Source organism: Enhygromyxa salina (assembly GCF_002994615.1).
Taxonomy (GTDB): Bacteria; Myxococcota_A; Polyangia; order Nannocystales; family Nannocystaceae; genus Plesiocystis; species Plesiocystis salina_A.
The window spans coordinates 1-51123 of record NZ_PVNK01000179.1; the positions used below are offsets into that span (position 1 = coordinate 1).

Here is a 51123-nt window from a genome sequence, read left to right on the forward strand (position 1 = left end):
CGAGCCGCAAGGCGAGCGTTTGGGGTGAGCGGAGGGGGCTTTGCCGCCGCAGCGAGGGGCCTTTTCGAAAGGCCCCTTGAAGATTAGAAGGCCTGAGTCGAGCGCGCAGCGCTTGATTCAGGGCTAGATGTCGATCTCGTCGGCTTCCGCGGCCCGCTCCATGATGAAGCGATAGCGCATCGAGGCGTCCTTGCCCATCAAGTCATGAATGGTGCGATCCGTCGCCAGCTCGTCGGCGATCCCGACCCGAATCAGCTGGCGCTTCTTCGGATCGAGGGTCGTCTCGCGCAGGGTCTTGGGCATCATCTCGCCGAGCCCCTTGAAGCGCTGAATCTCGGGCTTGCCCCGCTTGATGCCGGCCAGGATCCGCTGCAAGTGCTGATCGTCGGCGGCCCAGTGGGACTCCTTGCCGATGTTGACCCGAAACAAGGGCGGCTGGGCCAGGTAGACGTGGCCGCGCCGGATCAGCTCGGGCATGTACTTGTAGAAGAAGGTCAGCAGCAAGGTCGCGATGTGGTGGCCGTCGGAGTCCGCGTCCATCAGCAAGATGATGCGATCGTAGCGCAGGCCCTTGGCGTCGAAGTCCTTGCCGATCCCGCAGCCGAGGGCCTTGACGATGTTGCCGAGCTCCTCGTTCTTGAGGACCCTGGCGATGCTGGCCTGGGCCGCGTTGAGGACCTTGCCGCGCAGGGGCAGGATCGCCTGGGTCTTGCGATCCCGACCCATCTTCGCCGAGCCACCGGCCGAGTCACCCTCGACGATGAACAGCTCACACTTGCGCGGATCGTTGCTGCCGCAGTCGGCGAGCTTGCCGGGCAGGCCGATCTTCGCCTGGCCGGCGGACTTGCGCGTGACCGAGCTGATCGCGGCGCGCGAGGCCGCCCGGGCCCGCGCGGCGAGGATCACCCGGGCGACGATCGCGTCGCCCAAGCTGCGGTTCTCGTGCAGCCACTGCTCGAGCGCGGGCCGGATCGCGCCCTCGATCTGGGCCGCGACCTCGGGGTTGTTGAGGCGGTTTTTGGTCTGGCTCTGGAATTGCGGCTCGAGCACGTAGACGCTCAGCAGCGCGATCAGGCCCTCGCGGATGTCGTCGAGCGAGATGCTCACGCCCTTGGGCTCGAGCTTGTGGGCCTGGATGTAGGCGCGCAGGGCCTTGCCGAGCCCGTTGCGCAGGCCTTGCTCGTGGGTCCCGCCGTCGGGCGTGGGCACGCCGTTGACGTAGGAGTTGATCGTCGACTCGGTCGCCTCGGTCCACGCGAGCGCGAGCTCGAGTTTGGGGGCCTCGCTGCGCTCGAGATAAAAGCGGCCCTTGTGCGCGGCCGACTTGCCGCGCACGGCGATCAGCTTGTCGAGGTAGTCGGCGATGCCGTCGGCGTGGTGAAAGGTCTCGGTCTTGTTCGTCGACTCGTCGGTGAAGGTGATCGTCAGGCCCTTGTGGAGGTAGCTCTTGGCCTCGATCCGCTGGCGGAGGACGTCGGGGTCGAAGACCGCCTTGGCCCCGAAGATCTGGGGGTCGGGGCGGAGGAAGACCTCGGTGCCCGAGCCGCGCGACTTGCCGGCCGAGCGCAGCCGGCCGTCCTGGACGCCGCGCTCGAACAGGACCTCGTGGATCTTGCCGCCGCGCTTGACCCGGACCTCGAGCCGCTCGGACAGGGCGTTGGCCACGGCCGCGCCGACGCCGTGGAGGCCGCCCGAGTGGCGGTAGCTCTCGCCGTCGAACTTGCCGCCCGCGCCGAGCTGGGTGAACACGGCGACGACGGCGGGGATCTTGAGCTTGGGGTGCTTGTCGACCGGGATCCCGCGGCCGTCGTCGATGATCGTGATGCCCCTGCGGTCGGCCTCGAGCTTGACCTCGATCTTGGACGCGTAGCCGTTGATGACCTCGTCGACGGCGTTGTCGAGGATCTCCCACACGATGTGGTGGAGGCCGTCCTTGTTGACGCCGCCGATGTACATGCCGGGCCGGGCCCGGACATGCTCGACGTTTTGGAGCACCTGAATCGCGGCCGCGCCGTAGTCGTTGCTGGTGCGGCGTTTGCTGGATTTTGTCTTGGCCATGGGCTCAGGCTCCTGCGTATCCGAGCTCGATCAGGCGCTCGGCGCCAGCTTCGAAGTCGGGGGTCGGTGGCGGCGGGTAGGTCAGGGACTTGACGGTGCCGCGCTTCATGATCGGCCGGCCCTTGCCGCCGCGGTTGGTGACCGTGGCCTTGTGCTCGCTCAGCTTGAGCGTGCCGCCGGATGACTTGAGGACCTCGACGGTCTGCGACGATTTCCACGCGCCGACGACCCGATCTTTGTCTTCGACCTTGATCAGGGTCACGCCGCGGCCGGGGCCGGCGAGGAGGTTGACGTCCATGACCTCGCAGCACAGCAGCTTGCCCTTGCGGGTCAGGGCGCAGATCTGGTCTTCGGCGTAGACCTTGAACACCTCGATGAACTCGTCGCCGGGCTTGTGCTTGCCGAACAGGCGGCCGTTGCGGGTGCTGGGCTCGCGGTGCGGCCACAGGGTGAAGCGCAGGGCCATGCCGCCTTGGGTCACGGCCAGGAAGTGGGGGTAGGGCTCCTCGTACTCGTCGCCGAGCTCGGGCTTGTTGGCCTCGGCGAACTCGACCATGAAGCGCGGGTCGGTCGAGGTCGCGGCGATGACCTTCTCGCCGTCCTTGAACTTGAACAGCTTCTGGACCGGGGTGCCGTGGCCGCTCGACGCGGGCACGTCGTTGATGCGCAGGACGTAGGCCGAGCCGCGGTTCGAGAACAGCACGATCGACTCGCGGGTGCTGCCGCCGACGAGCGCGAGCGGGGCGTCGCCGTCGCGCATCCGCGTGGTCTCGAGGTTGACGTTGCGCTGACGCTTGATCCAGCCGTCGCGGGTGATGAGGACCATCGCGTCCTCCTCGACGATGAAGGACTCGGCCGAGAAGTCCTCGGTCAGATCCTCGGCGTCGATCCGCGTCCGGCGGCGGTCGGCGTACTCCTGCGACAGGGCCTCGAGCTCGCTCTTGACCACGGCCCACAGCTTCTTGTCGCTCTTGAGCAGCGCGCGGATCTTCTTGGCCCGCTTGCGCTTGTCGGCCAGCTCCTCGCGGATCTTGAGGATCTCGAGCTTGGCGAGCTTGTAGAGCCGGGTCTCGAGGACCGCGTCGGCCTGGATCTGGTCGATGTCGAAGGCCTTGATCAGCTTCTTGGCTGCGTCGGCCCGGCCGTCGCTGGTCCGGATCAGCTTGATCGCGCGATCGAGCTCGTCGAAGATCTTCTCGAAGCCCTCGAGGATGTGGATCCGCTCCTCGAGCTTGCGCAGCTCGTACTCGAAGCGGCGCCGGACCGTGAGCAGGCGAAAGTCGAGGAAGTGCTCGAGGACCGCCTTGAGGTCGAGGCGCGCGGGCGCGGCGACCTCGGGGTTCTCGGTCGGGACCAGCACGGTCATGTCGAGCTTGATCGTGGTCTGCAAGCGGGTGTGCTTGAACAGGTAGGCCATGACCAGCTCGGGGTCGACGTCGGCCTTGGGGTCGAGCTCGACCTCGACGCGGATGTCCTCGGTGCTGAGATCTTGGACCCCGACGACGACCGGGAGCTTCTTGGCCACGATGATCTGGCCGATCTCCTCGACGAGGGTGCTCTTCTCGACCGCCCACGGGATCTCGGTGATCACGATGCGCGGGCCGCTCGGGGCCTTCTTGCTCGACTTCTTCTTGGTCGCGCGCTTGTCTTGCTTGGGCTCCTCGAGCTTCCAGCTGCCGCGGAGCTTGAAGGTGCCCTTGCCGTTCTCGTAGGCCTCGCGCAGCTCGGTCCGGGTTGCGACCAGCTGCCCGCCGGTCGGGAAGTCCGGGCCCTTGATCTTGGCCATGAGCTTGGCGACCGTCGCGTCACGGTTGTCGATCAGGAGCAGACACGCGCGGATGACCTCGCCGAGGTTGTGGGGCGGGATCGAGGTCGCCATGCCGACGGCGATGCCGGTCGTGCCGTTGACCAGCAGCTGCGGAAAGCGAGCCGGGAGCACGATCGGCTCGCGCCCGGTGCCGTCGTAGGTCGGGCGGTAGGCGACGGTCTCGCTCTTGAGCTCGGTCAGGAGCTCGGCGGCGAGCTTGCTCAGCTTGGCCTCGGTGTAGCGGTAGGCGGCCGGCGAGTCGCCGTCGATCGAGCCGAAGTTGCCCTGACCGTCGACCAGCGGCATCCGCATGGCGAAGTCCTGGGCCATGCGGACCATCGCGTCGTAGACCGCGGTGTCGCCGTGCGGGTGGTACTTACCGATCACGTCACCGACGACCTTGGCGCTCTTGCGGTGGCGCGCGTCGAAGGTCAGGCGCAGATCCTCGAACATCGTGTAGAGGATCCGTCGCTGAACGGGCTTGAGCCCGTCGCGGACGTCCGGGATCGCCCGCGAGGTGATCACGCTCAGGGCGTAGTTGAGGTACTTGCGGCGGGCCTGTTCGGCGAGGTCGCCATCGATCACGCCGGCGCTGCCGCCACCACCTTGGCCGGCCGGTGGAGCCTCGTCGCCCTTGGGCTTGCGCCGGGCCGCGCTGAGCGAGTCGGCGGGATCAGGCGTGGGGGTGGTCAGCTCGAGCTGCGACATATTCGGAAAATGCTTTGATTACGCGGGGTTGGGGCGGTACGCGGGCCGCGGGGGGCAGAGTACACACTCGGCGATCCGCGTCAAACTTTCAGGTGTGCGCGTGCATGGCGCGGGTGACCTGGACTCAAAGGGCGCACACGGGCGCGGGAAGGGGCCTGTCTGCGCAAGGGTCAAGCCGGGAGAACCCGCTCTCGCGCTTCGGTGGCGATGGGTTCGCGCAGGTCACCCGCCGACATCTACAGATGTTGGCGTCGCTGTTCCAGTGTCCGAGTCGCCGCTCGCCGTGCTCAGCTCGCACCGGATGCTGGACCGGGTCGGCGCCAGCATCCGGGGGTCGAGGGGGGCGAGGTCGAGGAGGCGAAGCTGGGTCGGACTACTCGGCCGCGCTCTCGGAGTCGTCGGGCGTCGGCGTGGGCTCGGCCTCGGGCTCGGGATCGGTGGGATCGGTGGGCTCGGGCCTGGACTCGTCGTCGGGTTCGGGTACCGGCTCCGGTGCGTCGTCGGGAGCGGCCGCTTCGTTGGGAGCGGCGTCGTCGTCGGGGACGGCGTCGTCGTTGAGAGGGGTCTCGTCGTTGAGAGTGGCGTCGTTGTCGAGAGCGGCGTCGTTGTCGAGAGCGGCCGCTTCGTTGAGAACAGCGTCGTCGTCGCCGGGAGCGGCGTCGTCGTCGGGAACGGCGTCGTCGTGGAGAGAGGCTGCTTCGTTGAGAGTGGCGTCGCCGTCGGGGGAGGCCGTTTCGTTGAGAACAGCGTCGTCGTCGTCGGGAGCGGCGTCGTCGTTGGGAGCGGCGTCGTCGTCGTCGAGGGCGGGGTCGTCGTCGGGAGAGGCCGCTTCGTTGAGAACGTCGGGAGCGGCGTCGTCGTCGGGAGCGTCGTCGTCGTCGGGAGCGGCGTCGTCGTCGAGAGAGGCCGCTTCGTTGAGAGCGGCGTCGTCGTCGGGAGCGGCGTCGTCGAGAGAGGCCGCTTCGTTGAGAACAGCGTCGTCGTCGTCGAGGGCGGCGTCGCCGGAAGCGGCGTCGTCGTCATGAGCGTCGTCGTCGGAAGCGGCGGCGTCGTTGAGAACAGCGTCGTCGTCGTCGGAAGCGGCGTCGTCGTCGAGAGCGGCCTCGTCGAGAGCGGCGGCCTCGTCGAGAGCAGTGGCCTCGTCGAGAGCAGTGGCCTCGTTGAGAACAGTGGCGTCGTCGTCGGAAGCGGCGTCGTCGGAAGCGGCGGCGTCGTCGAGAGCGGCCTCGTCGTCGTCGAGAGCGGCCTCGTCATCGGAAGCGGCGTCGTCGTCGAGAGCGGCGTCATCGTCTGAAGCGGCGTCGTCGTCGAGAGCGGCCTCGTCATCATCGGAAGCGGCGTCGTCGTCGAGAGCGGCCTCGTCATCATCGGAAGCGGCGTCGTCGTCGAGAGCGGCCTCGTCATCGTCTGAAGCGGCCTCGTCGTCGAGAGCGGCCTCGTCGTCGAGAGCGGCGTCGTCGTCGAGAGCGGCCTCGTCGTCGAGAGCGGCCTCGTCGTCGAGAGCGGCCTCGTCATCGTCTGAAGCGGCGTCGTCGGAAGCGGCCTCGTCGTCGGAAGCGGGGTCGTCGTCGGAAGCGGCGGGCTCGTCGGAAGCGTCGTCGTCGAGAGCGGCCTCGTCATCGGAAGCGGCGTCGTCGTCGAGAGCGGCCTCGTCATCGGAAGCGGCCTCGTCATCGGAAGCGGCGTCGTCGTCGAGAGCAGCCTCGTCATCGTCGGAAGCGGCGTCGTCGTCGGAAGCGGCGTCGTCGGAAGCTGCGGCGTCGTCGAGAGCAGCCTCGTCATCGTCGGAAGCTGCGGCGTCGTCGAGAGCAGCCTCGTCATCGTTGGACGCGGCGTCATCGTCGGACGCGGCGTCGTCGTCGGAAGCGGCCTCGTCATCGGAAGCGGCGTCGTCGTCGAGAGCGGCGGCCTCGTCATCGAGAGCGGCGGCCCCGTCGTCGGGAGCGGCGTCATCGACAACCGTGTCGTCGAGCGGGGCCGCGTCAGCCCGGTGGAGCTCGAGCGGGGTCACTCGCTCGTTGACGTCGTAGTCGTCGGCGGGATCGCCGAGCTCCTCGGGCTCGGGCACGGGCTCCTCGTCCGGGTCGGGGATGTAGCTGGCGAGCGGCTCATCCCCGATCTGCTCGCGCAGCTTGGCCGGCAGCGCGTCGCTCAGGCCCATGAAGGCCTCGAGCGCGGCCACGAGGTACTCGTCGTGGCCGAGCTCGAGGGCGGCCTCGGCCTCGCGGCCCCACTGCACGAGGCTCGTGCGCAGCAGGTCGTCGATCGCAGCGTTTTGGTCGCCGAGCGCGGCCTCGTTGAGCCGGACCAGGGTCTGGACCCGCTGACCGAGACGCTCGTTGCGCTGGCGCTGGGTCTCGGCCCTCGCCCGGGCTCGCGCTTCGACGCACAGGCGCTCGAGCGCGCGCTCGCTCAGCCCAACGCGCTCGCTGAGGGTCAGCGCCAGGCTCGGGGGATCAACGCGGACCTCGACGCGACCGTTGCGATCGAGCTCGACGCTGAGCTCGGCCTCGGCCGCCTCGCCGCGGATGTCGACGCGCAGGGCCAGGGTCCGCTCGTCCTCCCCGCCTTCGCCGTCGAGCTCGACGAGGTCTCGCTCGGCGTGGCCGGTCTCGCCAAGCTCGAGGCTGAGGCTCCGGCAAAGCGGCAGGGGAGTGTTGCGCTCGACCAGGCGCCGGGCCTCGGGTCCGTCGAGCCACAGCTCACGGCTGGCGATGTCGACGACCTGGGTCTGGGGTCGTCGGCGGCTGCGGCGGTGAGCCTCGAGCGCGAGGCCGCGAGTGACGAAGTCGTCGTCGAGGGCGCTGGTGCCCAGCTCGGTCTCGGGCACCCGGCCGAACAGGGCCTCGATGCGATCTTGGATGACCGGGATCCGGGCGCTGCCGCCGACCATCACGAGCGCGTCGAGCTCGTCGGGGTCCTGGCCCGCGTCGTCGAGGACCGCCTGGGCCAGGGCCGCGGTGGCCTCGACGAGGTCGCGGATCATTCGCTCGAAGCGCTCGCGCTCGAGGGTCACGAACAGGTGCTTGGGTCCGCTCTCGTCGGCCCACAAGAAGGGCAGGCGGATGTCGTGCTGCTCGTCGTCGCTGAGCGCGATCTTGGCCTTCTCGGCGACGTCCCGCATCCGCGCGCGGACGGTCGGATCGCCGGACAGGTCGACCTCGTTGGCGTCCTCGAACTGGCCGAGCAGCCAGTCGACGACGCGCTCGTCGATGTCGTCGCCGCCGATGTCGAGGCGGCTCCGGGCCGCCAACAGCTCGAGGTCGCCGCTGTCGAGGCGGGCGAGGGCGGCGTCGAAGCTGCCCGCGCCGAGGTCGAGGACCAGGATCAGCTGCTCGGTGTCGGGCGCGGCCTCGCTGTCAGCTGCCGCGTCACCCTTTGGATCATCGTCGCCCGCCTGCGCCTCGTCCTCGGCGTTCTCGTCGGCGTCCGCGGCTGCGTCGTCGTCGTGGCTGTCCTCGTCAACCGGCTCCTCCTCGGCCGGGGCGTCGTCATTGGCGGCGAGCGCGGCCTCGAGCCCGACGATCCCGAGCGCGGCGGGACCCTCTCGCTCGAGCGTCGACCAGGCCAGGGCCGCGGCGGTCGTCCCGTGGACGAGCTCGATGGTCTCGACCCCGGCGACACGCAGGGTGTGGACGACGGCGCGGCGCCGGGCGTCGTCGCTGCCCGGCGCGATCGAGACGACGACCCGCTCGGGATCGAGCTCGAGCTGGCGGCGAACTTGCTCGACGATCGCCTGGGTCAGCGCGCCGAGCAGGCGCGGCACGGGCCACGTGTCGCCCGCCAGGCCAAACTGGACGTCGCCGCCCGGCCCGCGCTCGACGGGGATCTGGCGCCAGCGCTCATCGTCGAGCTCGGCGAGCTCGTGGCGGCGCCCGGCGAGGCGCAGGGCCCCAAACACCTGCGAGCGCGGCTCGGTGATCGCAAGCCGCCGGGCCGCGTCGCCGAGCACGAGCTCGGGCTCGGTCGAGTGCACCTGGCTCGGATCAAAGCCGACGATCGTCGGCCGGCGTCCACCCTCCGCGAGCGAGCGCAAGATTTGAGGGCGGCCATCGACGATCAACGCGGCGCGGACCGAGGCGCTGCCGAGGTCGAGGACGAGGACGGGATCGGGGGCCGAGGTCGGGGGCTTGCGGGGGCTCATGAGTCGCGCAGGGGTGCAGAAACGAGGCGACAGCCTCGGAGCCGCTGAGATCCGTGTCAAGCCGGCTCAGGCGGCGAAATCGCGAGATCGCGCGCAGGCACGGCGGACGAGCGGAGATCTGTTCCGCGATCCGCGAGCCCGGCGTGCGGCGCGTCTGTCGATGCTTGGCGCGCGAAGCTCTCAGCTTGGCGAGGGCCTCGGCCTGAGTCGAGCGCGCAGCGCTTGATTGAGGCCGAGCACGAGCCGAGAGGCGAGCGTTTGGGGGGCGCGGAGGGGGCTTCGCCGCCGCAGCGAGGGGCCTTTTTGAACCCCGGGCTGCTAGGGGAGGGACCGCGCGCGGGCTCAGTTCTGATTGACTTTTTTGGCCTTGAGCGTGATCGATTGCTTGCCCTTGACGGTCACCTTCGTGCCCTCGAGGACGAGCTCGCCGCTCTTGCTCAGGGTGATCGAGGCCTTGCCGACCTTGATCGTCAGATCCGTCCCGAGCTCGATCAGGCCCTTCTTCTCGCCGATGATGCCGAGCTCGCCAGCGGCGCTGAGGTGCATGTCCTCGCCGGCCTCGAGGCTGACCGCAGTCCCGGCGCTGACGCTGAGATTCCCGCGCGCGCTGTGCTGGATCGTGGCCGCGTCGACCGACTTGCCGCCGACCACGCTCTCGTTGCTGGTGGCGCCGACCGAGACCGACTTCATGCCGCCGACCTCTTCGAGGCTGGCCGCGCCGACCGAGGTGTTCATGGCGCCCCCGACGATCGTCGCCAGCATCCCGCCGACGGTCACGGTCTTGGCCACGGCGACGGTCTGGCTCGCCGACGCGCCGATCGTCTCGCTGCGGCTGCCGCCCACGCTCGCGCTCTGGTCCGCGCCGATGACGAGGACCTGGTTGTCGCCGACCTCGAGGGTCATGTTGGCGCCGACGGTCTCGAGCTGATCGGCGCCGACGCTGACCCGCTTGTTGACGCCGATGCGCTCGGACTCGTTGGCCGCGACGGACTTGTGGCGGTTGTGGCCGACCTTCAGCGACTCGTCGTGGCCGATCGTCTGGGCCTTGTCGTGCTTGATCTCGGTCGTCCAGTCCTTCTGACCGTGGATGTAGATCTGCTCGGACCCGGCGGCGTCCTCGAAGCGCAGCTCGTTGCTGCCGCCGCCGCCCGGCGAGCTGTTGGTCCGCCAGCCGCTCTGGGTCGAGTTGCCCGGCAGCGCGAAGGGGGGCTCGGCGGCGCCGTTGTAGACGCAGCCCGTGACCAGCGGCCGGTCGGGGTTGCCCTCGAGGAATTCGACGACGACCTCCATGCCCACCCGGGGGATGAACTGCGCGCCCCAGCCCGGGCCCGCCCAGCTCTGCGCGCAGCGGACGCGGCACGAGCTCCCGGCCCCGCTGTCGCCCTCGGGCCAGTGAAATTGGACCTGGATCCGGCCCTGGGCGTCGACGTCGATCTCGCCGCCACCGACGACGGTCGCGGTCTGGGGCCCGCGGACCTCGGGCTTGGGCGTGAGCTCGAGCGGCCGGAGGGTGACCGACGCGGGCACGCAGGACAGGCGGTTGCGATAGACCCGAGCTTCGCCGGAGCCGCTGCCGTAGTCATGCTCGACGCGGGTCACGAGCCAGTCCGACGGCGTGCCCTCGAGGGCGATGCCGTCGAGCACGAAGCGGTGACCGACGTGGGCGAGGGAGGCGTTGGACTCGCAGGTGGCGAGGTGGCCAGACATGCGCAGGGCCTGCTCGTAGTCCTGGGTGCGCTGGGCCAGATCGCCGGTCCCGAACCGGCGCTGGCCGTGATCGTAGATCCGTCGGACGCGCCCGCGCGCGTCGGCCTGGCCGGTCTCCTCGGCCGGGACCGAGCTCGGGCTGGCGCAGTCGAACTCGCTGAGCGAGACGGTGGTCGGGGTCAGCTGCCGGGCCCACTCGAAGGCCTGGATCGACTCGAGGTCGGCCTCGTCGGGGTTGTGCGCGACGACCGGGAGGACCGCGGTGCCGTCGACGTTTTGGTGCTTCGGGTAGTCCTCGTTGTCGTCGCACAGGGTCAGGACTTCATGGCCGCGCTCGCCGTCGTGGACGAAGTACCAGGAGATGCCCTCCTCCTCGAGCAGCCGACAGACGAAGTCGAGGTCGGTCTCGCGGTACTGCACGCAGTAGTCCCGGGCCGCGGCGCCGCGCTGGAGGTGGCCAAGCTCGACGCTGCGCTCGTACTCGTCGAGGCTCGTCGCGACGACCTCGCGGACGATGTCCTGGACCGAGCGGTCCTGCCAGATCCGCGAATTGCTGCGCTGGCGGGCGAGCGCGAGGGCCGGGACCACGCGGACCCGCGCGTGGAGGTGGTGATCTTCGTGGCCGAGAAAATCGACCCGCGCGACGACGCCGAACACGAGCCGGGGAGGGTGGTCACCGCGCTGCAGCGTGAGCTCGCAGGTCGCCCCGAGCAGCTCGGCGGTGTCGATCTGGACCTCGTCGGTCGCGATCTCGAGGCTCGCCTCGTAGAGCTCGTTGATGGACTCCGAGAGCGCGAGGCGGGTGACCTTCCAGCTCGCGTCTGGACCGTTGTTGAAGCTGACGAGGACCTGGAGGTTCGGGAGTCTGGACATCGGGGACCGCAGCTTAGCCTAAAATTGCGTGAGACGCGTCAGCTCGCGGCGGGCAGCTTCGACGCGACCCACGAGTTGCCCCGCTCGATCAGGTAGGCGTCGTAGCGCTCGCGCAGATCCGGGACGGCGGACTTCTTGACTGCGTCGAGTTCCAGCGCCGCTTCGCGCCACGCGCGGACCTTGGGCAGCTCGTCGAGGACCGCGAGCTCGGGCGCGGGATCTTGGGTCCAGCCCACGCGCTGGAGCATCGGGATGCAGGCGGTGTCGACCAGCGACAGCTGCTCGCCAGTAAAGAAGGGGCCGACGAGCTCGGCCTCGAAGCGCGCGAGCTTGGACCGCAGGGCCGCGGCGTGGGCGAGGGCGTCCTCACGCGTGCTCGCCGTGGCCATGCGCCAGGTGTCGGCGATCGCCGCCGACGCGAACTCGATCATCGCCCGATGTCGGGCGCGAGTCAGGGGATCGGCGGGCAACAGCGAGCCCTCGGTGATCTCGTCGAGGTACTCGTTGATGACCGCCGACTCGAACAGCACGACCTCGCGGGCACCGTCGCGCACGACCAACACGGGGACCTTGGCGAGCGGGGACAGCTCGAGGAACCACGCTGGCTTGGCGGCGAGATCGATGAACTCGGTCTCGTAGGGCACGCGCTTGTGCTCGAGCGTGATCGCCGAGCGCTGGACGAAGGGGCATGTCGCGAAGGAGATCAGCTTGAAGCTTGGCATCGGGGTCGACGCGGGGTTCGGACCCCGGGCCGAGATGTTACGTCCTCAGGGCTCTTGCGTCCGTGGCGGTCCGAATTCTTGCGTGAACCGGACCCAGCGAACATCATGGGCGCGAGCGGACCCGGGATGTCGACGCTGAACCTATGGTTGCTGGGCTGGCTACTGAGCGCCCGCAGCTTCTTGGATCTCGGCGCTGGTGAGAGCCTCGACGCCGCGCGCGAGCACATCCGCGGCCAAGAATACTGGGTGTTGCGCGATCCCGCTCGGCCGACCGTGCCCTTTCGTGAGGCCCGCGAGCGCGGGGCGATCGGCTATCGCGTGCTGATCGAGGTCGGGCTCGAGGCCGAGCTGCCGACCTGGGTCCGGACCGTCGGCGCGGTGCTCGATGATCCGCGCGGGTGGAAGGCCGCCGGTCGCGAGCTCGTGCGGGTCGACGCGCGCGAGCGCTTCGTGGTCCTGCTCGCGCGGCCTCAGACCGTCGATCGCCTGTGTCGCCCGCTCCGGACCGTCGGCAAGTACTCCTGCGGTCGCGCCGGGCGGGCCTCGCTCAACCTCACGCGCTGGCGCGAGGGCGCGGCGCCGTGGGGCGAGGAGATCGAGGGGTATCGCGTCTACATGATCAACCACGAGGTCGGGCACCTGCTCGGCATGCCGCACCAGCGCTGCGAGGGCGAGGGCGAGCCCGCGGCGGTCATGGTCCAGCAGACCATGGGGCTCGGCGGCTGCGAGCCCTCGGGCTGGCCGGCCGCGCGCGAGCTCGAGCGGCTGGGCGCGCGCTGGAACCGGCTGTTCGGGTCCGAGGACTCCGGCTGATCGGCCCAAACGCGCGCGGGCGGGCGCTCGGTTTTGGCTTCGCGCCCTCGGCGAAAAATCCGGCGCGAGGCGACACGATGCATTGCACCACGGGCTGCTAGCTATCCAGACGGTCGAAGAAACCGCGGACCTCTTTTTCGCTCTCTTTCCGGCTCTTGCCGTAGGCTTCTTGAATCCGGCCGACGAGCTCTTGTTGGTTGCCGGCGATACGGTCGATGTCATCGTCGGTGAGCTTGCCCCATTGCTGCTTGACCTTGCCTTTGATCTGCTTCCATTTTCCTGCTTGGACGTTGTCCATGTCGAGCTCCTGTGCTGATTGTGTTGTGTTGTGTTGTGGTGTGTTGCGCTACGAATCAGGTGGTTCGTGTCTTGCTGATGTTGCGGGCTTTCGTGGATTCGAACACGCCGTGCGCGACGGTCATCTGCTCGGAGTCCTCGTCGGTCACGGCAATGATGATGTGGCCGTCCTTGACCGCATCCTCGACGAACTTCGCCTCGGTCTCGTTGAACCCGAGCCCGACCAATCCGCCCACGAGACCGCCGACTGCCCCGCCCACGCCGAGGCCCGCGAGCGCCGCGACGAGGGGGCCGGCGATAGCGAGCCCAACCCCGGGCACGACGATACCGGCGACCGCGGTGAGCCCGGCGACGATGGCGCCAAGCGCCCCGCCGACGATCGCCCCGCCTGCCGTTCCCTCGGGCGCCTTGGTCCCAGTCTCGAACGCGAGGTGCTTCGCCTTCGTGGTGTCCGACACGATGATGCTGATCTGCTCCGAAGTGAAGCCTTCCTCATGGAATCGGGTCACAGCGCGGTTGGCGTCGGACACGTCTTCATAGATGCCGATCATTGTTGTGGAGTTGGCCATGTCGCTCTTTCCTGAAGTTTGCTCGTTCACTTGTTGTGTTCGCCCTTGTCGGACTTCATGTTCACGTTGTTCACGTCGTCGCTGAGCGCCTCGTCGGCGGCCGACACTTGCAGCTCGTTCTCGACCCGGGTGACACCGTCGACGCGCGAGGCGATCCGCTCGGCCGTGTCCTTGGCCGGTTGATCGTGGACGACGCCCGAGAGGTAGACGACGCCGTTGACGACGTCGACGTCGATGTTGTGGCGGCGGACGTCGGGGTCCGCCAGCAGCCGGGTGCCCACGGCGGCCTGAATGCCGAGATCGCCGCGAGGCTCGTCCTTGTCCTCGGACGCGATCATCAGCTTGTTCTCGACACGCGTGACGCCCTCGGTGTTGCGCGCGAGCTTCTCGGCCTCATCGGAGACGGCTTGATCCTCGACTTCACCACGCAAGGTCACCACGGCGTTCATGACGTCGACGTCGATATTGAAGCGCTTGACCTCCGGGTCGGCCGACAGCCGCTGCCCAACCCGCATCTTGATCAGCGTGTCGTCAGACTGCTCGCCGAGGGTGCGCGTGCTGGCGCAGCCAGACATCGCCGCCGGGGTCGTTGCGAGGAGCGGGAGCCCGACGAGGACGAGGGTGATGATGTTCTTCATGGTGCTCTCCTGGGTGTTTGGGTTCAGCCGCTGGAGGCGTGCAAGTTCAAGACCATTCGGCGCCTGGAATTGGACGTCTCTTGGCGGGGGCTCCGCCGAACGCCAGATCGTGAGTCGGGTGCGGTCTCGGGGGCGCGCGGAGCATTTCATCATCGGAGCGCGGGTCCGAGTGGGTTCATTCGAGGGCCGCTGGCGATCGCTGTTTTCCACTCTGGCGTGGAAATTTCCGCAACCGCTCGCGAGTGTGATGGGCGAATAACATTCGCCTGACCGCGGGGCCTCGGCGTAGGAGAGTGCGACAATGACGGAGTCGGGTCACCAGCTGCGTGTCACGCGGCAACCGAGCGGTGGCTCGGCGCCACGACCGGGGCCTCATGAGCGAGCCGCGACGCTCGAGCACGCGCTGACGGCATCGACGGGGGTGTTCCCCGCCGCGGCACGCTCGGTTCGCAGGCTCCGAAACGGCGTCCAGATCTTTCCTGCGATGCTCGACGCGATCGCCAAGGCCGAGCGACAGATCGCGTTTGTGACCTTCGTATACTGGACCGGCGAGATCGCCGAGCGCTTCGCCGAGGCCCTGTCGCTCGCCGCTCGCAGGGGCGTCTCGGTCCGGGTCGTCCTCGACGCAGTCGGCGCCCGCGAGATGGATGATCGCCTGATTCGCACGATGCGATCGGCCGGCGTCGAGGTCCGCTGGTTTCGCCCGGTCCGGGCCTGGCGGATCTGGCAGTCGAGCCACCGAACCCACCGCAAGCTGTTGATCGTCGACGGTCAGCTCGGCTTCACCGGTGGCGTCGGGATCGCGCGGGAGTGGCAGGGCGACGCCCGCGATCCCTCGCAGTGGCGCGACTCCCACTTCGAGCTCGTCGGACCCGCGGTGCTCGGGCTGTGGGGCGCCTTCATCGGCAGCTGGCTCGAGGCGGGCGGCGATCCTCTCGCCCCACCCACGCCGACCCCGGCCCGCGTCGACCCGCGCGATCGCCTGTCGATCCACGTGTTGCCGTCGACCGCCGCGGTCGGCTGGACCACGATAGCGATCGCCTTGTGGGCGCTGATCGACGCTGCCGAGCGCTCGATCAAGATCGCCACCGCCTACTTCACGCCCGGCGAGGAGACCGTCGAGGCCCTGTGCGCCAAGGCGCGCGATGGCGTCCGCGTCGAGCTCCTGGTCCCGGGCCCCCACGCGGACGTGCGCGTGGCCAAGATCGTCGCCGAGTCCGAGCTCCGCCCCCTGATCGAGGCCGGCGTCCGCGTCTATTACTTTTGCCCGACGATGATGCACACCAAGGTGGTGGTCATCGATGAAGCATTCGCGTGCTTCGGCTCGGCCAATATCAACAATCGGTCGATGCGCAAGGACGAGGAAATACTCGTTGCGACGGGCGCGAGCGATCTGGTCGAGGACCTCCTGATCGATTTCGCCGCCGACCTCGGCCGCAGCGAGCTCCTCGAGCTCGAGCAGCTGCGCGAGCGCCCCTGGTGGCGGCGCCTCGTAGCGAAGCTGCTCGGCCCCCTGCGCTCCGAGATCTGAGAGCGGGGGCTGGGCTCCTTTAGACCCCCCCGGCCGTTTGCGACTCTGCCACGCACGGCCGCTGCGCGGCCGGTCGGTCGGTCGCTTCGCTCTCTCCCTCGGTGGGCTGGTATGAGCTCCGCCCTCGTTTGCGTGGCCCCCTAAAAGGGGGCTGGTTTAGACCCCCCGGCCGTTTGCGACTCTGCCATGCACGGCCGCTGCGCGGCCGGACGGTCGGTCGGTCGCTGCGCTGTCTCCTCGGTGGGCTGGTGTGACCTTCGCTATCGTGTGCGTGGCCCCCTAAAAGGGGGATGGTTTAGACCCCCCCCGGCCGTCAGTAGGCCGGAAGATCATCGCTCCGCACACAGAACATTTGCGGTGACTGTTCGAGGGGGCGAGGACGAAGATCGCGTCTCGCCGGGGCGCCAAGAAGCTGGCCGACGCGGCGGCGAACCAGGCGGCGAGAGGGGGCGCGGTTGCGGCCAAAGCCAAGGGGGGAGGGGTCGAACTCCTCGATCACGGACTTGGGCTGCTCCTGCGCGAACTCGTCGGGCATCGCAAACACTGCCGGCGGCTCAGCGCGGCACGGTGTGGCGTTGAAGCGTAGACGGTCGATGCGATGAGCCGCTCCCGCTCCACCCTGGCCGTATTCGTTCTCCCTCTAACTGGGCTGCTCGCAGTTGGGTGCAAGGACCCGCAGACGGCAGATCCAGAGACGGAAATTTGCTCGGACGTTGAGGACGAGTGCGACACCGAGACCGGCGGCGAGACCGGCGGCGAGGAGGACCCCGGGGAGTTGGCGCCGAACGAGTGCCGCCACAACCGCAGGGCCGACGGCCCCGTTGGCACCCAGTATCAGTGCATGGGGGACTTGTACTCCAGCCTCGACTTCAGCTTTGACGGAGCCTCGTGCGCCGAGGTGGTCGGAGCCGCGTGGTGCGAGCAGTACGACGGCTTTGGCCCGACCTTCCAACCCTACGCGGCCGCCGAGGTCATTGCTTGCTGCGGCGAGTTCGACTACCAGCACGCGGAGTACTACAAGGAGTTCTGCGTCTACGACATGTACCAACAGCTCTGCATCACGCTGTCCGAGCGCCTCCAGGCTGGAGTCCTCGACGGTTCCTTCGGTGTCTTGGCGGAGGAGATCGCGGCGATCCAGGTGTGGATCGCCGAGCACTACGCCGAGTGCTTCACCAGCTTGAAGAACAACAACTCGGCCACGTTGCCGGAGGTCGTCTCACACTGGGAGCTCGGCGATTTTGGCGAGCTCCACGACCTCGTGCTCCGGATCGAGGCCCCAACCAAGATCGACGGGCTGAGCCTGCCCCAGGACGAGTCCGAGTGGCTCTCATGCACGGACGCGCAGGGCAACAACGATCAGATCTTCGAAGACGGCCACACCCCCACGGGCGGGGTCGTCGCGGGCGTCGAGCTCGCCGCGAGTCTCGGCGCCGAGCTCGTCGGTCCGTCGATCCTCGGCGGTAAGGTCACCGCGTCGGCGATCTTCGACGCCGGCTGCACGCCTCGCGGCTGCGCGGCGGCCGAGTTCTCCTACGATAACTACGGGCCGCAGTTCACGATCGAGGAGCTCGACCTGTTCGAGGACGACCCCGTCGTCATTACAAACGGCAGCGCGTCCCTCGTCGCCGACCGCGTGCAGCTGCGGCTGTGGGGGCAGGCGCAGGGCTACGAGGTCACCGACGACCCTTACCCCGTGCACTTGGGCTACGAAGTTCCTGCTGGAGCCGCGCTGTTCATGATCTCCGGCCTCAACACCGACGGGGGCTCCAACCGCTTCATGGCCGCCAACTCGACCGACATCTGGATCAGCGAGAGGCGCGGGACGTGGACGCTCGGCAGCTTCGACATCGCGTTCGAGGACGGCAGCGGCGAGCTGTGGACGGTCACGATCGAGGACAGCCAATGGGAGGGCTGAGCCGACTGGCGGCGCTGGGGTCCATCTCGCTCGCGCTCGCCGGGGGGTGCAGCGAGGAGCTCTACGAGCCCAACGTGCTGTTCTTCGGCGAGTGGATCTACATCGATGGTCGGGACCGCAGCCCCGAGGAGACCTGCGGCGGGACCTTCGCGTACGTCGACGCCTACGCTGGCGCGCTCGCGGCGGAGTTCGGCGTGAGCGAGCAGCTCGGCGCGTATCGCTGGTACTCGCGCGACGAGTACGACGCCGAACTACCGTGCAGCGAGGTGTCCGCTTGTGCTTTCGTCGAGGAGCGAATCGCCCACACGCCGCTGCTCCCCCATGAGCATGAGATCGTCCACTTGGCTGAAATCGGCGCGGTCGGAGGGGCATGCCCCAGTGTCCTCGCGGAGGGCCTGGCCGAGTTCTACAGCGCTTACAGCCGCGACACCAAGGCGGATGACTTCGAGCTCCTGGTCGGGCGAATGGCACAGCCGTCCGGGCTCGCCTACGAAGAGTACGGCATCCTCGGCCGCTTCGCGGCCTATCTCGTGGCGCGCTTCGGGCTCGAGGGGGTGCTCGAGGTCTGCCGGACCACCGGCCGCTACCCCAGCGGCGCGCAGCTGTCGGCGGCCCTGGAGTCGGTGCTCGGCGCGAGCACCGACGAGCTGCTTGCCGACTTCGAGCCCGAGCTCGGCGCGTGCAACGAGGGCGAGCGCTACCGCTGGCGGGTGTTCGGGTGTGGCGTCGGCGAGGCCGCGCCGGACCTCGGCCGCGTGAGCCAGGACCGCGAGCACACCATCGACACCACCTTCACGCTCGACTGCGCCAACGAGGTGACGATCGGCCCGCTCGGCGGCAAGATCTGGGCGGCGGGGCGCTTCGATGTCGACGACGAGGGGGTCTATACGCTGTGGATCCCGGAGAGCGCAGCGGACAACCCCGAGGTCGAGCTGAGGATCGTCGAGTGCGAGCCGTGCGGGAGGCCCCAGTATGGCTACATCGGCGACCTCGGCTCGATCCGGCTGGACGCGGGCCGGCACTCGATCGAGCTCCACGCCCCCGCGGACTTCCGCGGAGACGTGAGGGTGACGATCGATTGATGGATCGATTGATTGATTGATTGATGACGGGCGTTGCTGGCCACGGGGATGGCGAGCTACTCGATCCTTGGTCTGCGAGGCGCGGGGGCGGTTTGCCTCGCGCCGAGCTCCCGGACGCTGCTGGTCTAGCCCTAAATCAAGCGCTGAATTGAAAAATCTGAATGGTTTAGGGCTAGCAGCCCGTGGTGCGATGCCTCGCGCCGCCTCGCTTGGCCTTTTCGCCGAGGGCTTTGTCGCCAAAACTTGCAGTACGCCCGGTACAGCGGCGTTTTGGCTTCGCGCCCTCGGCGAAAATTCCGGCGCGAGGCGACACGATGCATTGCAGCCCGGGCTGCTAGTCCTTGATCAAGCGCTGCGGCCTCGGCCTCATCGCTCAGGTCTCGGAGGCCGGCTCATCCTGCGCCCCAACCTCGGGTTCGTCGCTGCCGCTCTCGTCCTCGCCCTGCTCCTCGAGCCGCTCGCCCGACTCTGGGTTGACGTCGAGCAGCGCCCCCCGGCGCTTGCGACGAAAGTCCCGAACCAGCTCTTCCTGAGCCCAGATCGGCGCCAGCAGCCTTTCGCGCGCGGCCTCGTCGTCGATGTACTCGGCGAGGATGCGGATGATGACCTACGCATAGAGCTCCTGCCCGGCCACGCGCGCCAACCGTACCTGCGCCCAGGTGACTGCGCGCTTCGGCAGCGTCGCGGGAGACCGGAAGACCATCAACAAGCTGGCCGACGCGGCGGCGAACCAGGCGGCGAGAGGGGGCGCGGCCGCGGCCAAAGCCGCCGAGGAGGGGAGGGCTCGAACTCCTCGATCACGGATCTGGGCTGCTCCTGCGCGAACTCGTCGGGCATCGCAAACACTGCCGGAGGATCCGTGCGGCACGGTGTGGCGTTGAAGCGTAGACGGTCGATGCGATGACCCGCTCCCGCTCCACCCTGGGCCGCCAACTCGAGGACGGCAGCGGTCACGATCGAGGACAGCCAATGGGAGGGCTGAGCCGACTGGCGGCGCTGGGGTCGATCTCGCTCGCGCTCGCCGGGGGGTGCAGCGAGGAGCTCTACGAGCCCAACGTGCTGTTCTTCGGCGAGTGGATCTACATCGACGGTAGGGACCGCAGCCCCGAGGAGACCTGCGGCGGGACCTTCGCGTACGTCGACGCCTACGCTGGCGCGCTCGCGGCGGAGTTCGGCGTGAGCGAGCAGCTCGGCGCGTATCGCTGGTACTCACTCGAGCAAAACGCAGTCGAGCTTCCGTGCGACAGCGTCAAGCTCTCGTGTGCCTCCAACGATCGGGTCATCCACACCTGGGTGCTTCCGCTCGAGCACGAGATCGTCCACCTGGCCAACTACGCTGCAGGTGCCTGTCCCAGCGCCCTCAGTGAGGGCCTGGCCAGCTACTACAGCGCGACGGCCCACGACGCCAGGACCCGCGACTTCGAGAGGCTGGTCGCGCGCATGCAGGAGCCGTCTATACGGCCGCCCAATCGCGAGTACGGCATCCTCGGCCGCTTCGCGGCCTATCTCGTGGCGCGCTTCGGGCTCGAGGGGGTGCTCGAGGTCTGCCGGACCACCGGCCGCTACCCCAGCGGCGCGCAGCTGTCGGCGGCCCTGGAGTCGGTGCTCGGCGCGAGCACCGACGAGCTGCTCGCCGACTTCGAGCCCGAGCTCGGCGCGTGCAACGAGGGCGAGCGCTACCGCTGGCGGGTGTTCGGGTGTGGCGTCGGCGAGGCCGCGCCGGACCTCGGCCGCGTGAGCCAGGACCGCGAGCACACCATCGACACCACCTTCACGCTCGACTGCGCCAACGAGGTGACGATCGGCCCGCTCGGCGGCAAGATCTGGGCGGCGGGGCGCTTCGATGTCGACGACGAGGGGGTCTATACGCTGTGGATCCCGGAGAGCGCAGCGGACAACCCCGAGGTCGAGCTGAGGATCGTCGAGTGCGAGCCGTGCGGGAGGCCACAGTACGGCTACATCGGCGACCTCGGCTCGATCCGGCTGGACGCGGGCCGGCACTCGATCGAGCTCCACGCCCCCGCGGACTTCCGCGGAGACGTGAGGGTGACGATCGATTGATGACGGGCTCCCGCGCCCATCGTCGGGCTGCGCCGACGGGCGGCGCAGGGGGTCGCTCACTCGCTCAATAGTCCCGGCGGTGGAACAGCCAGTAGCCCGCGCCGAGGGCCAGCACCAGCCACGCGAGCATCACGACGATCGGCTGCCAGTGCAGCGAGGGCGGGTTGATGATCGACAGCAGCGCCGTGTCACGGACGTCGACGAAGTTGGGGATCACCCAGCGCAGCCCCTTTTGGATCCGCTGCCAGCTGTCGCCGCCAAAGGGCAAGAACAGCAGCACCTTCACGACCTTGTCGACGACGAGGTAGTAGACGTAGCCGACGATCATCGCCAGCGAGGTGCTGCGGCGGGCGATGCCCAGGAGCCCGATGACCGAGAACAAGGTCGCGGCCGACAGCAGCTGCAGGGGCAGGACCCGGAACACCGCGAGGTGCCAGACCCCGGTGCTGGCGCCGAGGCCGAGGAACAGCAGGGTGTAGGCGCCGACCAGCGCGGCGCTGAACAGCGCGAGCCCGCCGAGGTACTTGCCCAAGAAGATCTTCCAGCGCTCGATTGGCTTGGCCAGGACGATGTCGACGGCGCCGGCCTCGAGCATGGCCGGGAAGTAACCGGCGCAGGCGGCGATGAACAACAGCATGCTGATCGCGTAGAGCGTGAAGCTGGTCGCGTAGACCACGACCTCGGCGCCCTTGCGCTTGGGCTGCTTGCGGGCCTCGACGTCGGCGGCCGCGAGCAGCTCTTCTTGGAGGGCCTGGCCCTCCTCGCTGAAGGGGTCGGGCATCTCGCCGTCCTCGACGTAGTCCGAGGCGATCGCCGACGAGTAGAGCGAGACCCAGGCCATGCTCAGGGCCTCGCCGCTGTCGTCGAAGCCGCGCAGGCCGATCGTCTCGACCGTGTCGCCCTCGTCGTCGGTCGTCTCGACCACGTGGGTCAGCCCGACGGCGACGGCGACGGTCAGCGCGAGCATCCCGAGCATGATCAAGAACACGACCTGCTGGCGAGACTGCCGCCAGGTGTCGGCCACGAATGGCCACAGCGCACGCAAGATCTTCATACTGTCCCTCCGCGGCTGACCTGGAGGCCCCGGTCGGCGCCGATCAGCTGAATGAACGCCTCTTCGAGGCCCATGCGCTGGGGCTCGACGGCGTAGATCATGACCTCGGCCGCGCGGAGCATGTCGATGATCGTGGAGATCTCGGCCTCGTCTTGGACCGTGACCCGAAACCACCCGTCGGGCTCGCGCTCACCCTCGCGCGCGGCGAGCTGGTCCCAGACGGCGTCGGGCAGCGGGCCCGTGCGACAGCGGATCCGGAGGCCGGCCCCGGTCGCGGCCGAGGTCAGCTCGGACACGCTGCCGCGCTGGACGACCCGGCCCTTGTCGAGGATCGCCACGTCGTCGCACAGGACCTCGATCTCGGCGAGGAGGTGGGAGTTGATGAACACCGTCGAGCCGGTCGTGGTGACCTCGCGGATCACGCTGCGCAGGCCCTGGCGGGCGACGGGGTCGACGCCGTCGGTCGGCTCGTCGAGGAACACCAGCTCGGGGTCGCCGATCAGCGCCTGGGCCACGCCGACGCGCTGGGCCATGCCCTTGGAGAACTCCTTGACCTTGGTCTCGCCCCACTCGGACAGGCCGACGAGCGCGAGCTTGTCGGCGACCTCGCGCTCGAGCTTGGCGCCGCTGAGGCCCGCGAGCTGGCCGAAGTAGCGGCACACGCCCTCGGCCGTGAGATAGGCGGGGAAGGCGTGGCCCTCGGGCAGGTAGCCGACGCGGCGGCGGGCGGCGGCCTTGCGGATGTCGACGCCCCGGAGCGTGGCCGCGCCGCCGCTCGGGCGGACGATCGACAGCAAGATCTTGACCAGCGTCGACTTGCCCGCGCCGTTGGGTCCGAGGAGGCCGAAGCAGCTGCCCTTGGGTACCTCGAGGTTGACGCCGCGCAGCGCCTGGACGCCGCCTTTGTAGGTCTTGCTCAGGTTGATGGTCTGGATCGCGTAGTCCAAGGGCGCCTCGGCGGTCGCCGGAACAGAGCACGCCGCGGCCCGGGGAGCAAGCCGCGCGCGCGGTCGCGGGCCTCGCCGTGAAGATCGCTGTACCGTGGCCGGGATGGCGCGACCTTCCGATGTGGCTCACGACCCCCGCGAGAACACCCTCACGATCACCTGGCCCGACGGCTTCGCCTCGACCTACCCGGTGCCCTACCTCCGCGCTTGGTGCCCGTGCGCGGGCTGCCAGGGCCACTCGAGTCGGATCGCCCATCGCCCGGCGCCGGACTCGACGACGATCTCGAGTCTGTGGGAGGTCGGCGCCTACGCCCTCGGCCTTCGCTTCGGCGACGGCCACGACGACGGGATCTACACCTGGTCGTGGCTGCGGACGATCGCGTTCGAGAGCCCGCCCGTCGGACGCAAGCTCGGAGCCTTCGACGGGGGTGTCTACAGCGGGCCGGTCGAGGCCGCGGTTGCGAGCGAAGCACCGCAACAATGAGCGGTCGACAGTCGACGGGCGCGAGGGGGGAGACTAGAATCCGGCCGGTGAGCCGGGAGGGCCAGCGAGTGAGCGGGTGTCGACGACAGGAGCCCGAATGAGCGACGACTCGACAGCGCATCTGTTCGCGGCGCTCGAGGGCCGCAGCACCGATCTCGCCTACGAGTTCGAGGGCCGACGCCTGACCTGGGCCGAGCTCGGCGCGCGCGCGCGCAGCTACGCGACCGCGCTCAGCCAGGCTGGGGTCGGCAAGGGCGACCGCGTGGCGGTCTACGTCGAGACCTGCCTCGAGCTGGTCGTCGTGCTGTTCGGCAACTACTTCGTCGGGGCGATCCACGTGCCGATCAACACCCGCTACCGCGAGCACGAGGTCGCGCACATCCTCCGGGACTCCGAGCCCGCCGCGGTCGTCGGGGATGTCGCGGGCGCTGAGGTCCTCGAGCGCGCGCTCGCGCTGGCCGGGCTCGCGCGCGCGCCCGTGCGCGTCGGCGTCGGCGAGGGCGCGGCCGGGTTTCGCTTCGCCGAGGAGCCGCTCGCGGGGGACCCCGGCGAGTTCCAGCGGCCCCGCGACAGCGATCCGGCCCTGATGATCTACACCTCGGGCACGACCGGGCCGAGCAAGGGCGTGCTCCTGAGCCACGGTCGGATCATCGCCAACATGCGCGCGCTGACCGGGCTGTGGGCGTGGTCGCCACGTGACCGCCTGGTCCTCGCGCTGCCCTTGTTTCACGTCCACGGCCTGTGCATTGGGGTCCACGGCGCGGCGATTCAGGGCATGACCGTGCTGCTCGAGCGTCGCTTCGACGTCGCCGCCGTCGTCGAGCGCTTTCGCGATCACGAGCGCGGGCGCGCGAGCGTGTTCATGGGCGTGCCGACGATGTACGCCGCGCTCGTCGACTACCTCGAGGCCACGCCCGCGGCCGCGGCCGCCCTCGCGTGCGGGCGCCTGTTCACCTCGGGCAGCGCGGCGCTCTCGGCCGAGCTGTGGCAGCGCTTCGTCGACTTGACGGGCCAGCGCATCGTCGAGCGCTACGGCATGAGCGAGACCTTGATCACGCTGTCCAATCCCTACGTCGGCCTGCGCCAGCCCGGCTCCGTCGGCCAGCCCGTGCCCGGCTGCGACGCCGCGATCATCGACGAAGAGGGCGACGAGCTGCCGCCCGGCGAGCCCGGCGAGCTGATCGTCGTCAGCAACGGGATCATGGACGGCTACTGGAACCTCCCGCGCCAGACCGCGATGTCCTTCGTGGACGATCGGGACGGGCGCCAGTGGTTTCGGACCGGCGACGTGGCCTACGTCGGCGAGCGCGGCTACTTCCACCTCATCGGGCGCAAGTCCGTCGACATCATCAAGTCCGGCGGCTTCAAGATCTCCGCGCGCGAGATCGAGGAGGTCCTCGCCAGCCACCCTACGGTGGTCGAGGTCGCGGTCGTCGGGGTGCCCGACTCGCGCTGGGGGCAGAAGATCGTCGCGTGCGTGGTCCCGGCCCCGGGGCTCGCCGGGCTCCTCGACGACCCGGCCCAGCTGCTCGAGACGCTCGTCGCCCACCACCGGGCGATGCTCGCGGGCTTCAAGCAGCCCCGCGGGCTCTATCTATGTGACCAGCTGCCCCGCAATGCGCTCGGCAAGCTGCAAAAGCACAAGCTGCTCGACGCGATCGCGAGCGAGGGGTTGACCGTGGAGGGCGCTTAGCACCGGGTGCCGAAGACAGCTCCGCACCGAACCCGGACCGGAATTCGGGCACGCGCTACGAGTTACGGCCCCAGACGCAGCTGAGGACGCGACCCGAAACCGATCGCCGCTCGAGTGTCTCGAGTCCGCGATCGCGTTCGCAATTGCGGCGTCCCAGAGGCCGCCATGGATGTCACCGCTCCTTGCAAGGTGCCTCCAACACCAAGCGGGTGGCCTTCGAGTGAGGGGGCCGCGGGGCTCTGGTGATATCGATGTTCATCCTCTACCCTCTCTCTTTCCCTCCTTTCCTCCTTCACTCTGCAAGCGAGACTAGATGAACAAGACACATGCCCTGCTAACGATGACCTGCGCCCTCAGCCTGACCCTCGGGGTCGCGAGCTGTACCGACGATGCACCGACGGAGGCCGAGAGCAGCGGGTCCGAAAGTGGCTCGGAGACCGGTGACGGCGACGGCGACGGCGACGGCGACGGCGACGGTGACGGTGATCCCGGCGACGGCGACGGCGATGGCGATGGCGACGGCGATGGCGACGGCGACGGCGACGGCGACAGCGAACCGGTCTGCGGCGACGGCAACGTCGACGAGGGCGAGGAATGCGACGACGGCAACGACGTCGACGACGACGAATGCTCCAACACCTGCGCCCTGCCAGTCTGCGGCGACGGCATCGTCGCTGGCCTCGAAGAGTGCGACGACGCCAACGACATCGACGACGACGAGTGCCCCAACTCCTGCATGCCGGTCTGCGGCGATGGCCTGATCCAGGGCAACGAGGAGTGCGACGACGGCAACGACGTCGACCTCGACGAGTGCCCGACCAACTGCGTGATCCCGGTCTGCGGCAACGCCGTGGTCGAGGGCCTCGAGCAGTGCGACGACGGCAACGACATCGACGACGATGAGTGCCCCAACTCCTGCATGACGGTCTGCGGCGATGGCCTGACCCAGGGCATGGAAGAGTGCGACGACGGCAACCTCGACACGCTCGACGGCTGCAACGAGGTCTGCGTGGTCGAGGAGCTCGAGAACCTCAACAACGTCGGTGATGACGCCACGTGCAACGAGCATATCGGCTGCTCCGACCCGCAGGGCCTCGCCGGCAACTCCCAGGACGCCGTCGAGTGCTTCACGATCGAGAACCTCGTCGCGCCCTTCGAGGTCGTCAGCTTCACCTACCAGCTGTCCGAGAGCATCCCCGACCCCGAGAGCCTCGACGTCGTGGTCTACGAGTGGGACGGCATGGCGGCTCCAGGCGCTGAGATCGCAACCGAGCCGGTGCCGATGGAGAACCTCGTCGCCGGTCCCCACACGGTGGTCCTCGAGACCCCGGTCGAGATCACCAACGACGTCGGTCAGTTCTGCGTCGGCCTCCGCGGGACCCCCGAAGATGACGCGTTCCGGGCCCTGGCGACCGACATGCTCGGCGTGGCCGAGACCTCGTGGTTCGTCGCCCCGACCTGCGAGCTCGCCGAGTTTGGCACGCTCAATGCGATCGGCTTCAACAACTGGTGCTTCAGCGTGACCGTGCTCCAGTAGGCTCGAGCCACACACCAAGCCTGGCGCACGAGCGGCGACCCATTCAGCCGGGTCGTCGCTCGTGGCCTTTGTACCCTGGGCTCCCCAGGCTCCCCAGGCTCCCCAGGATCAGTTCCCGCCGAGGACCTTGGTCAGCCGCGCGAGCGCCCACTCGAGCTCGGCCCGCTCGACGACCAGCGGCGGCGCGAGGCGGATCGTGTGCTCGTGGGTCTCCTTGCACAGCATGCCCTCGCGCTGCAGCGCCTCGCAGAAGCGGCGGGCGCCGCCGGCCTCGGGGTGAAGCTCGATGCCGTACCACAGGCCGACCCCGCGCAGCTCCTTGATGTGCGGGGAGGCGATGTTCTCGAGCTCGGTCTTCATCCACGCGCCGAGCTCGGCCGAGCGCTCGACGAGCTTCTCGTCGACGAGCACGTCGAGGGCCGCGTCGGCGACGGCGCACGCGAGGGGGTTGCCGCCGTAGGTCGAGCCGTGGCTGCCGGGGGTGAACACGTCCATGACCTTGGCGTCGGCGAGGAAGGCCGAGACCGGGTAGAGCCCGCCGGACAGGGCCTTGCCGATCGTCACGCCGTCGGCCCGCACGCCGGCGAGGGAGTGGGCAAACATCGACCCGCAGCGGCCGAGGCCCGACTGGATCTCGTCGCAGAGCAGCAGTGACTGGTGCTCGTCACACAGCGCGCGCAGCCCCGGGAGGTAGTCGGCCGGGGGGATGATGATCCCGCCCTCGCCCTGGACCGGCTCGACGAGCACCGCGACGACGTGCTCGTCGAACGCGGCCTTGGCCGCGGCGAGATCGCCGTAGGGGATGACCTCGAAGCCGGGCGTGAACGGGCCGTAGTTGTCGCGCGCGCCAGGGTCGGTCGAGAAGCCGACGATCGTCGTGGTCCGGCCGTGGAAGTTGCCCTCGCACACGAGGATCTTGGCCTTGCCCGCGGGCACGCCCTTGACCTCGTAGCCCCACTTGCGCGCGGCCTTGATCGCCGTCTCGACCGCCTCGGCCCCGGTGTTCATCATCAGCACGCGCTCGTAGCCCGAGAGCTCGCTGAGCTTGCGACAAAAGGGCCCAAACTTGTCGTTGCGAAACGCGCGGCTGGTCAGGCCGAGGATCTTGGCCTGCTCGATCAAGGCGGCGACGATCCGCGGGTGATTGTGGCCCTGGTTGACGGCCGAGTAGGCGGCGAGGCAGTCGAGGTAGCGCTTGCCCTGGACGTCCCAAACCCACGGGCCCTCGCCGCGGGTCAGGACGACGTCGAGGGGGTGGTAGTTGTGGGCGGCGAAGCGCTCTTCGAGTTCAATCCACGGCTGGCTGTCGGGGGCGGCGGGCTCGTTCATGACTGTTGCATCATGGCGTTGGACTCCCGCCGATGGAAGCCCGGCGCGGTGGTGGGGGCAGCGAAGGACGGGCAGCGGGGGGTACTTCGGCCAGCCGGGGACCCGCTCCGAGGTCGCGCAGCGCCAGAAGACCGAGGACTTGGCGCTGACGATCTTGCGGGCGTGGACGCAGCGCTCGCACAGGCCGGGCGAGATCCTCGGGCTCACGGCGCCTCAGCGGGGCGTTGGCGCGACGGAGGCAAGATGAGTTTTTCTTGCTGGGCGAGCATCGCGAGCGCGACCGTGAGCCGGGCGCCGAGCAGGGCGCGGCCCGAGACGGCGCCCTGACGCAGGACGTAGCCGCCGCCGACCAGGGCGCCACCCCACAAGAGCGCGGCGAGCCAGGCGAGGCTGAACCAGTACCAGGCCAGCATGCCGACCAGACCCAGGCCGATCCACAGCTTGAGGACCAGCCGGGCCGAGTCGAGCGCGGGCTTGGCGGCCTCGGCCACGTTCTGGCTCACGCGCAGCTCGAACTCCCCGTCGAAGATCCGCAGCGCGACCTGGTCGTTGGGCACGCCGAGAAATTTGAAGGTTGGCCGGAGGGCCTTGCCCATTTGGTTCTCGCGCAGGACCGTGCGGCCGCGCAGGACGATCGCGCGGTCGTCGGGATCGTCGAGGACCATGCCGGCCTTGAAGCCCTCGGTGAACAGGTCGAGCTCGACCTCGTTGAGCTCTTCGGTCTCGAGCCCGGCCTCGCGGGCGGCGGCGAGGCGCAGCTCGTGCTCGTCGCCGCGCCAGGCCTGGCCCTCACCGAGCTTGGCGAGCGCCTTGGTCGGAGGTTCGGACTCGGGGGTGCGCTTGGTCATCAGGCCTTGGGCGTGCTGGCGTAGAACTCGGGGTAGCGCGCCTCCATGGCTCGGGCCACCGACTCGGGCACGAAGGGCTGAAACTGGCCGCCGTGGCTGGCGATCTCGCGGACCAGCGACGACGAGATGAACTGCTTGGTCGGCTCGGGGATCAAGAACACCGTCTCGACCTCGGGCTCGAGCTCGCGGTTGGCCAGCGCCATCTGAAACTCGGGCTCGAAGTCGCCCGCGGCCCGGAGCCCGCGGACGATCACCCGTGCACCGATCGCGCGACAAAAATCGATCATCAGGCCCGTGTAGTGGGCGGCGCGGGTGTTGTCGATGTGGGCGATGGCCTCCTCGATCATTCGCACGCGCTCGTCAAACGCAAAGAAGCCGCGCTTGATCGGGTGATGGCCGACGGCGACCACGACCTCGTCGAACAACGAAGCGGCGCGCTCGACGATCTCGAGGTGCCCGCGGGTGATCGGGTCGAACGAGCCCGGGTAAACCGCGAGATAGCGCGCTTGGGGCCTTGATTCGGTCACCGCGCCAGTATACTTCCCGCTCATGCGCTCGTCGTCCGTTTGCTGGCGCTGCCTTCCGGCGCTCACACTGACCGCCCTCCTCATGCCTTGCCTGGTCTCTGGCGGTTGCCAGAGCGACGACAAGCCGGGGCCCAAGAAGCTCGATCGTGTTAGCCCCTTCGATCGCGGAGTCAAGCCGAGGCCGGCCCCAGACCCGAACGACCCGCTGCGCAACCCTGCCTACGAGACCCCGCAGGGCCGCGACGGCGAGCAGATCCCCGACGCCGAGATCGACGCCGTGTTGGCTGAGGCCGCCGCCTTCGCCGAGACCGGGAACCTTGCGCAGCAGCGCGCGGTGCTGCGCAAGTGCGCGAACAAGACCCCGGCCAGCGCCCGCTGCGACGGTGAGATGGGGCTCTCCATGATCAAGGCCAAGAATCGGCGGGCCGCGGCGCTCTACTATCTGGTCGAGGCTGCGGGGGTCGACGACAGCAAGGCCGACGCGGGGCTCTACGCGCGGGTTGGCGAGCAGCTGCGCCAGCACGGCAAGCTCGCCGAAGCGGCCGCGGCGCTGGAGCTGGCGATCGCGCGCGAGCCCTCGGCCGAGCACCTGTTCGCGCTCGGCCAGATCTTGTCGCTTCAGCCCGAGCACCTCGCCGCTGGCGCCGACCGCATGGCCGAAGCGCGCGCGCTCGACGACCGCATCGAGTGGCTGCACGACGAGGCCGTGATCCGGGGCCAGCTCCCCATCCGCGAGCAGGCCGAGACCTCGCTGGCGCTGTTCAAGCAGTACATCGAGCGCGCGAAGGACCAGCCGGCCGCCAAGCTCCCGACCCCGCCCGACAGCCTCGAGGACCGCATGGCCGAGCTCGAGTACCTCGTCAAGCGCTACCCCACCCAGGCCGAGTGGGACAAGCAGCAGGCCGAGGCCTCCGCGGCCAAGCCCGAGGGCGGCAGCCCGCCAGCAAAGCCCGCGCCCGAGACGCCCGCGCCCGAGCAGACCGAGCCGAGCTGAGCGGATGACGAGCCCGTCCGAGCTGCTGGCCGAGGTCCTCGGCCACTGGGGCCTCGCCGACGCCGAGGTCGCGCCGTGCGGGAGCGGGCTGATCAACTCGACCTACGCGGTCACCGAGTCCTCGGGTCGGCGCAGGATCCTCCAGCGGGTCAGCACGATCTTCGACCCGGCGATCCACCACAACATCCTCGCGGTCACCGAGCACCTCGAGCGCGCCGGGCTCGCGACGCCGAGGCTGGTGCCGACCCAAAGCGGCGACGCGTGGCTCGACCGGGGCGCGGGCGTCTGGCGGCTCCAAAGCGCGATCGAGGGCGTGAGCTTCAACGCCCTCGCCGACGCGGGGCAGGCTCGGGTCGCGGGCGAGCTCGTCGGTCGCTGGCACGCCGCGCTGGCCGACCTCGACCATGAATTCGTCGCCTTGCGGGTCGGCGTTCACGACACCCCGCGGCACCTCGCTCGGTTGCGCGAAGCGCTCGCGCGCTTCGACGGCCACCGCCTCTACGCCGAGGTCGAGCCCCTCGCGCGGACGCTGCTCGACGCCGCCGAGGGCCTGTCGCCGCTGCCCGAGTGCCCACAGCGGGTCGCCCACGGCGACCTCAAGATCAACAACATGATGTTCGCGGGCGCCGACGGGAGCGGGCGTCAGCGGCCGCTCGCGCTGATCGACCTCGACACCGTCGCGCCGCTGCCCCTCGCCTACGAGCTCGGTGACGCGTGGCGCTCGTGGTGCAACCGCGCGACCGAGGACGAGCCCGAGGCGCGCTTTGACCTCGGCTTCTTCGCGGCCTCGCTCGCGGGCTGGCGCGCGGGCTTCGGCGAGGCCCCGAGCGCCGCCGAGCGCGAGGCGCTGCTGCTCGGGCCGGAGTGGATCAGCCTCGAGCTCGCCGCTCGCTTCGCCGCGGACGCGCTGTTCGAGGACTACTTTGGCTGGGACGAGGCGCGCTTTGCCGGTCGCGGTGAGCACAACCTCGCCCGGGCGCGGGGGCAGTGGTCGCTGCACCGGGCGATGGACGGGACCCGGCGCGAGCGTGAGCGGCTGCTCGCGGCGATGTGATCCGGTCTCGCGCGCGTGCTAGCCTCGTCCCTCGCCGTGTCCGCGCGACCCAAACTTCGAGGCCGTGGGCCACGGGCCGCTCGCAAGACCCTGCGCGGCCGCGTGGCGCTCGTGGTCGGGCTCGGCGGCTTCGTCCTCGCGAGCTGGCTGCCCGGCCTCGGCCACGCCTCGACCGTCGCCGAGCAGCGCGCCCGCCTGCCCCCGCCCGCGACCTGCAAAGATCCGATCGCCGGGGTCTGGAAGTCCCACTCCTACGATCAGCGCTTCCGCGACTGGACGATCTTCACCCTCGAGCTCCAGCGGACCGCGCCCGGCGTCGACGAATTCGAGGGCCGGATCACCAACCACAGCTGGGTCGCCGAGCCGCACGAGAGCTCGCCGCCGCCGTGCCGCGGGGAGCTGCGCTACCTGATCTCGATGGACGCCAAGGGCCACGTCCGAGACGGGATCATCAGCGTCTACGGCGTCGGCAGCTGGAAGCTCGACGAGGTCCTGTGTGGCTCGTGGAACATGGGCTACAACCTCGACCACTTCTCGGGCCAGATCGACCCGGAGTTGATGGAGTTTCAGTCGGTCAACAACGACGGCGGGCGAGCGGTGAACGACCCGGTCGTGTTTCGGCGGGTGCACTGCAACGATGGCGAGCAGCCCGACCAGGAGCCGCGGATCGCCGTCGCGCCGCCGCCGTTTACGCCCCCGGAGGAAGAGGGCGGCGGCTGCGGGCTGCGCTGAGCTGGCGTCGGCGTCGGCCCAGGCCGAGCAGAGCGAGCAAGGCGAGCGCGCCAAAGCCCGCGCGACCGTCTGCGTCGCCGTTTCCGTCGCCATCGACCGCGCACCCGCACCCGCGACCGCTCGGATCCCAGCCCTCCTCCTCGGGCTCCGCGGGCGGCGGCTCGTCGTCCTCGAACAGGCAGCCCGAGCTGCACCCGTCGCCGTTTTGGAGGTTGCCGTCGTCGCACTGCTCGTTGGACTGGACGAAGCCGTCGCCGCAGCCTCCGGACGCCGGGCCGTAGCCGACCACGCACAGCTGATCCAGGTTCCACCCGCCGAACTCGAGCCCGCCGTCGGTGTGAAGCGAGAAGCTCAGGCTGACCTGCCCGCTGGCGTCGAGCTGGGGGGTCAGATCGACGTCGTGAAAGCGCCACTCGCGATCGTGATGGTGCACGGTCGCCAGCTCCTCGCTCCCGCTGCCACGGTTTTGCCAGACGATCTCGTCGTTGGCCGCGATCAACGCGTGATCCCAATAGCCGTCCTCGACGGTCAGCCACCGTCGGTACTGGAGGCGGACGACCTCGAACCCGGCCGCGTTGATTGGGGGGCTGGTCAGCGTCGAGCTGGTCGAGGGCGAGTAGAGCCCGGGCCAGTCGAGCTTGATGCCGACCACGCCGCTGCCCTCGTAGGCCGCGCCCGGATCACCGCCGCCGCCTGTGGGCCCGCCCGCGGCCCACTCGCCGTCGAGGATCCAGCCCTCGTCGCTTGGGTCGCCCTCGAAGTCGCTGCACCAGATCGGGGTGACCGCGCCCGTGAAGTACTCGTACCACTCGTCGGCGCGGTTGTCCGGCCGCGGGGCGACGGTGCCGTTGCCCCAGTCGAGCTCGACCTGATACTGCGTGACGCCCTGCTCGGGCTGGGCAGGGATCACGGCCTGCAGCAGCCCTGGGCCGACCGCGGCCATGGTCAGCTCGCTGGCCTCGAGCTCGGGACCACCAGGCTCGGCGCGCGGGCGCCAGCGCAGCGCAGCGACCGGCTCGACCGCGCCCGGGCAGCTGTCAAAGGTCTCGCCGTAGCTCAGCGTGACCTCGACGCTGCCGTCGGCCAGACGCGCCTCGCTGACCTCGAGCTCGGCGCCGAGCGGCTCGTAGAGGCCGTGGGCGGCGAAGGCCGCGTTGATCTCACAGATGTCGGGGGTGCCGTTTTGGAGCTCGCCGTCGTCGTCATTGGTGATCAGCGCCTCGAGGTACCACGAGGGCATGTCGACCGAGCGGCGGATGCCACCGAGCCAGATCGCGTCGGCCTTGGCCACGCCCTCGACCTCGCCGTACTTTTGGATCAGCGCGGTCCGGAGGTCCCACAGCGTGCCGCCGATGATCCGGCCCTCGTCGTGGACCTCGCCCGTGTCTTCGGGCCAGCGCCACTCGAAGCCGTCGGGATCGAGCTCGCGGATCGGCGCGTCGGTCTCGAGGAAGAAGCCGACGCCGACGTCGGGATCACCGGTGATCGTGGCCGAGAGGTAGTCCGAGGCGCCCTCGCTCACGCCGCCGTTGAACAGGCCGACACCCGGCTGGAGCCCGAGCAGGTGCGCGACGTGGCCATACTCGTGATAGACGACGTCGGCGAGCAGCGCCGTGTTCTCGCAGCCGCTGCCCGAGAGGAAGAAATTGAGGGTGTTCTGATCGGCGAAGGCGTTGCAGATGTCGTTGATGTTGACGGTCACCGTGGTCTGCAGATCGACGGGCGTGAACGTGGGGTCGATCGCGCGGACGTAGTCCTTGACGATCTGCGTGTGGACGTAGGCGTTGAGCTGGGCGTCTTGCTCGGGATCTGGGAACAGATCCCACACGTAGGTCTGGTTGTGGCCGAGGGTCGTGAGCACCGTGGTCAGCGGCCCGCTGGCGTTGACGACCCGCTGGTAGAGGCCCTCGGGCGCGAATTCGGCGCTAGCGCTGGCGCCGGGCAAGGCCACGAGGCCGTCGGCGTCGGTCCAGGTTGGCTGGCCGTCGATGCTGACCTCGAGGTGGGCGGCCGGGAAGCTGGCGCGGGGCTCGAGCGGCGAGCGGCGCCAGGTGTCGATCTCGAGCTCGGCCCAGTGCAGCAGCGACTCGCGGGCGAGAGGCTCGCCGCTGGCCGCGTCGGCGTAGACTCGCCAGCGACCGATCGGCTGGTCGAGCGCGACCTCGAGCGCGACGACCTCGCGGTACTCGATCGCGCCGCCGGGGCCGACGAGCGGGAGGATCATCGGCGCGCTGACGGGGCCGTCGACCGAGCTGAGCTCGAGGCGGCCGGCGGCGAAGTCGGAGCTGATCCAGTCGCGGGCGAGCTCGCCGACGCGGGCGGGATCGGCGGGAGCGCTCGGACCCGAGCGCGGTGCGAGCCCCACCTTGGGCAGCGCCTGCGAGCGCACGGCGATCAGGCGGTCGGCCTTGAACGACAGGCTGACCTGACCGCCGATGACCGCGAGGCCGCCGTGGTGCTGCGTGAACCCGAGGGTGCGCACGCCGTTGGTGAGCTCGTTGCTGACGAGGGTGAGGTCGGCGGGCGAGGCCCCCGGCGCGAGCAGATCGATGTGGCGAGCGATGAACTCACTGGCGAAGCGCTCGGCGATCGGGGCCGAGCCGCTGGCTCCGGGGACTCGCGCCGCGCTCGCGATCGAGGCGCCCGGGATCAGGCTGTCGAGCACCCCGGTGTCGGCGTCGAAGCGCGCGATCGAGTCCGCGCCGAGCTCGGCCTCGAGCGCGGCGAAGGCGGGCTTGTGAACGGCCGGGATCGCCCGCGAGTGAACGCGGGTGACCCGGGGGGCCGAGCTCGTCGCGCGCGGGTGGAGCTCGAGCTGCGCGCGGCCCTGGAGATGTTGGGGGTGCTGAATCGCGTGGGCAGCCGACGGGGCCAGCCCGACCAGGGCCGCGAGGCTCAGCAGCGTTGCGAGACGGCGTGGGAGCCTCATGGCGGGGTGCGATCCATTCATGAGCAGCGTAGCCAGAGTATGACGGTCGCGCGGTGACGTCGAGCTAGCAGCCCGGGCTGCTAGCGACCGCTGAGCGCAGGCTATAGCCTCGGGACGTGCGGCGCGGCGTACTCAGCTCTGGCCTCCTCGGGCTGCTCGCGATCGTGTCGCTCGTGGCCTGTGGCAAGGCCGACCCCGGCGCCGCGGCGCCGCAGACCGAGGCCGCCGCGCCGCAGCCCGAGCCCGCGCCCGCGCCCGACGACGCAGGTGGCAGCGAGGGCGCCGAAGAGCCCGATCCCGAGCTCCCGCGGGTCGAGCTCGACGCCGAGTTTCATCGCACGCGCGTCGGACCCGGCGGTGGTTTCTGGGTGCTCGGCGTCGTCCACAACCCGCATGGACACTCGATCGTCGATCCTCGCGCCGAGGTCCGACTCGTCGACGCCGAGGGCGAGCCCGTCGGCGGCGCGGCGCGCCGTGTGCCGCGAGTGCTCGCGCCCGGCGCCCGGGCCGCGGTCGCCGTGCTCGTGGCGGAGCCCGTCGAGCACGAGGAGCTCGAGCTGCACGCGAGCGGTGTCGCGAGCGACGCGCCGCGGCCCGATCCGCTGCCGCTGACGCTCGAGCACGCGCCGCCGCAGCGGGCCGACCTCGGCGGGTGGTTCGTGATCGGTCAGGTCACCAACGCTGGTGACGACGCGTTCGAGGGCGTGCGCCTCGAGATCCTGGGTCTCGACAAATCGGGCCACCTGCTCGGCGTCGATTGGCTGGTGCTCGATCCGATCGCGGCGCGAGAGACGATTGAATTCGACGTCGGCGATCTTCGCTACGAGGACACGCCCGCCAGCTTTGCGATCGCGCTGCGTCGACCGGCGCCGTGAGCTGGCAGGCTTCGACACCCTCGATGTTGACCCCCGCTACCCCTCGGTCAGCCGGGGCGGGCTCATGTAGTCCTCGGCGATCTCCAGGATCGCCTCGAGCGCTCCATGGAGCTCCCGCTCGCGCGCTTCGACCCTGCGCTTGTAGACCGCCCGGCCCAGCGACCAGAACCCCGCGATCCACAGCCCCATCCCCAGCGGGATCAGCCCCGGCAGCCCGACCAACGCGAGGGGGATGCAAGGCAGCACCGAGCCGCCCCCACCGACGCCGCCGAGCAGCGTCCCGAACACGCTCTTGACCAGCTGATCGAGCTTCTCCTCGATGCGAATACACGTGCGCCCGGACCGGGGCACGATCGTGACCGCGATCGTCCGCGACCAGCCCGGACCCGCGCGGCTGTGGGACGGGTGCGCCGTCCAGGTCAGCGAGCGGCCGATCAGCGAGGCCACGCCGAGCTCGCCCGTGTGGCGGCGGACGACCTCGATCACGTATTCGTAGGCGGGGACCGGGAGCTCGCCGTCGAGGGTGACCTCGAGCAGGATTGTGCGCGGGCCGCCGAGGCCCGGCGAGACACGGTCGCGCCGCGCCTGTCGCAAGCTGAGCTCGGCGGCGGCGCGGCGCACGTAGACGGCCGCGATGCCCGCGGGCGAGGCGGCCTCCTCGAGCTCGGAGACCGTCATCCGGGTGTTGTCGTTGGCCTGCCGCTGGAGCTCGGCGGCGCGCTCGAGGATCTGCGCCGCCTCCCGTTCTGGGTATCTTTGCTCGTAGCGGCGGCCGGACGATGGCATTGAAGACAAACCTTGGTGGGTCAGCAACGCGGGGGTATGCCGGCTCGATCTCGATTCGATGGCATCCGCGGCTAGGATCATGAGGCGACGAATTCGAGCTTACGCGCGACCCCTGGGAGGTGCACGGTCGGGTGCCATGATTTGCCGGCACTCCTCGGTTTTTCTCTCGCCTGCTCCAGCTACCCGGCGCGAGCGTCTCACACGCCCCTGGGACGTCATATGCGCCTTGGAACTATAGGTTTGTTCAGGCCTCGGGCTCGTTGTCGTCAGCGCCACGTGGTGGCCGCGGCAGCTCGGGCTCGAGCTGTCCGAGCACGTGGCTCGCGGCCACGATCACCGCGGGACGAAACAACAAGTTGACCAGGGGGATCGCCAGCAACACGGCGGCGCCAAGTCCAAAGCCCGCGGCGATCCACGGCCGCGTCTCGACGAGCGCGACCTCGCCTCGCCAGCGCCGCCCGAGCTTGGCCAGGATCGCTCCCCAGATCCGAATCGGCAGCAGCAGCGTGCCGAGCGGGAAGCGGAGCTTGGCCAGGACCGCGCCCGAGTACCACGGGGGATGGAGCGTGACCCAGCGCTGCTCGACCTCTTTGGGCTCTTCACCAGGTGCCAGGGTCCGGGCGCTGTCGAGCGCCTCGACCACGATCCAGTGCAGCAGCCACGCCCAGCCAAACACCGCGCCCCAGATCCAGCCAAACAGCGGCAGCTTGGTCACGATCGCGACCAGCGGCGCGACGCCGACACCGAGCACGATCAGCTGCACGATCGACTCGACGAAGGCCTGCCAGTACGAGCGCAGGTAGGGCGGGTGGTGGTCCAGCCCGAGGTAGGGCCGCGACGCGGCGGCGAGCTTGGCGTAGCTGCGGGTGAAGATCACCGGAGACAGGGGCGCGGCCGCGACGAGGGTGGCGTAGTAGGACTTGATCCAGCCCCCGAGACCCTCGGCCTCGCCAGCGAGCGCGACGAAGCCACAGATGATCACGAACAGCGCGACCGGGACGACCGCGCGGCCGATCAGCTCGTGCTCGCGCAGGAGCACGCGCAGGCCGAGGGCCGGCTGCGCGAGGCCCCACAGGATGTTGTCGATCACTCGATCGGCGGCGGGCGGCGGGCTCGGGGCCTCGGCGTGCTCGCGCACGCGACCGAAGTAGCGCCGGGCGTGCTCGCGCAGCTGCTCGGGAACGATCGTCGCCTGGCCTCCGCCCGGGTCCTCGCCCGGCTCCCCGCCCGGCTCCCCGCCCGGCTCCTCGACCAGCGGCACCACCTCCTGCGGCGCCGTGGCGACGGGCGCCCGCGGGGCGCGCTCGGGCGTCGCTTCGGGGTCCTCGATGATCGGCACGTGGGGTCCGCCAACACCGATCGGTGCCGGCGACTCCACGCACTCACCGATTGAGTCGTCGCGCTCGCTCACGCCCGGATTGTACGCCCCGGGCGAGTACTCGCCGAGAGGCGAGCGTTTGGGGTGAGCGAGGGGCCTTTTTGAAAGGCCCCTCGAAGGCCCGAGTCGAGCGCGCAGCGCTTGATTCAGGCATTGCACCACGGGCTGCTAGCCCTAAATCAAGCGCTGAATTTTAAAAGCTGAATAATTTAGGGCTAGTACGAGCCGCAAGGCGAGCGTTTGGGGTGAGCGGAGGGGGCTTCGCCGCCGCAGCGAGGGGCCTTTTGAAAGGCCCCTTGAAGATTAGAAGGCCTGAGTCGAGCGCGCAGCGCTTGATTCAGGGCTAGCTCGGCGAGGTCATCTCGGCCGGCTTGACCCACTCGTCGAACTGCTCGGCGCTGAGGTAGCCGAGGTCGATCGCCGCGGCCTTGAGGGTCGTGCCGCGCTCGTAGGCCGTCTTGGCGATCTTCGCCGCCTTGTCGTAGCCAATGTGAGGGTTGAGGGCGGTCACGAGCATCAGCGACTGCTCGAGGTTCTGGGTGATGCGCTCGGTGTTGGGCTCGATCCCGGCGGCGCAAAAGCGGGTGAAGTTGTTCATCGCGTCGGTCAGCAGACGCAGCGAGCGGAGCACGTTGTGGATCATCAGGGGCTTGAACACGTTGAGCTCGAAATTGCCGCTCGCGCCCCCGATCGACACGGCCACGTCGTTGCCCATGACCTCGGCGCAGACCATGGTCAGGGCCTCGCTCTGGGTCGGGTTGACCTTGCCGGGCATGATCGAGCTGCCGGGCTCGTTGGCCGGGATCGTGATCTCGCCGATGCCACAGCGCGGGCCCGAGGCCAGCCAGCGGACGTCGTTGGCGATCTTCATGAGCACGCAGGCGAGGCCCTTGAGCGCGGCGTGGAGCCCGACGAGGCCGTCGTGGGCCGCGAGCGCCTCGAACTTGTTGGGCGCGGTGATGAAGGGCAGGCCGGTCAGCTCGGCGATCTTGGCCGCGCTCTGGACCGCGTAGTCGCGGTGGGTGTTGAGCCCGGTCCCGACCGCGGTCCCGCCGAGCGCGAGCTCCCAGATGTGGCCGAGCGCGTCGTCGACCTTGCCGCGGGCGTGGTCGAGCTGCGCGACCCAGCCCGAGATCTCCTGGCCGAGGGTGATCGGCGTGGCGTCCTGAAGGTGCGTGCGCCCGGTCTTGACGATCCCGGCGAAGGCCTCGGCCTTGGCGTCGAGGGTGTGGCGCATGTTGTCGAGGGCCGGGAGCAGGACCTTGTGGGTCTGCTCGCCCGCGGCGATGTGCATGGCCGTGGGGAAGGTGTCGTTGGACGACTGCCCGCGGTTGACGTGGTCGTTGGGGTGGACCGGGGTCTTGCTGCCGACCTTGCCCCCGGCCAGCTCGATCGCTCGGTTGGCGATGACCTCGTTGCTGTTCATGTTGGTCTGGGTGCCGCTGCCGGTCTGCCACACGAAGAGCGGAAAGTGATCGTCGAGCTTGCCCTCGATGACCTCGTCGGCGGCCTTCGTGATCAGCGCGACGGTCTCCTCGTCGAGCTGCCCGAGCTCACCGTTGGCGAGCGCCGCCGCCTTCTTGAGGATGCCCAGCGCGCGGATCATCGGCCGCGGGAAGTGATCGGAGCCGATGCTGAAGTGGTGCAGCGAGCGCTGGGTCTGGGCGCCCCAGTAGCGGTCGGCCGGGACCTCGATCTCGCCCATGCTGTCGGTTTCGGTGCGTGTCGCCTCGCTCATGACCCCGGATATATAGTAATTCACCCGGGTGATCGACTCGTCGCCGCGCACGGGATCGCAGGTGTTCGCCTGGGTCGCGCGCTTCTTGGGTCGGGTCGAGAGCCGCCTGGTCTTGTCGGCCGCGATCATCGTGAGCTTGCTGCCCTTCGAGTGGGTTCCGCGGTTCGACGCCTTGTTCCTGGCTCTGTTCTCGATCGAGTTCGGGCTCCGGGTCCTGCTGGTTTTTCGCGGTGAGGCGCTCCACGCTCACGGCAGCGCGCGGGGCGTGACGCCGACCGAGGCCGAGCTCGAGGAGAACCGCGGCTGGCAGTGGCCGTCGACCGGGACCTTGGTCCTGATGCTCTTCGATCTCCTCGCGCTGCTCTCGTTTGTGCCCTCGCTCGTCGGGCTCGACGACGGCGACGCGCAGACTCGCTGGCTGCGGCTGTTTCGTCTGACCCGGATGATGCTGCTGCTGAGCTACTGGGCGCCGCTGGTCCGCGACGTCTGGTCGGTGGTCCTGCGTCACGAGCGGGCCAAGCAGGTCACGCTCATGGGCCTGGTCGTGCTCTCGCTGTCGTTCGCGGGCGCGGTCGTGATCGACCAGCTGCGCGTCGACGACGAGGAGCTGATCGACTTCGACGGCGACGGCGAGTTCGGCCTCGACGAGCACGGCCAGGCCGTCGATCCCGACGACGAGCGCTTCGTCGTCCACCTGTGGTGGGCGTTTCGCCAGATCCAGGACCCCGGCAACATGATGAGCTCGCCGGAGCAGATCGCCGCGGTCGTCGTCAGCGTCGCGCTGACGGTCTTCGGTCTGTTCTTGGTCTCGTTCCTGATCGGTCTGGGCACCGACGTGGTCCGCGAGCTGATGGAGCTGTCGCGGCTCAGACCGCCGGGCCTTCACGGCCACACGATCATCGTCAACATCGATCCCTCGACGCAGCGGCTGCTCCACGAGCTGCTCCGCTACTCGCGCAAGCTCCTGCCCGAGGGCGCGCTCTCGCGGGCCTGGCTGGCGGAGCTGATCCGCAACACCAAGCGCGGGATCAAGGGCGCGCGCTACCTCGTCGTCGGCCGCAGCCACGACCCGCCCGACTTCCTGCGCCAGCCCGAGCTCGCGCGGATCATCTACCGCGAGGTCCACGTCGAGGATCAGACCTTCCTGGTCCGGACCGACGTCGCCGAGGCCCAGCGCGTGGTCTTGCTCGCCGACCTCGCGGCCGAAGATCCAGACGCGGCGACGATCCAGTCGCTGCTGACGATCACCGAGAGCCTCCGCGAGGCCGACGAGGAGGCCCGACGTCGGGACTCGCTGTGGGGGCTGCCGAGCCGGAGCAGGCGCGCACGAATGCTGATCGCCGAGGTCCTCGACGAGAGCAACGTGCCGGCCGCCCGGGCGGCGATCGCCGGTGACGGAAGCGGCCGCGACAGCGCGCGGACCCGGGCCTTCGTGGTCCCGAGCGAGCGGCTGATCGCGCTGTTCGTGGCCTGCATCACCCGGCGGCCTGGGGTCGGGCGGCTGCTCGAGGAGCTGCTGACCAGCCACGGTCACGAGCTCTACACGATGTTCTTCGACCTCCCGGGCCTCGCCTATCGGCGCCCCCTCGAGCGCGGGCTCGGCGACGACGCAGGCGAGGTCATGGGCGAGCTGATCCGGCGAGCCCGCTCGCTGGCCTCGACCGAGCGCGTGGTCCCGGTCGGCGTGCTGATGGCCGGGGAGGGCGGCGCCGACGACATCGTCGTCCACATCAACCCCGAGCCCGACTTCTCGAGCGTGAGCCTCGCCCGCGGCCTGGTCGCGGATGTCGCGGATCTCGAAGACCTCGAGGATGTCGAGGATGTCGAGGATGTCGAGGGCGCGGCCAAGCTGCGCCGGGCTGCGGGCTCGGGCCAGTGCCTGGGCTTCGTCGCGATCGCCGACAATTTCGCGCGCGTGCGCGAGCTCGCCGACGACCTCCACGATCGCGCGCGCGCGCAGGTCCCCGCCGACCTCACGGGCTCGCCCAAGCTCGGGCCCTTCGTGTGCGCCGACACGACCAAGCTTCACCGGGTCCTGGTCTGTGGGTTTCGCAGCGGGACCGTGAGCATGGTCGAGTCGCTGATCCAGTCCGAGCCCCAGACGCAGATCTTGATCATGCTGCGCGATCAGGCGGCCGTCGACGCGGCCTGGGACAACTTCGACGCCCACACCAAGCTGATCGAGCGCGGCCTCCTGCGCGGCCACCACGGCCGCTTTCGCGTCGACGAGAACCAGCGGGCGCTGACCTGGCTCAACCCCGACGATCCCTCGGCCCCCAGCGACCGCCCGCACGTGCACCTGGTCATCGGCGACTGGAGCTCGTCGCGGCAGCTGACCGCGCTGCCCCTGGGCTTTGGTCACGTCGGGACCATGGACGCGGTCTTGCTGATCTCGAGCGAGCACGTCGGCTCTGACGCGCGCACGTCCAAGACCTTGATGAAGCTCGAGACCCTGACCCAAGCGCCGCGGATCGTCGCCGAGGTCCTCGACGTCGAGCTCGCGCGGCGGCTGCGAAAGCGTGGGGTCGAGCAGGGCTCCGATCGCGTCCACGTCTACTCGATCCAGGAGCTGCGCGCCTTCTTCATGTTCCAGTCCGTGGTCGTGCCCGCGTTCGACCTGGTCTACACCGAGCTCATGGGCCCGTGGGGGCAGAGCTTCGTCCAGCTCGAGCCCGACCCGAGCGCCGCTCGGCTCACGGGCACCTGCACCTTCGAGGAGCTCGCCAACCACCTCTCGCTCGACGATCGCGTGCTGTGTGGCGTCGAGCTGTGCCACGACTCCAGCCCCCACCAACACAGCTCGCGCTGCCGGACCAGCCTCCACGTCGCCGACGCGGGCTCGGGCTCGGACTCCATCGACCTCGAGCAGCTCGTCGACGTCTGGGTCATCTCGAGCGACTAGCAGCCCGGGCTGGCGGGCAGGTGTGGCATTCTGCCTAGCGTCAAATAGGGACACTGTCCTTTGGGACTGGCCGTTGTCCTTAAGCACACCACTGAGCAACAGTCTCCACTGTGTTTATGGTCTCCAAGACTCGGGCCTGCGGCCCGACAAGCTCGCTTCGCTCGGCCCCAAGGTCCTCGGAGACTGTGTTTATGGTCTCCAAGACTCGGGCCTGCGGCCCGACAAGCTCGCTTCGCTCAGCCCCAAGGTCCTCGGAGACTGTGTGCACCCGATGTGGTCAAACGGTCATGATCCCAATGTCAGGGGGCAATATCAGCATAGCGCTTGGTAACCCACAAAAATCACCGTGCATAAATTCCGTATGCTGGCAAATGTCATTGTCCGGGGGTAAAGTCCAAGCGATGGCGGTTGCGGCCACCACCCGGGTACTCACCCACCTCACCCATCCGCGCTGCGAAGTCGCGCTCGAGTTGGTCGACGACCACTTTCCGCTCCTGCTGGTCCGGTGGGCCGGTCTCATTCAGCCCCAGCACGTGCTGAAGATGATCCGGTTCTTCGACGAGAACGCCCGCATCGCAGCCGCCGAGGGCACGCGCCTCGTCCACATCTGCGACGCCCGCGACGCCGCGCTGCCCTGTCCGCTGGTCCGCGACATGCTGATCGACTGGTTCAGCGACCGGCCCCGCAGCGACAGCGCGCCCGCGCTGCTGTCGTACGTGATCGCCGTCGATCCGCTGATCCGTGGCGTCATCGCGTCGCTCAAGTGGGCGACGGGTCGCGGCGATGGGATCCGCGTGGTGCCGAAGCTCGAGGAGGCCGTCGCAGGCGCGCGGCAGGGCCTCGAAGAGGCGGGGCTGGACGTGCCCGAGATCCTGAAGCTCGCGGGCTGATCTGTCGGGCTGGTCTCTCGGTCTGGGCTCTCAGACGGGGACCGGGGTCGCGGCCACGAGCTCGCGGACGAGCTCCTGGGCGAGGCCGGCCTGATCACCGCTGCCAGCTTGCGCGGGCACCACTCGGTGCGCGAGGGCAGGGACCGCGAGCTCCTGGAGGTCGTCGATGCTGACGTGCCCGCGCCCGCCGAGCAGCGCGCGCGCGCGGGCGGCCGCGACCCAGGCGAGGGCCCCACGGGTGCTGACGCCGAGGCGAATCTCGCCGGCCTCGCGCGTGCTTTGAACGAGGCGTTGCGCGTAGTCGGCGAGGTCGGGGTGAAGGTGTACGGCGGCGGCGGCGGCCTGCAGCACGAGCAGCGAGGTCGGCGAGGGGGACGCCGACTCGGAGCCGGAGGGGCTGGGGCTGGCGGCGCGCGAGGGCTCGACGCCGCCGCTGCACAGGAGCGCGGCTTCGACCTGAGCGTCGGCGTAGCCCATGCTCAGGCGGAGCAAGAAGCGGTCGCGCTGGGACTCGGGCAGGGGATAGGTGCCGTGGTGCTCCTCGGGGTTTTGGGTCGCGATGACGACGAAGGGCTGGGGCAGGGGATGGCTCGTGCCGTCGATCGAGACCTGGGCCTCGGCCATGGCCTCGAGCAGGGCGCTCTGGGTTCGGGGCGGGGCCCGGTTGACCTCGTCGGCGAGCACGAGGTTGGCGAACACTGGACCGGGGCGAAACTCGAATTGCTCGCTGCTGGCCCGCCACACGCGGACCCCGAGGAGGTCGGCCGGGAGCAGGTCGCTGGTGAACTGAATGCGGCTGAAGCTCCCGCCGATCGCGTCGGCCAGCGCGCGCGCGAGGGTGCTCTTGCCCACGCCCGGGATGTCCTCGATCAGGAGGTGCCCACCCGCGACCAGACAGATCAGCGCGAGCTCGATGATCTCGTCCTTGCCGTGGATCCGAGTCGCGACCGCGGCGCGGATCCGGGCGAGGGTCTGAGCGTGGTCCGCGGGCGCCGCGGTCGTGGTGGGCTTGGCGATCGCGGTGTTCACAGGCTCCCGAGCACAGTCTAGCCCTAAATCAAGCGCTGAATTCAACAAGCTGAACGATTTAGGGCTAGGAGCCCGGGGTGCTAGCACGAGCCGAAAGGCGAGCGTTTGGGGGTCACGACAATTTTCGACAGAACATGATGCCGTCGCGGACCGAGAGCAGGACCTGCTCGACGCGGGGCTCATTCTTGACGTGGTCGTTGAAGCGCACGATCGCGCGATCGCTGTCGGACTTGGGATCGAGCACCCTCCCGCTCCACAGCGTGTTGTCGGCCAAGATCACCCCGCCGACCGGCAACATCTCGAGCGCGAGCTCGAAGTAGCCCACGTAGCCGCCCTTGTCGGCGTCGAGGAACACGAGGTCAAAGCGCTCGCCCGCGCCGTTGAGCGCGCGCAGGGTGTCCTCGGCCTGGCCGAGGCGCAGCTCGATCTTGTGGCCCCACGGGCTGCGGTCCCAGTAGCGTTGCGCGATTTCGGTCGCGACCGGATCGATGTCGCAGGTGATCAGCTTGCCGTCCTCGGGCAGGCCGGCGGCCATCGCCAGCGACGAGTAGCCGCTGAAGGTCCCGACCTCGAGCACGCGCCTGGCCCCGGTGACCTTGACCATGAGCTCGAGGAAGCGGCCCTCGACCCGGCCGACCTGCATCTGCGGATTCTCGAGCTTGGCGTGGGTCTCGACCCGGAGCTGCTCGAAGAGATCTGGTTCGGGCGTGGTGTGGTCGTGGATGTAGGTGGTCAGCGCGTCGCTGAGCATGGTCATGTCGGCCATGCGCGCGATGCTACTCGATCTCGCGCGGCGCGCTCAGCAGCGGCAGACTTGCTCGACGCAGGCGACCGCGCGCGTGAGGCCCTCGGCGAACTCCTGCGGCTGGGTCAGGAGCGAGATCACGAGGTGGCAGCCCGGGATGTCGTAGAGCGAGCCGGGCTGGGCCCACAGATCGATGCGCTCGAGCATGCGCAGGACCCAGCCTTCGTCGTCGAGCTCGCCGAGGCGCGGGAGCCGGAGGATCGTCGACCACCCAGCCTCGACCGACAGGCGCGAGATCGGGCTGTCGGTGATCGCGGCGTCGAGGGTCTGGAGGTTGGTCAGCGCGCGGGCGCGGATCTGGCCTTGCATGCTCTCGCTGGCCGCGAAGATCTTGGGCAGCGCGAGCTGGACCGGCGTCGCGAGGTTCAAGTAGGTGTCGGCGATGACCGACAGGCGGGCGAGGGCCGGGCGGACCAGCTCTTCGGGCCCGCAGGCGACGGTCCACGCGAGCTTGAACTGAGGCAGCGCGGCGACCTTCGACAGGCCCGAGAGCACGAAGGTCAGGCACTCGCGCTCACCGACGACCGAGCCGACGCGACGGGGGCCGGGGTAGAGCGGGTAGTCGGAGAACACCTCGTCGACGATCAGCGCGAGCTCGGCGTTGGTGCACAGCGACTCGATCGCGCCGAGCTCTTCGTGGGTCAGGTACGAGCCCGTGGGGTTGTTGGGCGCGACGCAGATCACCGCCTTGACGCGGGGGCCGTGCTCGCGGGCGAGCTTGGCGAGGCTGTCGGTGTCGACCCACCAGTGGCCGTCGTAGTTGACCGGGTAGGTGACCAGCTCGATGCGCGCGAGCTCGGCGAGGTAGTCGAGCAGCGGGTAGCTCGGGCTCGGGACCAGGACGATGTCGCCGGGATCGCACAGCAGCGACAGGAGGTGGGCGTAGGCCTCGCTGGTGCTCGCCGTCAGGCAGACCCGCTCGCCGCTGACGCGGTGGCCCCGGCGGCGGTAGTAGTGCTCGGCGACCGCGTCTCGACCCGCGCGCAGACCGAAGGGCTCGGGCTCGTAGGCCATCGCGCGCGCGTCGAACAGCTCGGCGTAGAACTCCTCGGGGTACGCGAGCTCGACCGCCGTCGGGTTGCTGCATGACAGGTCGAGCGCCGTGCGTCCGCACCGTTGGTGGTGCATGCGCGCGTGCGCGAGTCGGTTGGGTGAGACATCCCAGGCCGTCCTACGCGAGAACATGACGACCGAACTATTGCATGCAAACGCCTGCGCTGTCGTAGCAAAATTGCTTCGATATCAATCTGTACCTTTTTGTCCCAATTGCCGCGCTCGCGGACGGCGCTTGCGCAATTGGCGAAATTGCGCGGCGGGTTTGATCCAACGGCCGAATCGCTTCTAAGTAGCCGAATCCGGCCCTTCGGCCACCTGTTGAAATCATCAGCGCAGGGCTTCGCTGGCCGGGAGATCAATCGACGAGGGGTGGGCGCTCAATCCGCATTGATTGGATCGGCGAACGGCGCAAATCGTTCGCAATCATCGCATCCCCCAAAAGCTCAGCTCAGCCGAGGCGAACGCGCGCGCGCCTGCGGGCGGTCAGCGCCGGCAGCCTCAGCTCGAAGCCCATCGCCGCCCGTGCTCCGAGGCTGTTGCTCGATCCATCTTCGATCAGCAGCTCCCCGCCTTGCAGCTCCAAGATGCTGGTTGCGATCGGCAGCCCCAGCCCGAGCCCCGTGTGGCCCGGGAGCCGGAAGAAGCCGCGCCGGGCCTGCTCGAGCTCGGCGAGGGGCACGAGGGCCCGGGGACTGACGATGCGCAAGATGATCTCCCGACCCCCGTTTTGTCCGCGCTCGGACACACACGAGATTTCGATGGTACCCGTCTGGAGGCCCTCAGCGGCGAACATGAGCACGTTCTCGAGGGCCTGGGTGGTCCGGTAGGGGTCGACGAAGGCCGGCGGCAGGCCCGGCGCGAAGGTGGTGTCGAAATCAATAGGGTGTCCGACTCGAACGCGCGCGTGCTGGATCGCCCGCGAGATCAGCGTCGCGGGTGGGGTTGGCTCGCGGTGCAACTCCATCCGCCCCGCTTCGATCTTCGCGGTGTCGAGGATGTCGTCGATCTGCTGGAGGAGGTCCTTGCCGGTCCGGTGGATGGTCCCGATCATCTCGAGCTGGGCAGGCGCGAGTTCGCCCTCAATGCCGGTCGTCAGCAGCTCGCTGAAGCCGAGCACCGAGTTGAGCGGTGAGCGCAGGTCGTGGCTCATGTTGGCCAAGAACTGGCTCTTGAGCCGGTCGGCCTCGTGGCCCTTCTCGATCAGGACGTACTTGTGGACGTTGGCGTCGGTGATGCGCCCGACGAGACGGTCGACGCCCGCGACGAGCCCGCGCAGCTCCGCGGTCGCGAAGGTCTCGACGGCCATCGGCTCGGGGATCTCGCCGTCGGCCACGGCCGCGACCTGGCGGCTCGCGCGGCCGAGGTCGCGCTCGACGTCACGCAACAACAGCACGAGCGACGCCAGCCCCGCGACCAGGCCCAGGCCGATCATCGCGAGCCAGGTCGGGGTCGAGGTCGAGGGCGTGGGCGGAAGGGGTACGCAGGCCCGGGTGACGCCGTGGGCCCCGGTCGTGACCACGTGATCGACGCCGCCATCTTGGTCGAGATCGACGAAGCCCTCGGCCGAGTCGAGGCCGGCGGGGACCGTGCCCAGCCGCTCGTTCGCGGTCACGAGCCCGCGCTCCGGGTGTTGGGCCAGCATCGCGTCGAGGGCCCCGCGATCGCCGGACTCGGCGACCGCCAACAACGAGAGCGCGTCGCGCATCGCGGCATCGCGTGCCTCGATCTCGAGCAGGCGCTCGGTCCACAGCGCGCCGACGAGCACGGGCACGATCACAGCTCCGAGCAGCGCCAAGCTGGCGGGCCCGCCCAGGCGCAGGGTCAAGCTGCGCTCGACCGGAAGCGCGAGAGGATCGGGCCGCGGGGCCGTGAGGTACTCGGGCACCAGCATCGCGCGAATGCGGCTGCTCGCCACGCTGATCAGCGGCAGGAGCGAGGCCAGCGAGAGCGTGAGGAGGATCGTCAGCGCGCTCGCGGGGACATCGGTCCTGCGCGAGACGACGACGACGGTGACGACCGTCGCGAGGGTGAGCCAGGCCCCGAGGGTCGTCGCGGCGACCCGCGGGACCGCGAGCAGCTCGCGAAAGGCCAGCTCGACCTCCTGGTCGGGGACCTTTCGGGTCGCGCGGGCCTCGAGCGCTTCGATCCGGGCGCGGCGATCTCGGAGGATGAGCAGGGGCCAGACCAGCAGCGAGGGCGCCCCCGCGAGGGCGGCCGCGAGCGGGCTCGGTCCAGTCGCGCGATCGAGGCGCGGCCAGCGAAGGAGGGGCAGGCGCAGCGAGACGTGGACGACGGCGCCGAGCAGGATCACGAGCGCACCCGGGATCAGGAGCTCGAGCGTCGGTCGCGACGCGAGGGTGGTCAGCGCGGCGGCGTCGAGGGTCAGCGCGGCCCAGGTCACGAGCCAGGCGAAGTGGACCAGGCCGAGGAACGCGAGCAAGCCGACGATGCGCTGCTCGACCGCGAGCCGTCCGAACACGGGCGGACCGGCGTGGGCCCGGACCGAGTCCGAGGCCGATGAGCGCGAGGTCTCGCTCATCGCGGCGCCACCTGGCTCTGGTCGGGCTCCGGGGGCTCGACCGGCAGTCGCAGCGTGAAGGTCGAGCCGACGCCGAGCTGGCTCTCGGCCGAGAGTGAGCCGCCGTGGGCCTCGGCGATGCGGCGGGCGATGGCCAGGCCCAGCCCCGTGCCCCGGACCTTGCGCTTGGGCGCCCCGGCTTGTTGGTACTCCTCGAACACCGCGTCGAGCTCCTCGGCCGCGATCCCGACCCCGGTATCGGACACCGCGATCGACACGATCTTGGCCTGGGCCTCGAAGCGGACCATCACGCTCACGCGGCCCGCCTCGGTGAACTTGATCGCGTTGCTGAGCAGGTTGGTCACGACCTGGCCGATGCGCTTGCGGTCGCAGGAGACCTCGGGGACGCGGCCACGAATGTCGGCGTCGAGCCCGACGCCGCGCTCGCGCACCTGCGAGCGGTGAATGTCGACGATGTCATCGACGAGGGCGTCGAGCTTGCACGGGGCGAAGCGCAGCTCGAGCTCGCCGCTCTCGATCATCGAGAGGTCGAGGATGTCCTCGATCAGCTCCTGAAGCTGGCGCCCGCCCGCGAGGATCAGGCGGATGTCCTCGGCCTGGGCCTCGCTGAGCTCGGTCTCGAGCAGCAGCTGGCCGAAGCCGAGGATCGAGTTGAGCGGGGTCCGGAGCTCGTGGCTGACCGCGGCCAGGAACTCGCGCTTGGCCGCGTCGGCGGCGTGGGTCCGGTCGAGGGCGCGCTGGTAGGTGGCGACGTCGTCGGCGAGGCGGGCGCGGAGGCGCTCGAGGCTCGAGAACAGCTGGCCGACCGCGTCGAAGCTGGTCACGCGTACGGGGCTCGCCAGCGGTCGCGCGCTCGCGCTCGCCTCGTCGTCCCAGCCGATCGCGTCGAGCCGGGCCGCGAGCCCGATCACGTCCCGACCTGGGCTGAGCCCCGCGCTCGCAGCCGCGATCGCCGCGAACACGATCACCGAGGTCGCCGCGAGCATCGCCAGCCAGGTCCGCGAGTATCCCAGCCAGGTCTCGGGGTTGCTCGTGTGGACGATCCCGTGGGCGAGGACCAGCAGACAGGTCGCGACGGCGAGGCCGACCACGAGGCGCACGAGTCGGCCGGCCAGAGTCGGAGGCTCGAGTCGACGGCGGCTCGGGCCTGTCAATTGGGTTCCGGCCGCGCGCCGGGCCAGGGCTTCGGCCTCACCGGCCCGCGCGGTCACGGCCGAGAGCGCGTGCTCGAGCGTGAGCGCGATCGCTAGGCCGGGCGCCGTCGCGGTAGCGAGCAGCGGCACCGTCGTCAGCAGCGCCTGCTCGAGCTCGGGGGTGCTCACCGCCCAGACCCAGGGCACGCCGATCGCCACGCTTGCGATCGGCGGCAGCAGCCCAAACACCGCGGGCGCCGTGCGGGTCGCTTCGTCGAGCCCCTTGCGCCTCGCGACCGCCGCCGTGATCAGCGCGACGACCGCTGTCAGACCCACCACGCTGAACAGCGAAGCCCGCAGGTCCGTGCCCAGCCAGCTCCGGTCCTCGACGATCAGCGCGAGCAGGCCCCAGCTACACAGCAGGTGTGCCAGCGCCGCGACCCCCACGGCGCCGAGCAGGCGGCGAGCCGTGATCGCGCTCGGCGACGCCACATGACTCCCAGTAACGGCAGTCTTGCGGGGGATCGGGACATCCTCGTCGCGCTGATCCAGCTCCGACAACGATATCGTTTTTACACTCTTTGCCCTCCGCCCGCGGCCCCAGTCAGTCTCCCAGAGTGTCGAGGCGGATCCCCGAGTCTCGGAGCCCTTCCAGGGGGCCACGGAGGCGACCGCGAAGCTCAAACCAGCCCACCGACCGGCCGGCCGCTCGCGGCAGAGCTAACGCCTGTGGGGGTCTAAAGGAGCCGTGGCAGAGTAGCTGACGCCTGTGGGGGTCTAAAGGAGCCGTGGCAGAGTAGCTGACGCCTGTGGGGGTCTAAAGGAGCCGTGGCAGAGTAGCTGACGCCTGTGGGGTCTAAAGGAGCCGTGGCAGAGTAGCTGACGCCTGTGGGGTCTAAAGGAGCCGTGGCAGAGTAGCTGACGCCTGTGGGGTCTAAA

The 51123-nt window shown here is 69.5% G+C and carries 36 protein-coding genes; 14 read left to right on the forward strand and 22 right to left on the reverse strand.

Annotated elements, in window-relative coordinates; translation table 11 throughout:
• Positions 1-123: 123 nt before the first annotated feature.
• The 5 genes from ENSA5_RS20660 to ENSA5_RS20680 all read right to left on the reverse strand — a co-directional run bounded on the left by ENSA5_RS20660 (position 124) and on the right by ENSA5_RS20680 (position 12019).
• Positions 124-2058 carry a DNA gyrase/topoisomerase IV subunit B gene (locus ENSA5_RS20660; protein ID WP_106393396.1) on the reverse strand — a complete coding sequence of 645 codons (1935 nt, stop codon included), beginning with the start codon at positions 2056-2058 and terminating at the stop codon, positions 124-126.
• Between the two features lie 4 nt (positions 2059-2062).
• Positions 2063-4573 carry a DNA gyrase/topoisomerase IV subunit A gene (locus ENSA5_RS20665; RefSeq protein WP_106393397.1) on the reverse strand — a complete coding sequence of 837 codons (2511 nt, stop codon included), beginning with the start codon at positions 4571-4573 and terminating at the stop codon, positions 2063-2065.
• 373 nt (positions 4574-4946) lie between these two features.
• Positions 4947-8717 (reverse strand): Hsp70 family protein, encoded by a 3771-nt coding sequence (locus tag ENSA5_RS20670; protein WP_106393398.1) that lies wholly within the window; start codon positions 8715-8717, stop codon positions 4947-4949.
• A gap of 342 nt (positions 8718-9059) precedes the next feature.
• Entirely contained in the window at positions 9060-11297 is a 2238-nt protein-coding gene (locus ENSA5_RS20675; protein WP_106393399.1) for a type VI secretion system Vgr family protein, read from the reverse strand.
• Between the two features lie 38 nt (positions 11298-11335).
• Positions 11336-12019, reverse strand: a complete 684-nt coding sequence (locus ENSA5_RS20680) for a glutathione S-transferase family protein (protein WP_106393400.1) — start codon at positions 12017-12019, stop codon at positions 11336-11338.
• Positions 12020-12145: 126 nt separating this feature from the next.
• Between ENSA5_RS20680 and ENSA5_RS20685 the strand changes: the two genes are divergently transcribed.
• Positions 12146-12832 carry a DUF3152 domain-containing protein gene (locus ENSA5_RS20685; protein WP_181197990.1) on the forward strand — a complete coding sequence of 229 codons (687 nt, stop codon included), beginning with the start codon at positions 12146-12148 and terminating at the stop codon, positions 12830-12832.
• Between the two features lie 97 nt (positions 12833-12929).
• Here the strand turns inward: ENSA5_RS20685 and ENSA5_RS20690 are convergent, their stop codons facing one another.
• The 3 genes from ENSA5_RS20690 to ENSA5_RS20700 are packed head-to-tail and all read right to left on the reverse strand — an operon-like array spanning position 12930 to position 14336.
• Positions 12930-13130 carry a CsbD family protein gene (locus tag ENSA5_RS20690; protein WP_106393402.1) on the reverse strand — a complete coding sequence of 67 codons (201 nt, stop codon included), beginning with the start codon at positions 13128-13130 and terminating at the stop codon, positions 12930-12932.
• 55 nt (positions 13131-13185) lie between these two features.
• On the reverse strand, positions 13186-13698 hold the full coding sequence (locus ENSA5_RS20695; RefSeq protein ID WP_106393403.1) for a general stress protein: 513 nt from the start codon (positions 13696-13698) through the stop codon (positions 13186-13188).
• Between the two features lie 26 nt (positions 13699-13724).
• The gene (locus ENSA5_RS20700) at positions 13725-14336 is read right to left on the reverse strand and encodes a BON domain-containing protein (protein ID WP_181197991.1); all 612 of its coding nucleotides are present in this window, start codon (positions 14334-14336) and stop codon (positions 13725-13727) included.
• Positions 14337-14820: 484 nt separating this feature from the next.
• Here ENSA5_RS20700 and ENSA5_RS20705 point away from each other — a divergent pair, with 484 nt between their 5' ends.
• From ENSA5_RS20705 to ENSA5_RS20720, 4 genes are all read left to right on the forward strand, one after another.
• Positions 14821-15867 (forward strand): phospholipase D-like domain-containing protein, encoded by a 1047-nt coding sequence (locus ENSA5_RS20705; protein ID WP_181197992.1) that lies wholly within the window; start codon positions 14821-14823, stop codon positions 15865-15867.
• A gap of 598 nt (positions 15868-16465) precedes the next feature.
• The gene (locus tag ENSA5_RS20710; protein WP_146155927.1) at positions 16466-17782 is read left to right on the forward strand and encodes a hypothetical protein; all 1317 of its coding nucleotides are present in this window, start codon (positions 16466-16468) and stop codon (positions 17780-17782) included.
• Positions 17770-18864, forward strand: a complete 1095-nt coding sequence (locus ENSA5_RS20715) for a hypothetical protein (RefSeq protein ID WP_106393407.1) — start codon at positions 17770-17772, stop codon at positions 18862-18864. The genes ENSA5_RS20710 and ENSA5_RS20715 overlap by 13 nt, the downstream gene beginning before the upstream one ends.
• A 969-nt stretch (positions 18865-19833) precedes the next feature.
• Positions 19834-20925, forward strand: coding sequence for a hypothetical protein (locus ENSA5_RS20720; protein WP_106393408.1), 1092 nt, complete (start codon positions 19834-19836; stop codon positions 20923-20925).
• 64 nt (positions 20926-20989) lie between these two features.
• On the opposite strand, the gene ENSA5_RS20725 is transcribed toward ENSA5_RS20720, so the two are convergent.
• Together ENSA5_RS20725 and ENSA5_RS20730 are read right to left on the reverse strand one after the other, a co-directional pair.
• Positions 20990-21979: an ABC transporter permease subunit gene (locus tag ENSA5_RS20725; protein WP_106393409.1), complete on the reverse strand. Its 990-nt coding sequence runs from the start codon at positions 21977-21979 to the stop codon at positions 20990-20992.
• Positions 21976-22926 (reverse strand): ABC transporter ATP-binding protein, encoded by a 951-nt coding sequence (locus ENSA5_RS20730; protein WP_181197993.1) that lies wholly within the window; start codon positions 22924-22926, stop codon positions 21976-21978. The genes ENSA5_RS20725 and ENSA5_RS20730 overlap by 4 nt, the downstream gene beginning before the upstream one ends.
• Before the next feature lie 103 nt (positions 22927-23029).
• Here ENSA5_RS20730 and ENSA5_RS20735 point away from each other — a divergent pair, with 103 nt between their 5' ends.
• From ENSA5_RS20735 to ENSA5_RS20745, 3 genes are all read left to right on the forward strand, one after another.
• A complete protein-coding gene (locus ENSA5_RS20735) occupies positions 23030-23410 on the forward strand; it encodes a gamma-butyrobetaine hydroxylase-like domain-containing protein (protein ID WP_106393411.1) in 381 nt (126 codons plus the stop codon).
• Between the two features lie 97 nt (positions 23411-23507).
• Positions 23508-25103 (forward strand): class I adenylate-forming enzyme family protein, encoded by a 1596-nt coding sequence (locus ENSA5_RS20740; protein ID WP_106393412.1) that lies wholly within the window; start codon positions 23508-23510, stop codon positions 25101-25103.
• Positions 25104-25416: 313 nt separating this feature from the next.
• Complete coding sequence (locus tag ENSA5_RS20745) at positions 25417-26640, forward strand: DUF4215 domain-containing cysteine-rich repeat protein (RefSeq protein ID WP_106393413.1); 1224 nt, start codon at positions 25417-25419, stop codon at positions 26638-26640.
• 108 nt (positions 26641-26748) lie between these two features.
• Here the strand turns inward: ENSA5_RS20745 and rocD are convergent, their stop codons facing one another.
• From rocD to coaD, 3 genes are all read right to left on the reverse strand, one after another.
• Positions 26749-27969 carry an ornithine--oxo-acid transaminase gene (rocD, locus tag ENSA5_RS20750; RefSeq protein ID WP_106393414.1) on the reverse strand — a complete coding sequence of 407 codons (1221 nt, stop codon included), beginning with the start codon at positions 27967-27969 and terminating at the stop codon, positions 26749-26751.
• Positions 27970-28172: 203 nt separating this feature from the next.
• On the reverse strand, positions 28173-28817 hold the full coding sequence (locus tag ENSA5_RS20755; RefSeq protein ID WP_106393415.1) for a hypothetical protein: 645 nt from the start codon (positions 28815-28817) through the stop codon (positions 28173-28175).
• A complete protein-coding gene (gene coaD, locus ENSA5_RS20760) occupies positions 28817-29344 on the reverse strand; it encodes a pantetheine-phosphate adenylyltransferase (RefSeq protein WP_258182942.1) in 528 nt (175 codons plus the stop codon). Before coaD ends, ENSA5_RS20755 begins: the two co-directional genes overlap by 1 nt.
• Positions 29345-29426: 82 nt before the next feature.
• On the opposite strand from coaD, the gene ENSA5_RS20765 reads away from it, so the two are divergent.
• Genes ENSA5_RS20765 through ENSA5_RS20775 form a run of 3 tightly spaced genes read left to right on the forward strand, consistent with a single transcriptional unit; the run spans position 29427 to position 32124 of the window.
• Positions 29427-30338, forward strand: coding sequence for a hypothetical protein (locus ENSA5_RS20765; protein WP_146155928.1), 912 nt, complete (start codon positions 29427-29429; stop codon positions 30336-30338).
• 4 nt (positions 30339-30342) lie between these two features.
• Positions 30343-31392, forward strand: coding sequence for a phosphotransferase enzyme family protein (locus ENSA5_RS20770; RefSeq protein ID WP_106393418.1), 1050 nt, complete (start codon positions 30343-30345; stop codon positions 31390-31392).
• A 36-nt stretch (positions 31393-31428) separates the two neighbouring features.
• Complete coding sequence (locus tag ENSA5_RS20775) at positions 31429-32124, forward strand: hypothetical protein (RefSeq protein ID WP_146155929.1); 696 nt, start codon at positions 31429-31431, stop codon at positions 32122-32124.
• On the opposite strand, the gene ENSA5_RS39295 is transcribed toward ENSA5_RS20775, so the two are convergent.
• Positions 32081-35053: a DUF4215 domain-containing protein gene (locus tag ENSA5_RS39295; RefSeq protein ID WP_258182943.1), complete on the reverse strand. Its 2973-nt coding sequence runs from the start codon at positions 35051-35053 to the stop codon at positions 32081-32083. The two genes, ENSA5_RS20775 and ENSA5_RS39295, sit on opposite strands and share 44 nt — an antisense overlap.
• Before the next feature lie 116 nt (positions 35054-35169).
• On the opposite strand from ENSA5_RS39295, the gene ENSA5_RS20785 reads away from it, so the two are divergent.
• Positions 35170-35928, forward strand: a complete 759-nt coding sequence (locus ENSA5_RS20785; protein WP_106393420.1) for an FxLYD domain-containing protein — start codon at positions 35170-35172, stop codon at positions 35926-35928.
• A gap of 36 nt (positions 35929-35964) precedes the next feature.
• On the opposite strand, the gene ENSA5_RS20790 is transcribed toward ENSA5_RS20785, so the two are convergent.
• From ENSA5_RS20790 to fumC, 3 genes are all read right to left on the reverse strand, one after another.
• The gene (locus tag ENSA5_RS20790; RefSeq protein ID WP_106393421.1) at positions 35965-36714 is read right to left on the reverse strand and encodes a hypothetical protein; all 750 of its coding nucleotides are present in this window, start codon (positions 36712-36714) and stop codon (positions 35965-35967) included.
• Positions 36715-36958: 244 nt separating this feature from the next.
• Entirely contained in the window at positions 36959-38125 is a 1167-nt protein-coding gene (locus ENSA5_RS20795; protein ID WP_106393422.1) for a hypothetical protein, read from the reverse strand.
• 310 nt (positions 38126-38435) lie between these two features.
• Positions 38436-39830: a class II fumarate hydratase gene (gene fumC, locus ENSA5_RS20800; protein ID WP_106393431.1), complete on the reverse strand. Its 1395-nt coding sequence runs from the start codon at positions 39828-39830 to the stop codon at positions 38436-38438.
• Positions 39831-39858: 28 nt separating this feature from the next.
• On the opposite strand from fumC, the gene ENSA5_RS20805 reads away from it, so the two are divergent.
• Positions 39859-42732, forward strand: coding sequence for an ion transporter (locus tag ENSA5_RS20805; RefSeq protein ID WP_146155930.1), 2874 nt, complete (start codon positions 39859-39861; stop codon positions 42730-42732).
• A gap of 401 nt (positions 42733-43133) precedes the next feature.
• Positions 43134-43622, forward strand: a complete 489-nt coding sequence (locus ENSA5_RS20810; protein WP_146155931.1) for a hypothetical protein — start codon at positions 43134-43136, stop codon at positions 43620-43622.
• A 30-nt stretch (positions 43623-43652) separates the two neighbouring features.
• Here ENSA5_RS20810 and ENSA5_RS20815 read toward each other — a convergent pair whose 3' ends face one another.
• The 5 genes from ENSA5_RS20815 to ENSA5_RS20835 form a co-directional block, all read right to left on the reverse strand.
• A complete protein-coding gene (locus ENSA5_RS20815; RefSeq protein WP_258182944.1) occupies positions 43653-44651 on the reverse strand; it encodes an AAA family ATPase in 999 nt (332 codons plus the stop codon).
• A gap of 112 nt (positions 44652-44763) precedes the next feature.
• Entirely contained in the window at positions 44764-45417 is a 654-nt protein-coding gene (locus ENSA5_RS20820; RefSeq protein WP_106393426.1) for an O-methyltransferase, read from the reverse strand.
• Between the two features lie 33 nt (positions 45418-45450).
• A complete protein-coding gene (locus ENSA5_RS20825; RefSeq protein ID WP_106393427.1) occupies positions 45451-46641 on the reverse strand; it encodes a pyridoxal phosphate-dependent aminotransferase in 1191 nt (396 codons plus the stop codon).
• A 319-nt stretch (positions 46642-46960) separates the two neighbouring features.
• Positions 46961-49051, reverse strand: a complete 2091-nt coding sequence (locus ENSA5_RS20830) for a sensor histidine kinase (protein WP_106393428.1) — start codon at positions 49049-49051, stop codon at positions 46961-46963.
• The gene (locus tag ENSA5_RS20835) at positions 49048-50745 is read right to left on the reverse strand and encodes a sensor histidine kinase (protein WP_181197994.1); all 1698 of its coding nucleotides are present in this window, start codon (positions 50743-50745) and stop codon (positions 49048-49050) included. Before ENSA5_RS20835 ends, ENSA5_RS20830 begins: the two co-directional genes overlap by 4 nt.
• Positions 50746-51123 lie beyond the last annotated feature (378 nt).

Bases quoted from the DNA above. Each gene is read 5' to 3' on its own strand.
- ENSA5_RS20770 (WP_106393418.1), top strand. From the start codon at position 30,343: ATGACGAGCCCGTCCGAGCTGCTGGCCGAGGTCCTCGGCCACTGGGGC.
- ENSA5_RS20715 (WP_106393407.1), top strand. From the start codon at position 17,770: ATGGGAGGGCTGAGCCGACTGGCGGCGCTGGGGTCCATCTCGCTCGCG.
- ENSA5_RS20820 (WP_106393426.1), bottom strand. From the start codon at position 45,417: ATGGCCGACATGACCATGCTCAGCGACGCGCTGACCACCTACATCCAC.
- ENSA5_RS20735 (WP_106393411.1), top strand. From the start codon at position 23,030: ATGGCGCGACCTTCCGATGTGGCTCACGACCCCCGCGAGAACACCCTC.
- ENSA5_RS20710 (WP_146155927.1), top strand. From the start codon at position 16,466: ATGAGCCGCTCCCGCTCCACCCTGGCCGTATTCGTTCTCCCTCTAACT.
- ENSA5_RS20670 (WP_106393398.1), bottom strand. From the start codon at position 8,717: ATGAGCCCCCGCAAGCCCCCGACCTCGGCCCCCGATCCCGTCCTCGTC.
- ENSA5_RS20690 (WP_106393402.1), bottom strand. From the start codon at position 13,130: ATGGACAACGTCCAAGCAGGAAAATGGAAGCAGATCAAAGGCAAGGTC.
- ENSA5_RS20765 (WP_146155928.1), top strand. From the start codon at position 29,427: ATGCCTTGCCTGGTCTCTGGCGGTTGCCAGAGCGACGACAAGCCGGGG.
- ENSA5_RS20680 (WP_106393400.1), bottom strand. From the start codon at position 12,019: ATGCCAAGCTTCAAGCTGATCTCCTTCGCGACATGCCCCTTCGTCCAG.
- ENSA5_RS39295 (WP_258182943.1), bottom strand. From the start codon at position 35,053: ATGAGGCTCCCACGCCGTCTCGCAACGCTGCTGAGCCTCGCGGCCCTG.
- ENSA5_RS20790 (WP_106393421.1), bottom strand. From the start codon at position 36,714: ATGCCATCGTCCGGCCGCCGCTACGAGCAAAGATACCCAGAACGGGAG.
- ENSA5_RS20810 (WP_146155931.1), top strand. From the start codon at position 43,134: ATGGCGGTTGCGGCCACCACCCGGGTACTCACCCACCTCACCCATCCG.
- ENSA5_RS20725 (WP_106393409.1), bottom strand. From the start codon at position 21,979: ATGAAGATCTTGCGTGCGCTGTGGCCATTCGTGGCCGACACCTGGCGG.
- ENSA5_RS20685 (WP_181197990.1), top strand. From the start codon at position 12,146: ATGTCGACGCTGAACCTATGGTTGCTGGGCTGGCTACTGAGCGCCCGC.
- ENSA5_RS20660 (WP_106393396.1), bottom strand. From the start codon at position 2,058: ATGGCCAAGACAAAATCCAGCAAACGCCGCACCAGCAACGACTACGGC.
- ENSA5_RS20755 (WP_106393415.1), bottom strand. From the start codon at position 28,817: ATGACCAAGCGCACCCCCGAGTCCGAACCTCCGACCAAGGCGCTCGCC.
- ENSA5_RS20665 (WP_106393397.1), bottom strand. From the start codon at position 4,573: ATGTCGCAGCTCGAGCTGACCACCCCCACGCCTGATCCCGCCGACTCG.
- ENSA5_RS20825 (WP_106393427.1), bottom strand. From the start codon at position 46,641: ATGTTCTCGCGTAGGACGGCCTGGGATGTCTCACCCAACCGACTCGCG.
- rocD (WP_106393414.1), bottom strand. From the start codon at position 27,969: ATGAACGAGCCCGCCGCCCCCGACAGCCAGCCGTGGATTGAACTCGAA.
- ENSA5_RS20695 (WP_106393403.1), bottom strand. From the start codon at position 13,698: ATGGCCAACTCCACAACAATGATCGGCATCTATGAAGACGTGTCCGAC.
- ENSA5_RS20745 (WP_106393413.1), top strand. From the start codon at position 25,417: ATGAACAAGACACATGCCCTGCTAACGATGACCTGCGCCCTCAGCCTG.
- ENSA5_RS20675 (WP_106393399.1), bottom strand. From the start codon at position 11,297: ATGTCCAGACTCCCGAACCTCCAGGTCCTCGTCAGCTTCAACAACGGT.
- fumC (WP_106393431.1), bottom strand. From the start codon at position 39,830: ATGAGCGAGGCGACACGCACCGAAACCGACAGCATGGGCGAGATCGAG.
- ENSA5_RS20705 (WP_181197992.1), top strand. From the start codon at position 14,821: ATGCTCGACGCGATCGCCAAGGCCGAGCGACAGATCGCGTTTGTGACC.
- ENSA5_RS20720 (WP_106393408.1), top strand. From the start codon at position 19,834: ATGGGAGGGCTGAGCCGACTGGCGGCGCTGGGGTCGATCTCGCTCGCG.
- ENSA5_RS20740 (WP_106393412.1), top strand. From the start codon at position 23,508: ATGAGCGACGACTCGACAGCGCATCTGTTCGCGGCGCTCGAGGGCCGC.
- ENSA5_RS20830 (WP_106393428.1), bottom strand. From the start codon at position 49,051: ATGAGCGAGACCTCGCGCTCATCGGCCTCGGACTCGGTCCGGGCCCAC.
- ENSA5_RS20700 (WP_181197991.1), bottom strand. From the start codon at position 14,336: ATGAAGAACATCATCACCCTCGTCCTCGTCGGGCTCCCGCTCCTCGCA.